This window comes from Pueribacillus theae (assembly GCF_003097615.1).
Taxonomy (GTDB): domain Bacteria; phylum Bacillota; class Bacilli; order Bacillales; family UBA6769; genus Pueribacillus; species Pueribacillus theae.
Map to the genome: position 1 here is coordinate 1 of NZ_QCZG01000033.1, position 41,521 is coordinate 41,521.

The 41,521-nt window shown below is 38.0% G+C and carries 39 protein-coding genes, 1 other RNA gene and 2 pseudogenes; 23 read left to right on the forward strand and 19 right to left on the reverse strand.

From position 1 onward, the window contains the following. Positions 1-79 precede the first annotated feature (79 nt). The 4 genes from DCC39_RS13970 to rlmN all read left to right on the forward strand — a co-directional run bounded on the left by DCC39_RS13970 (position 80) and on the right by rlmN (position 3,210). Positions 80-628, forward strand: coding sequence for an AAA family ATPase (locus tag DCC39_RS13970; RefSeq protein WP_240613658.1), 549 nt, complete (start codon positions 80-82; stop codon positions 626-628). Further along, the gene (locus DCC39_RS13975; protein ID WP_116555520.1) at positions 625-1,329 is read left to right on the forward strand and encodes a hypothetical protein; all 705 of its coding nucleotides are present in this window, start codon (positions 625-627) and stop codon (positions 1,327-1,329) included. The genes DCC39_RS13970 and DCC39_RS13975 overlap by 4 nt, the downstream gene beginning before the upstream one ends. Before the next feature lie 100 nt (positions 1,330-1,429). Next, positions 1,430-1,939 carry a DUF3231 family protein gene (locus tag DCC39_RS13980; protein ID WP_116555521.1) on the forward strand — a complete coding sequence of 170 codons (510 nt, stop codon included), beginning with the start codon at positions 1,430-1,432 and terminating at the stop codon, positions 1,937-1,939. A gap of 206 nt (positions 1,940-2,145) precedes the next feature. Beyond that, a complete protein-coding gene (gene rlmN, locus DCC39_RS13985) occupies positions 2,146-3,210 on the forward strand; it encodes a 23S rRNA (adenine(2503)-C(2))-methyltransferase RlmN (protein ID WP_116555522.1) in 1,065 nt (354 codons plus the stop codon). Between the two features lie 38 nt (positions 3,211-3,248). Here the strand turns inward: rlmN and DCC39_RS13990 are convergent, their stop codons facing one another. Next, positions 3,249-3,977 carry an endonuclease/exonuclease/phosphatase family protein gene (locus DCC39_RS13990; protein WP_240613656.1) on the reverse strand — a complete coding sequence of 243 codons (729 nt, stop codon included), beginning with the start codon at positions 3,975-3,977 and terminating at the stop codon, positions 3,249-3,251. Between the two features lie 232 nt (positions 3,978-4,209). Here DCC39_RS13990 and DCC39_RS13995 point away from each other — a divergent pair, with 232 nt between their 5' ends. The 3 genes from DCC39_RS13995 (at position 4,210) to DCC39_RS14005 (ending at position 6,839) form a co-directional block, all read left to right on the forward strand. Next, on the forward strand, positions 4,210-4,509 hold the full coding sequence (locus tag DCC39_RS13995; RefSeq protein ID WP_116555523.1) for a metal-sensing transcriptional repressor: 300 nt from the start codon (positions 4,210-4,212) through the stop codon (positions 4,507-4,509). 658 nt (positions 4,510-5,167) lie between these two features. Beyond that, complete coding sequence (locus DCC39_RS14000; protein ID WP_165820884.1) at positions 5,168-5,722, forward strand: YhcN/YlaJ family sporulation lipoprotein; 555 nt, start codon at positions 5,168-5,170, stop codon at positions 5,720-5,722. Between the two features lie 157 nt (positions 5,723-5,879). After that, positions 5,880-6,839: a superoxide dismutase gene (locus DCC39_RS14005; RefSeq protein ID WP_407071859.1), complete on the forward strand. Its 960-nt coding sequence runs from the start codon at positions 5,880-5,882 to the stop codon at positions 6,837-6,839. 53 nt (positions 6,840-6,892) lie between these two features. On the opposite strand, the gene DCC39_RS14010 is transcribed toward DCC39_RS14005, so the two are convergent. The 3 genes from DCC39_RS14010 to DCC39_RS14020 form a co-directional block, all read right to left on the reverse strand. Further along, positions 6,893-7,540: a cysteine hydrolase family protein gene (locus DCC39_RS14010; RefSeq protein WP_116555526.1), complete on the reverse strand. Its 648-nt coding sequence runs from the start codon at positions 7,538-7,540 to the stop codon at positions 6,893-6,895. A 73-nt stretch (positions 7,541-7,613) separates the two neighbouring features. Next, positions 7,614-8,345, reverse strand: a complete 732-nt coding sequence (locus tag DCC39_RS14015; protein ID WP_205948517.1) for an enoyl-CoA hydratase/isomerase family protein — start codon at positions 8,343-8,345, stop codon at positions 7,614-7,616. A gap of 80 nt (positions 8,346-8,425) precedes the next feature. After that, positions 8,426-8,950: a DinB family protein gene (locus tag DCC39_RS14020; RefSeq protein WP_116555528.1), complete on the reverse strand. Its 525-nt coding sequence runs from the start codon at positions 8,948-8,950 to the stop codon at positions 8,426-8,428. A gap of 141 nt (positions 8,951-9,091) precedes the next feature. Between DCC39_RS14020 and DCC39_RS14025 the strand changes: the two genes are divergently transcribed. Beyond that, on the forward strand, positions 9,092-10,555 hold the full coding sequence (locus tag DCC39_RS14025) for an aminotransferase-like domain-containing protein (RefSeq protein ID WP_116555529.1): 1,464 nt from the start codon (positions 9,092-9,094) through the stop codon (positions 10,553-10,555). A gap of 372 nt (positions 10,556-10,927) precedes the next feature. Next, positions 10,928-11,368 (forward strand): DinB family protein, encoded by a 441-nt coding sequence (locus DCC39_RS14030; protein WP_338066563.1) that lies wholly within the window; start codon positions 10,928-10,930, stop codon positions 11,366-11,368. Positions 11,369-11,500: 132 nt separating this feature from the next. On the opposite strand, the gene DCC39_RS14035 is transcribed toward DCC39_RS14030, so the two are convergent. Beyond that, a complete protein-coding gene (locus DCC39_RS14035) occupies positions 11,501-12,061 on the reverse strand; it encodes a DUF402 domain-containing protein (RefSeq protein WP_116555531.1) in 561 nt (186 codons plus the stop codon). Between the two features lie 637 nt (positions 12,062-12,698). Here DCC39_RS14035 and DCC39_RS19860 point away from each other — a divergent pair. The 11 genes and pseudogenes from DCC39_RS19860 to DCC39_RS19500 all read left to right on the forward strand — a co-directional run. Beyond that, positions 12,699-12,866: pseudogene (locus DCC39_RS19860) on the forward strand (bis-aminopropyl spermidine synthase family protein); the annotation flags it as partial. A gap of 236 nt (positions 12,867-13,102) precedes the next feature. Beyond that, a complete protein-coding gene (locus DCC39_RS14045; protein ID WP_116555532.1) occupies positions 13,103-13,777 on the forward strand; it encodes a response regulator transcription factor in 675 nt (224 codons plus the stop codon). Next, positions 13,774-14,835: a sensor histidine kinase gene (locus DCC39_RS14050; RefSeq protein ID WP_240613657.1), complete on the forward strand. Its 1,062-nt coding sequence runs from the start codon at positions 13,774-13,776 to the stop codon at positions 14,833-14,835. The genes DCC39_RS14045 and DCC39_RS14050 overlap by 4 nt, the downstream gene beginning before the upstream one ends. Positions 14,836-14,900: 65 nt before the next feature. After that, complete coding sequence (locus tag DCC39_RS14055) at positions 14,901-16,634, forward strand: ABC transporter ATP-binding protein (protein WP_116555533.1); 1,734 nt, start codon at positions 14,901-14,903, stop codon at positions 16,632-16,634. Positions 16,635-16,739: 105 nt separating this feature from the next. Then, on the forward strand, positions 16,740-17,435 hold the full coding sequence (gene vanR / locus DCC39_RS14060; protein WP_116555534.1) for a vancomycin resistance response regulator transcription factor, VanR-F/VanR-M family: 696 nt from the start codon (positions 16,740-16,742) through the stop codon (positions 17,433-17,435). Beyond that, complete coding sequence (locus DCC39_RS14065) at positions 17,428-18,534, forward strand: sensor histidine kinase (protein ID WP_116555535.1); 1,107 nt, start codon at positions 17,428-17,430, stop codon at positions 18,532-18,534. The genes vanR and DCC39_RS14065 overlap by 8 nt, the downstream gene beginning before the upstream one ends. A 114-nt stretch (positions 18,535-18,648) precedes the next feature. Then, positions 18,649-19,542: a VanY-A/VanY-F/VanY-M family D-Ala-D-Ala carboxypeptidase gene (gene vanY / locus DCC39_RS14070; RefSeq protein WP_116555536.1), complete on the forward strand. Its 894-nt coding sequence runs from the start codon at positions 18,649-18,651 to the stop codon at positions 19,540-19,542. A 693-nt stretch (positions 19,543-20,235) separates the two neighbouring features. Further along, on the forward strand, positions 20,236-20,565 hold the full coding sequence (locus DCC39_RS14075) for a PadR family transcriptional regulator (protein WP_116555537.1): 330 nt from the start codon (positions 20,236-20,238) through the stop codon (positions 20,563-20,565). After that, positions 20,555-21,415 carry a permease prefix domain 1-containing protein gene (locus DCC39_RS14080; RefSeq protein ID WP_116555538.1) on the forward strand — a complete coding sequence of 287 codons (861 nt, stop codon included), beginning with the start codon at positions 20,555-20,557 and terminating at the stop codon, positions 21,413-21,415. The genes DCC39_RS14075 and DCC39_RS14080 overlap by 11 nt, the downstream gene beginning before the upstream one ends. A 19-nt stretch (positions 21,416-21,434) precedes the next feature. After that, positions 21,435-22,478: a TolB family protein gene (locus DCC39_RS14085; protein WP_116555539.1), complete on the forward strand. Its 1,044-nt coding sequence runs from the start codon at positions 21,435-21,437 to the stop codon at positions 22,476-22,478. A 314-nt stretch (positions 22,479-22,792) separates the two neighbouring features. Further along, positions 22,793-23,007 (forward strand): annotated as a pseudogene (locus DCC39_RS19500) (hypothetical protein). 469 nt (positions 23,008-23,476) lie between these two features. Here the strand turns inward: DCC39_RS19500 and DCC39_RS14095 are convergent. The 10 genes from DCC39_RS14095 to DCC39_RS14140 form a co-directional block, all read right to left on the reverse strand. Continuing rightward, entirely contained in the window at positions 23,477-23,926 is a 450-nt protein-coding gene (locus DCC39_RS14095) for a DUF2188 domain-containing protein (protein ID WP_116555540.1), read from the reverse strand. 85 nt (positions 23,927-24,011) lie between these two features. Continuing rightward, positions 24,012-25,442: an FMN-binding glutamate synthase family protein gene (locus DCC39_RS14100; protein ID WP_116555541.1), complete on the reverse strand. Its 1,431-nt coding sequence runs from the start codon at positions 25,440-25,442 to the stop codon at positions 24,012-24,014. A 24-nt stretch (positions 25,443-25,466) separates the two neighbouring features. Continuing rightward, positions 25,467-25,712 (reverse strand): hypothetical protein, encoded by a 246-nt coding sequence (locus DCC39_RS14105; protein WP_116555542.1) that lies wholly within the window; start codon positions 25,710-25,712, stop codon positions 25,467-25,469. Between the two features lie 92 nt (positions 25,713-25,804). Next, positions 25,805-28,237 (reverse strand): DNA topoisomerase IV subunit A, encoded by a 2,433-nt coding sequence (parC, locus tag DCC39_RS14110; protein WP_116555543.1) that lies wholly within the window; start codon positions 28,235-28,237, stop codon positions 25,805-25,807. A gap of 13 nt (positions 28,238-28,250) precedes the next feature. Next, positions 28,251-30,224 (reverse strand): DNA topoisomerase IV subunit B, encoded by a 1,974-nt coding sequence (gene parE / locus DCC39_RS14115; RefSeq protein WP_116555544.1) that lies wholly within the window; start codon positions 30,222-30,224, stop codon positions 28,251-28,253. A 274-nt stretch (positions 30,225-30,498) separates the two neighbouring features. After that, on the reverse strand, positions 30,499-30,915 hold the full coding sequence (locus tag DCC39_RS14120) for a CoA-binding protein (protein WP_116555545.1): 417 nt from the start codon (positions 30,913-30,915) through the stop codon (positions 30,499-30,501). A 78-nt stretch (positions 30,916-30,993) separates the two neighbouring features. After that, complete coding sequence (locus tag DCC39_RS14125) at positions 30,994-32,130, reverse strand: THUMP domain-containing class I SAM-dependent RNA methyltransferase (RefSeq protein WP_116555546.1); 1,137 nt, start codon at positions 32,128-32,130, stop codon at positions 30,994-30,996. A 122-nt stretch (positions 32,131-32,252) separates the two neighbouring features. Beyond that, an RNA gene (gene rnpB / locus DCC39_RS14130) (RNase P RNA component class B) lies at positions 32,253-32,636 on the reverse strand. An 85-nt stretch (positions 32,637-32,721) separates the two neighbouring features. After that, positions 32,722-33,036 (reverse strand): cell division regulator GpsB, encoded by a 315-nt coding sequence (gpsB, locus tag DCC39_RS14135; protein ID WP_116555547.1) that lies wholly within the window; start codon positions 33,034-33,036, stop codon positions 32,722-32,724. 115 nt (positions 33,037-33,151) lie between these two features. Next, the gene (locus tag DCC39_RS14140; RefSeq protein ID WP_116555548.1) at positions 33,152-33,394 is read right to left on the reverse strand and encodes a CotD family spore coat protein; all 243 of its coding nucleotides are present in this window, start codon (positions 33,392-33,394) and stop codon (positions 33,152-33,154) included. Between the two features lie 398 nt (positions 33,395-33,792). Between DCC39_RS14140 and DCC39_RS14145 the strand changes: the two genes are divergently transcribed. After that, positions 33,793-34,590 carry an enoyl-CoA hydratase gene (locus tag DCC39_RS14145; protein WP_116555549.1) on the forward strand — a complete coding sequence of 266 codons (798 nt, stop codon included), beginning with the start codon at positions 33,793-33,795 and terminating at the stop codon, positions 34,588-34,590. A 97-nt stretch (positions 34,591-34,687) separates the two neighbouring features. Here the strand turns inward: DCC39_RS14145 and ectB are convergent, their stop codons facing one another. From ectB to DCC39_RS14165, 4 genes are all read right to left on the reverse strand, one after another. Then, on the reverse strand, positions 34,688-35,968 hold the full coding sequence (gene ectB / locus DCC39_RS14150; RefSeq protein ID WP_116555550.1) for a diaminobutyrate--2-oxoglutarate transaminase: 1,281 nt from the start codon (positions 35,966-35,968) through the stop codon (positions 34,688-34,690). A gap of 40 nt (positions 35,969-36,008) precedes the next feature. After that, positions 36,009-36,536 (reverse strand): diaminobutyrate acetyltransferase, encoded by a 528-nt coding sequence (gene ectA, locus DCC39_RS14155; RefSeq protein ID WP_338066564.1) that lies wholly within the window; start codon positions 36,534-36,536, stop codon positions 36,009-36,011. A gap of 344 nt (positions 36,537-36,880) precedes the next feature. Further along, a complete protein-coding gene (locus DCC39_RS14160) occupies positions 36,881-37,267 on the reverse strand; it encodes a YppE family protein (RefSeq protein ID WP_116555552.1) in 387 nt (128 codons plus the stop codon). A 112-nt stretch (positions 37,268-37,379) separates the two neighbouring features. Then, positions 37,380-37,913, reverse strand: coding sequence for a MerR family transcriptional regulator (locus DCC39_RS14165; RefSeq protein WP_116555553.1), 534 nt, complete (start codon positions 37,911-37,913; stop codon positions 37,380-37,382). A gap of 270 nt (positions 37,914-38,183) precedes the next feature. Between DCC39_RS14165 and recU the strand changes: the two genes are divergently transcribed. Together recU and DCC39_RS14175 are read left to right on the forward strand one after the other, a co-directional pair. Beyond that, on the forward strand, positions 38,184-38,804 hold the full coding sequence (gene recU / locus DCC39_RS14170; protein ID WP_116555554.1) for a Holliday junction resolvase RecU: 621 nt from the start codon (positions 38,184-38,186) through the stop codon (positions 38,802-38,804). Further along, on the forward strand, positions 38,797-41,367 hold the full coding sequence (locus tag DCC39_RS14175; RefSeq protein ID WP_116555555.1) for a PBP1A family penicillin-binding protein: 2,571 nt from the start codon (positions 38,797-38,799) through the stop codon (positions 41,365-41,367). The genes recU and DCC39_RS14175 overlap by 8 nt, the downstream gene beginning before the upstream one ends. Positions 41,368-41,521: the final 154 nt, after the last annotated feature.

Sequence of the window (41,521 nt, forward strand, 5' to 3'; positions counted from 1 at the left end):
GTTTCCGGGTACTTGACAAATCAAGACATTGTGTTTTCAAGTAGATATTATTTTCATATCAAAAGAATATTTGTTGTTGATGGCTTCCTTTCATAGTTTTTCCAGAAGACAGATAGAATCTGAGCTTTCAGAGTATGCCCACTTGTTTGGAATCGAGCCATTTCTTAATACACCACTCAAACAATGCTCAAAAGGTACCAAACAAAAAGTAGGTCTTATTCAAGCGCTCCTTATGAAACCAGACGTTCTTCTATTAGACGAGCCGTTAACTGGATTGGACACTTCAGCCCAGCTCCAGCTTATTCACCTTTTAGAAAAGCTAAAAAAGCAGGTAACCATCATTTTTACGACTCATGAAGATATAATAATTAAAAAACTGGCGAATCAAATTTTATTTTTAGAATCTGGAAAGATTTCATCGGATAAGAAACCATTAAAAATAAAAAGACTAATCAAGATAGGGTTTCATGATAAAAAGATTTTTAGAAAAATAGATGCGTTCGACATTCAGTATAAAGGGAACACTGCTTTGATTACAGTCGATGCAGCGATAAGTGATCAATTATTATTAGACTTATTAAATAAAAAATGCTCTGTACTGGAAGTCAGGGAAGAGAGGGAAGTATGAGGGGGTTCATTCGTTATCAATTCATAAGTTATATTCGTTCATTAAAAATGATTCCTCCGCTAACTGTATTTGGCTTATGGGTCATTATTTTATATACCTACAAAGATGTTCCCATTTTAAGCAGTTATGCAGTAACAAGCATTGCAATTTATTTAATTATGGCTTGGATCACAATGAGTATTTTTTCAATAGAGGGAGAAAGTGAAAAACATATTTTATTTATGCAGTTAGGCAGCAAGCTTCGCTATTTATGGGGGAAATGGGCAATATGCCTCTTCGCTGCAATAATACTAATCATATTTTCGATTTTTTATCCTATTCTGATGAATAATTTTAGAGAAGCGATTCAACCGATACACTTCGGACTATCAATCTACAACCATTTCATTTTAGCCTTGTTCGGCATTTTCGTAGGTACCTTTTTCTCTGTTACATCTTTTGCTTCAAAGAAATACACATGGCTATCAGCGATCCTGGTCATTGTTGTTTCAATTTCTTACAGTGGGTTGGTAGAAAAAGTGGGTCTATTGAAATGGGGACTTCTCCTATTTCCGCCGGTTATGAATGTGATTAAGTATTTGAATGGCGAAGATATGGTACATATTGGGCAAGAATTTTGGCTCGCTGTATTATGGGGGCTTACATATACGGTTGTAGGTTTTATTGTAATATTAAAAATGTTTCTTCTGAAAGAAAGGTAAGTTCTGTCCACTGAATAAAAAGCTCTCTTTAACATGAATAGATTTTAACATTCGAGGAAGTATAAAAACATACCAATGATAAGAATTAAGGGAGGCTGTTATGGGAATTTTAGGCGGAAATCCAAAGAATGAACCTATGCACTACGGAGAAGTATTTGGTATATGGTCTTTTTTAGTTGGGGCCAAAGGGATGATTGCCTGTTACCAAACACATTTAAATCATACAGGAGACGCTGATCTTCATGAATTATTGGGAGAAGCCCTCAAGCAAAAACAGCAAGAGGTCAAACAAATTGAAGGATTATTAAAAGAAAATGGTGTTGGTTTACCGCCAACTCCACCGGATCGCCCAAAGGCAAGCCTTGAAAGTATTCCGGTAGGTGCGCGTTTTCTTGATCAAGAGATTGCTGCGTCATTAATGAAGGACGTAGCCGCAGGTTTGGTAGCGTGCAGTACGATTATGGGAGAATCCATCCGAGAAGATATTGCTATGATGTTTGGACAAATGCATACACAAAAAGCAGCATTCGGCGCAAAAGTTCTTCGCCTAAATAAGGAAAAGGGCTGGTTAATTCCTCCACCTCTTCATCAGTTTCCGGCTGATTGTTGAATTTTATTTCGATCTGGTCTGAAAAGCAGGAGCTTCCATTTCGTTGGCAGCTCCTTTTCGCTTTGGGCAAAAATGGAAATTAATAAATCAACTCCATTCACAACTCCAAATGATAGCAATTCTCTAAATGTAAGAACATTTGCTTGTTTGATTGCTTGTTATTTATTATAGTAATAACATCGATCATTTGAAATGAGGAATCAATCTTGAAACACTCGATATATGGTTTAACGAAAGAACAATTAACAGCATGGCTGTTGGAGCATGGCCAGAAGAAATTCCGTGCCGAGCAAATCTGGGACTGGCTCTATAAAAAGCGCGTCTCAAACTTTTCAGATATGAAAAATTTGAACAAAGAATGTTTGGCACTCTTGGAAGAACACTTTGTCTTACAATCATTGGAACAATCAGTAAAACAAGTATCTGCGGACGGAACAACGAAGTTTTTATTTAGGATGCAAGATGGCAACTTAATTGAAACGGTATTGATGCGTTTTAATTACGGCCTGTCTGTTTGTGTCACAACGCAAGTAGGCTGTAATATCGGCTGCAGCTTTTGTGCTAGCGGCTTATTGAAAAAAAATCGAGACTTGCACGCTGGAGAAATTGTGGAGCAAATTATGAAAGTACAGCAGCACCTCGATGAACAAGGGAAAGAAGAGCGGGTCAGCAACATTGTTGTCATGGGAATAGGGGAACCATTCGACAATTATGATAACCTAATGGATTTTTTACACGTTGTGAACGATCCGAAAGGATTGGCCATCGGGGCGAGGCATATTACCGTTTCAACGAGCGGCATCGTTCCAAAAATGTACGAATTTGCCGATGAAAACTTGCGCATTAATTTAGCTCTATCACTTCATGCGCCAAACGATGAACTGCGTACTAAAATTATGAAAATCAACAGAGCCTATCCGATTGCAAAATTGATGGAGGCAGTTGATTATTATACAAAAAAAACGAACCGGAGACTCACAATCGAGTATATCTTATTAAGAGATGTGAATGATCACATAAAGGAAGCCGAAGAGCTTGCAAAACTGCTGCAAAGCAGAAAACATCTGACGTATGTCAATCTAATCCCTTACAACCCCGTTGATGAGTATACACAATATCAAAGAAGCGAAAAAACATCCATTCTTGCCTTCTATGACACATTAAAGAAAAAAGGTATTCAATGCGGCATTCGCCATGAACAAGGGACAGATATTGATGCAGCATGCGGACAACTCAGAAGTAAACAGATAAAAAAAACGAAGGCGATATAATATAAAGCAGACAAAACAGTGAACAAGTTAAAACATTTTTAACCGTAAGATAGTGTTACCTTTACCGGTAAATGATCAGAGGCTTTTGGTATATTTGTTACAATTTCTGTTTCAACGACCCGAAAGTTACGACTCGTAAATATGTAGTCCAATCTCATTCTTGGCCGAAGTGATGGATACGTATAGCCTGGACCCTTTCCTGAAGAATGCCAAACATCTTGAAGATCACGGGTTATTTTTCGCCATCCTCTTGATCCGGGCCTCATATTCCAGTCTCCCATGATAATAATAGGATGAGAATACTTGTGAAGCTGGTTCACAATAAAATTCGTTTGCTTCTTATGAAGAAAAGGGTTAAGGCTTAGGTGAGTCACATTAGTTTGAAAAAGCTGTTTATTTATTTGAATGGTTGCTTCGAGCATCGACCTTCCTTCGATGAGCCCAGGTATAAAATCAAACGGATGCCCTTTTTTTGTAACGATTGGATATCGAGATAAAAGGGCATTTCCATATTGCCTTTTTGTCTTCAAACGTTTCGACTTTAAAGCGAGGGAAGGACTGTAAGCATGCTCCATGTTTAACTGGTTCGCGAGCCACCTAATCTGGTCTTCGTAGTTACTTCGCTTAGAAAAATGTTTATCTACCTCATTGAGCCCGACAATATCTGCATCACTTTTTTTAATAACCTCAGCAATTCTGTCTAGATTTACTTGTTTATCCATGCCCTTGCCATAATGAATATTGTATGTCATGGCCTTGATAATCAAAAAATCCTCTCCTTTGCTGCTCTCTATATACTTTATTTACATAAAAAAGAAAAAGAATTCCATAAAGTTTAAAGAGAAATGAGGAATGACTGCTACTAGGCATGGCAGATTCAGAGAAACCACAAACCGCTGCCTATCCCTCCCGAACATTCTGTGGTATAATATAAAAGTACCCCCGTTATGTATCATAAACATTTTATAAAAATTATAGACAAATGAAGGTGATACTTACATGCACAATCCTGAAGAAATAAAGGTGACACACCGATCAGTAAAAGAAAAAGAACAATTAATTAACCGTTTAAAACGAATTGAAGGGCAAGTACGCGGCATTCAAAATATGATTGAGAATGATCGATATTGTGTCGATATCCTTACACAAATTTCTGCAATTAATGCAGCGATGAATAAAGTAGGGCTTCATTTATTGGAGAAGCATACACAGCATTGTGTAGCTGATGCTATAAAAGAAGGAGACGAAGAAGCAGCAATTCAAGAATTAATGGATGTTTTTAAACGGTTTTCCAAATAGACAAAGCCAGTTCTTTATGACTGGCATTTTATTTTTTTAGTATACATACCTAACCCCGAGTAAGGATTAATCATGTGAGATGATTTCTACACCTCCAAGCCCAACTTCTCTTTATCCCACTTCCAATACGCTTTATTTTTTCCAATTTTATCCGAATCCTAATTCACTATAAGTATTTTGAAAAGAATAGAATCAGATAAGGGAGGTATGCTATTTATGAGCCGCGAAACATTATTTTTTAAATGAAATACAGGAACTGATGTAAACCGGAACATTTATCATTTGGATTTTAATTATTAAAGCAGAAAACTCACAACTAAACCATAATTACGGTTGAAAAAAAAGAGGTGTAATAATGCGTTGATTAAATCAATTCATACGACTCAAAAATTGAATTACTTGATTAAGCAGTTCATTGAAAAAATCCAAGACGCAATTGTAATATTTTATTTACACGAATACGAAGACATCATGGAAAAAGATAAAAATAAACGGAAATAAATCTAATCTAACCAATGGATGAATGCCAAAAAATAAAGTAGCAGATGTGTGACATTTATGATGAAGAAATTGTCACCGTTTTTAAAGCATAAATACAGGAAGTCTGTAAAAAACTAACAATACGAATAAAATCAATGAAAAGGAGTGTGTGATGCTCATGGTAAATGTTTTTCGTTTCTGTTTAACAACAATGATTTTGTCGATTGTACTCATTGGTTGTGCAGGCCAAAACGACAACCAACAAGGGATGGATAACCTTCCTAATAATGTCAATTATAACGACGATAACGGAAATGGCGTTGGGAACGATAGGAATCAAAATAATGGAAACAACGGAAATGATGATGGAAATATTGGAGATAATAATGGCGGACGTTCTCGTATGGAAATTGCGGATGAGGCAGCAGAGCGTGTAACGCAACTGAAGGAAGTCCGTCAAGCAAATGTCCTTACAACTGACAACAATGCATACGTAGCTGCTTTATTGGAAGATGGTCAAAAAAATGAATTGAGTGAAGATACCAAGAATAAAATTGCCCAAAGCGTAAAAGCAGTCGATCCAGATATCGATAATGTGAATGTTTCAACAAATCCTGATTTTGTCGACCGTGTGCAGGAATATGCCGATGCAGTCGAACGTGGTGAACCAATTGAAGGTTTGTTTGACCAATTAAATGAATCAATCGAAAGAATATTTCCAACGCAGGAATAACCATTGAGAAAAATAACCAAAGAATAATATACCCTTTGAACTCTGTTATCACAAAAAGAGAAGAAGGGTATATTTTTTTGTTCAGATTTACCTTGGTAACCGAACATTTTCTTCTTTGCCAACATAAAGTAAAATCGAAGTTACTTTGGAAGGCGGTATGATGAAGGTGTTTAATGAAGCCAACTATTTGGAGTCCCTAGCAGAATGGTGTGACAACCTAAATTCAAATTGGGAAAAGAGAAAAGACAGCTATACAGAATTTCTTGATCGTAAGACGATTGAAGAATGGGAAGAAAATTTTCAATCCTTTAAAAAGCAGTTAAATGAAAATGTTCGGGAACAATCGGTAGAAAAAATTTACAAACAGGCAAATGAGCTATATAAAAAGTGGGAAACATTGAATACTGAATCAGAAGCCTATCAGACAAAACGTCATGATGACCAACACGAACGCAAAATCGGCTTTTTCTCATTTACTCATGAAAACACTTCTGTTCCGCCCGGGAAGCACACACTTCCTCCTTTGCCCTATCCCTATAACGCACTTGAACCATATATTTCAGAAGAAATCATGAGACTTCACCATGACAAACATCATCAGAGCTATGTAGATGGATTAAATAAAGCAGAGAATGAAATGCAAAAAGCAAGAAAAACCGGGGATTTTAACCTGATTACACATTGGGAAAGAGAGGCAGCTTTTAACGGGGCAGGTCATTATTTGCATACAATTTTTTGGAATGTCATGAAACCTAACAGTGGAGGAAAACCGAAAGGTGAGCTTGCTAAGGCCATCGATGAATCATTTGGCAGTTTTGAAGCATTTAAAAAGCATTTTTCCGAAGCCGCTAAACAAGTTGAGGCTGTCGGATGGGCTTTGCTTGTCTGGTCTCCCCGATCTCATCGCTTGGAAATTCTCCAAGCTGAAAAGCATCAAAACTTAAGCCAATGGGATGTTGTGCCATTGCTTGTTTTAGATGTTTGGGAACACGCTTATTACTTACAATATAAAAATAAAAGAGCAGACTATGTGAAGAATTGGTGGCATATTGTCAATTGGTATGAAGTTGAGAAACGATTTAATGAGGCAAGCAAATTAAAATGGCAGCCATTTTAAGAAGGTGTCCTAAAAGCTAGGCTTTTGGGACACCTTCTTACATAGGTACATAGTTATTTAATGCTCTGAAGTGCTTCTTTCACTTCATCCGCTAAACAAACGTTAACCCCTATATTCTTCATTTCTTGAATCCCTTTGTCATAAACTTGTGACATAGCATTTGACACCATTACTACTCTAAAATCACGTTCACTTGCTTCATATATTGAAGTTCTTGGGCAATTGGGAAAATTACAACCAGTAAATATAAGCGTATCAATATTTTGGTCATTGAGAAACTCCTCTAGTTTTGTCTTGTAGAAGGCTCCCCAACGTGGTTTATACATGATCCATTCATTTTTTCCTATAGATTGAAAATCATTTTGAAGGAGAATTTTCGCATCCAATGTACTGTACGGAGACGGGCGGATGCTTGCTACCAATTCTGCACCTTCTGTGTATGGAACGGCTATTTTAGATCCATTCTCAATGGCTTCTTTCCGACAAGAATCTGCGTTAGAACCATCTTCTTTATAAAGTCGAATAACGTGAAGGATTGGCAGTCCCTTTTCTCGGTATAACCTTAACAATTTGATCATGTTTGGAATGACATCAATTGTTCCTTTAATTTCAGCAGGAGCATTAGGTAAGGTGAAGTCATTTTGTGTGTCGATTGTGATAAGAATGGATTGCTTCCAATGCGGTTTAGTATAGATACTCATGATTTCCTCCTTCTAACTTGACAGCCATGATTTTATCTTGAAAAAACAATAATATCTCATTGTTCTATATCATTCACGTTTTTTTAAATCCTTCCTTTGCTTTGGGAAGCAATAGTTTCCGAAAAGCTTCGTCATGTTCGATGAAAAAGCATGTTTCAAATTCTTTTTTCTTGTTGCCTGTCATAAAAGATTTTAAATAAAGCAATGTATCATTTGGAGCTTCTAATATTGTGTTTACTAGCTCAATGGCTCGATCTAAAATGTTTTTCTCTTTTAGAATTTCATTCGCCAATCCGATGCGGAAAGCTTCTTTTGCATCAATTGTACGACCTGTTAGGCACAATTCCCTCGCAATTCCTTCACCCACAATCCAACGAAGTGGTGTGATTAGTGGTGGTGCCCCAAATTTAACTTCGGGATGACCGAATAAAGCAGATGGCGTACAAATTCGAAAGTCACAAAAAGTTGCCAAGTCAAATCCGCCACCAAGTGCAAGTCCGTTGATCGCTGCGATCGTTGGTTTTGGAAAATACCAGATATCCTTATGGTACCGTGATGATGAATGTAAAAGGCGGTCAAATTGCTCAGGATGGTTAAAGTCGGATAAATCAAATCCTGTAGAAAATACCGAAGATGAACCGGTAATGATGACAGCCATAATTTCTTCTTTTGTTTGCCAATTATTTAGGCACTGTGAGATTTCCTCTCTCATTTGTATGCTGATGGCATTCTTCTTTTCGGGGCGATTTAAAGTAATAATACCAATGTTGTTGTTTCTTTCCGCAATAATTTGTTGAAATTTCAATTCTATCACCTCTAATGTGATCATTAGGATCCTTTGGAATTTAGTTAAAAGAAACTTCAATTTTCCCATGTCATCATTAATTATCTATTCAATATACCCAAATATTCTTTCCAAGGCCCAACATCTGCCCTGTATCTCTCGGCCATTACCCTTACGATTTGAGCAATGTGTGTTAAATCATGAACAACCCATGTGGAAATCAACTCCTTTACCTTTACGACTCCAAATGCAGGGTGTGAGCCCGCACGTTTTAGCTGTGATTCAGATTCAACAAGCTCCTTAAGTCTGGTTATGCAATGCGTTCTCATCGTCTTAAATTCAAGCAATTTTTGTTCAATCGAACTTTCAGATTTCATATTCAAATGAGAAAACCGATCAAATGGAGGGAAGGGTTTTCTTCCCCCTTCTCGAAGAATAAATGCCAGCCGCGGTATCCAATTATTTTTCTCTCCCTCAATGAGGTGCCCAATCACTTCAGAGACATCCCAAGTTCCTTCGCCTTCATTGCATTGCAACCATCCATCAGATAGACCAGATAAAAAATACTCCAATGTTTGTGGTGTACGCTCTAGAACCTCAATGGCTTCTTTCATATTAAAATTCATTTAATATCGATCTCCTTTAACTGTATTAATTGTTATACTATAGTCCCATTCATTACAGTTATAATAAAGGGGTATGAATGTAACAGTCAAAGCAGAGGTATAACAGTTTTGCCATCAATCCATGTATTGGGGGAATATGCGTTGAAGATTGAATTGTCACGTGACAATAGCAGTATGTCTCTCGTTGATCAAATTTACTTTGAGATCTTAGAAAGGATTGAATCTAGGCTTTTACAAAAAGGAGCATTACTGCCTTCTGTACGAAAATTAGCTAAAGATCTCAACGTGAGTGTCGTAACCGTTCATAAAGCTTATACGCGACTAGCAAAAGAAGGATATATTAATATTTATAAAGGGAAAGGGGCCTATATCAACGAGCGTTACGAGAATATGAAACCAAATCGTGAGAAAGGCGGAGACTTATCATCTTTTGATTGGCAGCAAAATATTGAAGATTACATTCACCGTGCCCAGCTCGTACAGCATTTGCAATTTTCCAATCCTATTCAATTTGCCACTTCCGTGATTTATCATAAATTGCTGCCCACCAGGTTTTTAGCAGAAACTATGAAATTACTTGTGGACAATGATCCAACGATTTTGGCCAGATATTGCGAAACACAGGGCGATTCTGAACTAAGAGAAGAAATGCAAAAATTCCTGAATAGGGTATACCGATTGCATGTTCCCTTTGAAAACATGATGATCACTAGTGGGGTACAACAAGGAATTGATCTTGTGGCACGCAGCTTTATAGGTCCTGGGGATGTTGTCATTATGGAGCAGCCATGTTTCACTGGAGCAATCGACGCAATGCGTGGTAGAGGCGCCAATATTCTTACAGCCCCTGTCAAACAAGATGGTATATGCCTCCAAACGATTGAGGAAATATGCGATCGCTTGAAACCCAAACTCATCTATACGAATCCAACATTTCAAAACCCGACAGGTACAGTGATGAGCGAACAAAATAGAAAGACATTGCTCGAAATTGCAGAGAAATACGGCATACTGATTGTTGAGGATGACGCTGTGGGAGATCTATATTTTGATGATGAGATCCCGCCCAAACCGATCAAATATTGGGATCGCAACGGACATGTCATTTATTTGAAAGGATTTAGCAAACCTCTTTCTCCCGGTTGCCGGATCGCCACATTGGTTGCATCGGGCGTCGTATTTGAGCGATTAGTTGCAGCAAAGGCTACTGCTGATATTTGCAATCCACTGCTGACGCAAAAAGCAATCCTTTCATTTTTACGATCCGATAAAATGTTCCCACATCTAGAAAAGCTTCGTATCGCCTTAGAAGTTAGAAGAGACAGGCTTAAAAATTATTTTTCAACACACCTAGGAGATTTGATCACCTATCGTCAACCGCAAGGAGGATTGAATGTATGGATTGAGCTGCCATGCAAATATAACGCTGAACAATTACTTTATAAGGCGGTTGAACACAATGTTTCATTTCTACCAGGCTCAGCCTGCTTTGTGAAAGATCCACAAAGGAACTTTATACGTTTAAGCTTTTCATCTGTTAGTGATAAAGAACTAGATGAGGGAGCGGAAAGATTCGCTAACTTGATTAGGAGCTCATTAAAATGAATCAATGCCAAAAATCTAAGCTCATGCAAGGCGAACTTTCACAAATGTAAAAAAGGAATACTCTCCAGCGATAACCTGTTATTTGTGGCATCAATAACCACATGCAACTGTTATAAAGGGAGCTTTACTGTTATAGATTTTATTCAATATGATCACACCAAACCAAATCAAAGAAAAGGAAGTGTGATTATTGAAAAAAAATCAATTTGTACCCATTTTGTGTGCTTTATTCATTGTTCTTCTTGTTGTAATGATATTTATACAAACACCAGTTGCAGACAGGGGAAAAACTGAATTTAAAATACCGGCCGGCATAAATGACATTTGGGCTCCATAAAAATAACAAGAAAGAGGTAGTATCCATTGAAAACAATGAAAAGGATGTATAAACATTTAAATTGGGCTAATCAGCGTATACTTGAGGCCTTGCAACAGCTTGAACATGACAATCGTGAGGCAAGACGTTTATTTTCACATATCCTTTATTCAGAACAAGTATGGTTAAGCAGATTACAAGGAAAGGACAGTTCACAGCTACCTATTTGGGGAGAAGTTGAAATAGAAGTTTGTGAAGAAATGGTTAAAAAAAATGAAGAAAGCTTTGCAGCATTTCTCGCCGATTTAGACAAAACTGACTTAGATCAATTCATAAGCTATAAAAATAGCAAAGGTGAAGAGTTTAATACTTCTATTCGAGATGTTCTAACCCATGTCGCGCTTCATGGTCAGCATCATAGAGGACAAATTAATGCACAACTTCGAGCGAATCATGTTGAACCCGTTAATACGGATTTTATCACATTTGTGAGATAAAGAGAGACTTATCGGGGGGTTAGCGTCCGTTATCCCCAACTTAAACGTCACATGTTCCGCTAGGCCTTGAAGTGGGGGATTGTAGACGGTTGCGGCGTGAAAAATGTTTCTCCAAAAACATTTTACTTAATACTAGCCCTGTTCTGCAATCTGTAGCAAAGGAAGGATTTTCTCATGTTTAAAATTTTTTTCGGCCTCTGAAATAGTTTGAGGAAGAAGAAGATCAATCATATCAATTAGTGAGTGTAGAGCTTGTTGGACAAAGCCATTCTCAAATTGAGCTAATGGCTCAGATAATTCATCTTCGTCTAATATAAAGTAATGTCCATTAGGAAAAACCAAAACATCAATAATTAAATCCTCAAAGGATAGCAAATTATCTGCTAAACATGTATTTTTTACGATATTAAAATAGGAACCTAAATAATTTCCATTCTTATCTCTCCAAATGTATAAATTAAACGGGCGATTTTTCCAGTAATACGCCAATGTATAACTGCCTTTAGGAATGGTTAGCTTATTTTGGTTTGTTATCATCGCAAATGAAGCCGCTATTTTATGAAAAAGTACGATATTTTGACTTTTTGCTTCTAACAGAATACAGCTATGTTCCTCTGTTGTAGTATCATAACGTATTTTTCTTTCTGTTACTTTATCGCAAACTTGAATGTTTGCTATATCCCAATTGTTCATAGCTTTAAAATTTCCTTTCTATACTGAGGCTCCAATAACAAATAGTTCAAGCAATATTGTAACATGTATAAAACTAAGAAATCTTTTTTTTGATAAGCATAAAACACTTCCTTTAAAGAATAATGCACAAGCTTGCCAGTTTTTTGTTAAGTCAAATCGCTTTTCTCTTGAATTTTCTAATATTTTTAAGTATAATTGGTTTTATTAAAAATAGGGGTTGTCTTGATGTCGGTATTTGTTCTTAACTAATCAATCAATTTTATATGGTTCATTCTGTTACTTTGGAGATGATAATCCACTTTTGGAGTGGCTTATTTGTTAAGGATAAAAACAGGAGAACCCATATCGGTTAAGAACACTGCAGCCATCCATAATATACAATTGACTGTAACCGTGCTCTTATGCATGGTTTATTTTTTATACGCATGTCAGAAATCGCTTTTTTACATCTGACAAAAGCCGTTAGGTAGTCAATATCCTAATAGGGACAGAAGATGGGCTATATGTTCATTCTCTGTCCTTTTTTATTTAGGATAAAGTAACGGTATGGATGACGTGTATGCTTTTCACATAAAAAATATCGATGATAAAGAGTGTGATTCCGTGAAAAACGATATAGAACAAGAAAAATGCAAATATACGTCTGCAAGAGGGTTCTCAAGTAATTGAGCAACTCTTAATTGAATGTTATATACAACCTGGAATTTCCACAAAAGAACTAGCGTGAAAAACGCTCCTGCTTGTTCCGGTTGCTACCGCAATTAAGAAGGAACTTATTAAATCAGGTGTTCTAATGCAAAACCGGTGAGTGTATTGTACTTGCAAAGAAATTGCGTATATCGAAAATGAATTGGGATATGAAGGGTTCCTTATACCAAAAGCTTATAGTAGTCATTAAAATGATAGTGGAATGAGGCACTTCCCAATTTTATTCATAAAAATTATATCATGTTTAGTTTTTCTATTGACTTTAAAATTCATATTCAGTTCATAACGTTATTGTATACTGTTAGCAACAGTGGTTGAAAGGAATAGATAGACATGACAAAAATCCTGATTGTTGACGATGATCCACATATTCGAGAATTAGTCGGGCTGCTCCTTAAGGACGAAGGGTTCAGTGTTTGTGAAGCTTCCGATGGTGTGGAGGCACTTACAACACTTGAATCAATCAAAGTAGATCTGGTAATTCTAGATATCATGATGCCGAATATGGATGGTTGGGAATTATGCCATGAGCTAAGGGAATTTTATGACTTTCCGTTGCTTATGCTTACTGCCAAAAGAGAAACATCACAGAAATTAAAAGGTTTTGACATGGGAACGGATGATTATCTCGTTAAGCCGTTTGAACCATTGGAGCTTGTTGCTCGGGTAAAAGCGTTATTAAAACGTTACCATATCTCAATCTCTCAAACCGTGCAAGTCGGCGGTTTGAGCCTGAATCGAAAAACGTATGAAGTCATCTATCACGGCAGTCAGATTATGTTGCCGTTAAAGGAATTTGAGCTCCTATTTCAGTTAGCCAGTTATCCCGGAAAGACATTTACGCGAGAACAATTAATCGAAAAAATTTGGGGCTATGATTATGAAGGTGATGAACGAACTGTTGACGTTCATATTAAGCGGCTTCGCGGGCGATTTTCGGATCAAGAATATGATTTCCAAATTACCACCGTTCGTGGATTGGGATATCGACTGGAGATAAAATCGTGAATAGAACACGTTGGACAAAAGTTTTAGCTTTTTCCGTTTTCATGGTCTCATTATCGCTTTGCTGGTCTGCGGCTTTTTTTATAACAGATTTTCTTTATAACCTTTTGAATATAAGACCGAATACGTTTCTTGTTCAGCTCATTAATTCATTGTTCGGTTTCTTTATTTTTGGCTGTGTGGTATTTGTTCTCACACGTATTTTTTCTCGTGAACACCAAAAATTTGCGGAGTTCTTTCAATCTATCATTAATGCGATGAAACAGATTTCTAGGGGAAATTACAATGTAAGATTAGGAAAAATACCGGGGCACGACCATCCTGGTGATCCATTTGCTGAAATTGTCGACAATCTTAATTATATGTCCAAGGAATTGGGGCAAATGGAGAAAATGCGACAAGAGTTTGTTTCGAACGTTTCCCATGAAATTCAATCTCCGCTCACATCGATTAGTGGCTTTGCAAGAGCATTAAGGAACGAAAAACTCAGATATAGTGAAAGGTTGCACTATCTTTCCATTATTGAAGCAGAAAGCCAACGCTTATCTAATCTAAGCGATAATTTGCTGAAGTTAACCTATTTGGAATCATCAGAACAGCCTTTCGAGTTGAAGGAATATCGCTTAGACAAACAGCTGCAGCATGTAGTCTTATCCTGTGAACCGCAATGGATGGAAAAACAGATTGACATGGAGCTTTCCCTGGAGGAAGCAACGATTACCGCTGATAAAGAATTATTGGATCAGGTTTGGATGAACTTGCTAAGTAATGCGATTAAGTTCACACCCAATGGTGGAATCATTCACATAGAAATATCCATACGAAACAAAAATCTTATTGTAGCAATCTCTGACAATGGCGTTGGTATAGCTGAGGAGGATCAACTACACCTATTCGAGCGATTTTATAAGGCAGATAAAGCAAGAAACCGTAATACAGGTGGAAGTGGACTGGGTCTGTCCATTGTAAAAAAAATTATTGACATGCATCACGGAACAGTAACTGTAGAAAGTAAACAGGATGAAGGAACGACATTTACCATAACCTTTTTTAAAAAATAATCTCTAGATCGATGAAATCAATCACATGGTTGGGGAGTGCCCTCCCAAAGAAGGAGCTATAATCTATGAAAGATAAACAGAATGGTTTAAAATCATTTCTATCATTAATTTTATCAACGAATATTCCAAAGCTCGCACTCACAGTAGGGCTAATTGCAAGCGTCATTACAACATTGGCGGGTTTGGTTGTTCCAATGCTGACCAAAAATTTAGTAGATGGCTTCTCTATGTCATCACTAAGTGTTCCCCTTATTATTACGATTGGACTCGCATTTATTATTCAAGCGATGATAGGTGGGTTATCACTTTACTTACTTACTTCAATTGGTCAAAAAATTATTGCCAGACTTCGTGAACGCATGTGGTTAAAGCTCGTTCGTTTGCCCGTTCGCTATTTCGACAAAACATCAAGTGGCGAAACAGTCAGCCGCGTTGTTAACGATACAAGTATTGTAAAAGATTTAATTTCAGAGCATTTCCCGCAATTTATTACAGGTATTATTTCGATTATCGGCGCGATTATAATCTTGCTGATTATGGATTGGAAAATGACGCTCATGATGTTGGTTGCTGTTCCAATTACGTTAGCAGTTATGATTCCACTCGGCCGCCAAATGGCAAAAATATCAAGAGGATTACAGGATGAAACGGCTGTATTTACAGGACATATCCAACAAACACTTGCTGAAATCCGCTTAATGAAGGCTTCAACTGCTGAAAAAAATGAAGAAGAAAAAGGGTTAAATGGAATTGAAAAATTATTAAGGTTCGGGTTAAAAGAAGCACGTATTTTCGCCTTAATCGCGCCTATCATGCAGCTTGTGATCATGATTGTTATCGTGCTTATAATTGCTTACGGCGGAATGCGTGTTGCAAGCGGCGCAATGTCAACGGGAACACTCGTTGCATTCCTGCTTTATCTCTTTCAAATCATTATGCCGATTACAATGTTTGCGATGTTTTTTACGCAATTACAAAAAGCAAAAGGAGCAACAGAACGGATTATTGACATATTGGAACTACCACTTGAAGGAGGGCAAGAAGGGCAGGTAAAAGATATTACAAACGAGCCAATTCGAGTTGTAAATGTGTCATTTTCCTATAACGAGGATGAGCCTGTCCTTAAAAATATTTCATTTGAGGCGCAGCCTGGTGAAATGATTGCTTTTGCAGGGCCAAGCGGCGGGGGAAAAACGACGATGTTTGGTTTGCTGGAACGCTTTTACGAGCCTACTGCTGGAGAAATACGAATCGGAAACACACCGATCGAAGATTTATCCATGGAATCATGGCGCAGCCAAATTGGTTATGTGCCACAGGAAAGTGCAATGATGGCCGGAACAATTCGGGCAAATCTATGCTATGGTTTGCGGGATGGAGAGAAAATCCCGGATGAACGCCTATGGGAAGTAGCCAAAATGGCCTATGCTGATCAGTTTATTACAACATTTCCCAATGGATTGGATACCGAAGTTGGTGAACGCGGAGTAAAATTATCGGGAGGGCAAAGACAACGAATTGCAATAGCTAGAGCCTTTTTACGCGACCCAAAAATCCTCATGATGGATGAAGCGACCGCCAGTCTGGATAGTCAATCCGAGGGGATCGTCCAACAAGCATTAACACGATTAATGGAAGGACGCACGACATTCGTCATTGCGCATCGATTGTCAACAATCGTCGATGCCGATAAAATTATTTTTATCGAAAATGGGCAAGTCACAGGAAGCGGAACACATCAGGAACTATTACAGTCACATGAACTATATCGAAAATTTGCGGAACAGCAATTGACATAGAAAGGTGGGAAAGGTCCAACAATAAGACCGTTTTTTTTGAAAAAGAAAAGATATAATAGAAAATGAATAGGACCTATATGTAAACTTTATTTAGGGGTGCAAATTATGAAAGATATTTCGATACTAATTGCTGATGATGAGGAGGAAATTGCTGATCTAATTGCCTTTCATTTAGAAAAAGAAGGGTACCATGTCATGAAAGTAACGAATGGTAAAGAGGCTGTTCGTGTTGTCGAGAATCAGGTCTTTGATTTGCTGATTTTGGATATTATGATGCCGAAAATGGATGGATATGAAGTAACCCACCGCATTCGTGAACAGCATAATATGCCTATCATATTTTTGAGTGCTAAAACATCTGATTTCGACAAAGTACAGGGACTCGTAATTGGAGCAGATGATTATATGACTAAACCATTCACTCCCATTGAATTGGTAGCTCGCGTAAATGCCCAGTTACGGCGATTTACGACATTGAATCAAGCTAAGACCGAAAATAAATCAAATTTAGAGTTTGGTGGACTAGTTATTTCTCCTGATCAACGTGCGGTTACTCTTTACGGTGAATATATTGATCTAACTCCTAAAGAGTTTGATATTTTGTATTTACTAGCCAGTCATCCAAAGAAAGTTTATAGTGTGGAAAACATTTTTCAGCAGGTGTGGGGCGAAGCATATTTTGAAAGTGGGAATACCGTTATGGTTCATATTCGTACGTTACGAAAAAAACTTAAAGAAGATAAACAGAAAAACAAATTAATTAAAACTGTGTGGGGAGTCGGGTATACATTCAATGGTTAAAATCGTACGAAGTTTTCGCTCAAAAATGATTGTGTTTTTTGGATTGAGTATGATTCTGTCTGGTACCATAACCTATATAATCTTTAAAATACTTCAATATTATTATCATACTTGGGTTGATTACGGCGATTTATTAACCCATTTTCGATTATTTATGAAAAAAATGGGAGACACTAATTTCTTTTTACTTATCTTTATCCCACTTTCTTTATTGTTTTTCTTTCTCCTTACGAAACGCTATTCTACCTATTTCAATGAGATTTCAAGAGGAATTTACTACCTTGCTCGTGGCGATTTTCAACATCAAGTTGAAATCCAATCAAATGATGAGTTTAACGATATTGCGAAAGACATCAATCTCGCAAGTAAAAAATTAAAAGAAGCCATAGTAAGAGGTGACTTTTCGGAAAGCAGTAAGGATCAGCTAGTCGTAAACTTGGCGCATGATCTGCGTACACCACTGACTTCTGTTTTGGGTTACTTGGATTTAATCCTTAAAGATGAAAGCTTGACGAAAGAACAAGTCAGGCATTTTTTAACGATTGCTTTTACTAAATCCCAACGTTTAGAAAGGCTAATTGATGAATTATTCGAAATAACTAAAATGAATTATGGAATGCTGCCAGTAGATAAAAAAAGATTAAATTTAACTGACCTGCTAAACCAATTAAATGAAGAATTGTATCCTGTATTCGAAAACAATCATTTGATTGCCCGGATGAATAGTCCGATCCATTTACCCATTTTGGGCGATGGAGATTTGCTAGCACGACTGTTTGAAAATCTTATCACTAATGCAATTCGTTATGGATATGAGGGTCAGTATGTAGATATTAATGGTTCCATTGAAGGAAATGAAGTGGTAGTACAAGTTGTGAATTATGGAGATAGCATTCCTCAAGATGAACTCCCGCATCTTTTTGATATGTTCTATACTGGAGACAAAGCACGAACCCATAGAGAGTATAGCACAGGGTTGGGCCTGTTCATTGCGAAGAATATTGCAGAGCAGCATAATGGCTCAATTACTGCTGAAAGCAGCGTCGTACAAACAACTTTTGAAGTCCGATTACCAAAGGATAGTGAACAAAATAATTAAGATAGATTGATTTCAAATACATGATTTAAGAAAAATTTAAGATTTACCCCACTCTTTTTTTAAATAGTTTTACCTATTCTTTTAAATAAAGAAGAATAAGGGGGAAACTGAAAAATGAAGAAGTGGGGATTTTTACTATTATTACTTTTGTCCTTGTTTTTAACCTTCACATATAAGGGATCGTTTTTTGAATCAAAAGCAGATATACCAAATGTAGAAGTGCAGAAATATGATCAACATGAAAATGACAAAGTAGAGGATAGAAGAGCTTCCGAAAATAGCTCACAAATAGATATTGCAGAAGAACAAATTTATCAAGGAAATCTGCTATTGGTCAATAGTGAACACCCAGTTCACCAAGAGAGTATTAAATCAGACGTGGTCAATTTATCCATGCACAATGAATTGACACAGGGGTACGTGTTATTAGGTAGTGAAATTTATATGTCAAAGGATTTTGCACATAAATTCTCAGAGATGGTTGCTGATGCTGGAAAAGATGGACTCCATAATTTCGCCATCACAAGTGGATTTCGCAGTTTTGAGGAACAAAATAAACTATATGAACAAATGGGATCTGACCGTGCCTTACCTCCGGGTTATAGTGAACACAATTTGGGTTTATCGCTTGATGTAGGGTCTACACAAATGAAAATGGAAGATGCACCAGAAGGAAAATGGATAGAAAAAAATGCTTGGAAATACGGCTTTATTTTACGCTACCCAGAGGATAAAATTGATATTACAGGCATCCAATATGAACCTTGGCATATTCGCTATGTTGGTTTGCCGCATAGTGCGATTATGAAGGAAAAGGGTTTTGTTTTAGAAGAATATTTAGATTACCTAAAGGAGAAAAAGAAGGTTTTGGCTAAGCTCGAAGGTAAAAAATATACTGTTACTTATTACCCTTTTTCTGAAAACATGACCATTAATATTCCGAAAAATCACGAATATGCGATTTCAGGTGACAATATGGATGGAGTAATTGTGACCGTTTACGAATGATAAATGAAAACAGGTTACAGCGAAAGAATTTGATGCGCTTTTGTTTCTTTTCGTATTATAATAAGCTTAATTAGCATGAACGGCTTTGTAATTTTCAAATGGAGTTGGATAGATTAAAATGATATAATCTTAGTATAGTTGCATACAGCTAGGTGAGCGGCCAAAACCTCCACTTAAAGAAGAGGGGAGGTGAGGTCCAAGTGATTACGACAGACATAGCAAACGTCATTTTAGGATTCGGCATCTTCGTATTGACATTCGTGATGGTTGTGGTCATGATCTTTCAACAAAAAAAGTAATCACCCCTAGCTGTCCCCGGCTAAATTGGTGATTACTTTTTCACATGATTACGCTGGCCGCTCTTCAAAGCGGGCGACTATCCTAGACGCAGATGCTGGCAGCATCTGCGTCTTTGTATGATTACCCTTATTGTATTACAATTATTCATTCTAATCAAGAAAAGAGCTGCTGTTCTACACGACGATCCGATTTAGTGTTATGTGAACATTTAACCATTAAAATGGGTTTTCAACACTATAATCCGATTACTCGACTTTAAATATCCTTTGATGAGTTTCTAAGGAAGATGCCGAAGCTCCATCAAATTCACTTTCATGCGAACATTTAACTTGTAACACGATGTACATCGTATTACAATGTTGTTATATTAAAATCGAAAGAGGCGATGGAGAAATGGATAAGGAAATGATGAAAGGCAGTATAGATTTATTGCTTTTATCATTGATTGGACAACGTGATGTATATGGGTATGAAATCACCAAAACGTTAAAGCATTTAAGTGATGGAATCTATGAAATGAGCGAAGGCACTCTTTATCCCGCACTAAAACGCCTGGAACGAAAACAATGTGTAACTTCTTATTGGAGTCAAACGCCGGTTGGGAGACGTAAATATTATCGTATTACCGATTTGGGTAAAAAGGAACTTGAAGCTAAGAAGAAAAATTGGGATTTCATTCACAACCTGGTGAAAAGAAGTTCGGAGGGATTAGGTGAAATCTAATTTTGAACATTATGTTGAAAAAATACTAAAGCAAACCGCATGCGGAAATGAAGAAAAAGAAGACATCAGCGAAGAGCTCATGACCCATCTGGAACTTTTAAAAGAGGAATTAATGAGAGAAGGAATGAATGAGAAGGAGGCTGAATTGGAGGCGATGGAACGTTTTGGGCCAGAGAAGGAGATAGGATGCCAATTGCAACAGTCCATTTTTCCGTACCGAAAAGAGCTTATGCTTACATTATCTGTGTCTTCCTTTATTTTTTCCATCAGTGTGTATTTGCTTTTGCTATCTATTGAAGGGGATGCACTTATTGGATGGTTGATCCCATCTATGTTTATCAATTCATTGCTCTTCCTTATCGCTTTAAATCAAGTTGTTGGATTTAACCGCAGACGGTGGATGAATAGCATACTCATTACTCATATTATTATCGACTTATACGGATATACGATTGTATCCTCTTTCGATCATACAGCTTTTTTGCCAATCGCAATTCTAAATTGGTTGATCATTCTTTTGGCACTCTTTCTAGTTTATCAAACAACCATTTATGAGATGAACTTACAGGGGGAAATAGTTAAAGAGGCAAAACGTCTGCACTTAATTAATCTTGTTTTAGGTGCCGTGGTGGCTGGTGTTGCATTATTCTACCTATGGGTTGGAATGTGGCTGTTTGGCGGGTATCATCCACTCATACTGCTTATGATGATTCCTTTTGTGTTGTGGATATTATTATATTTTTTGCAGATGAAGTTACTAAAAAAACATAAAGGAAGCGCTTTTGTTATCGCTATTATTTCTATTTTGATTAATGCTTTGATACTCATTTATATCTTTTTCCCATTTTAACAGACTAAGGAGTTTTACTATGAAGAAAAGAAAGTGGTTGTGGCTTTTCGCCACCCTCGTCGCCATTAGCACGGCTATCCTCATCGCCGTTGGCTTGCTGTTTAGCAAAGGAGAAAATGAAAAACGAAACGGGTTGTCAGGAGATTTTGATATATCTGTACAAGGAACGATCGCTTATGTCAGCTACTCAGATGGTAAACCGGAAATTCACTTATACAACCCTAAACGGTCACTGGAAATGAAAGCCTTAGAATTAGAAAATGACAAATTAATTTTAGATCCGAGCTTTTCAAATGACGGTTCCATCCTGGCCTATATCTCTACGAATAAAAATTGGGATGAAGAATTAGCAAGTACCGTTCATCAATATGATCTTGAAACAAAGGAAGATAGGGAGCTATTTTCTGTCCCATCGGCCATTACTGAAATCGAATTTTCACCGAAAGGGAAGTCATTGTTTTACTTGCAGGCTGGGGTGTTCAAGAACTATTCACCGATTGCAAGTAAACGTCCGCATGACTTTGACCTGCATGAGTACAAATTTGCGGATAACAAACAAATCAAACATACAAACCTAAAGAAATACTCAATGGATTCCCTTAAAAATGCACAAGACGGTAAGTCAGTATTTGTACAAATGCCGGATGATGCGGACGGAGAAACAGCTGAAGACAGCTTTGAATTAATTCAGCGGATTTTCCAGATTCCTCTAGACCAACCGACAAACCTAAAAGTTGTTAGCGATCCTGACCGCAAAACCGATATCTATGACTTTACCGTACTTCCGAATAAAAAAGAATTCATATTTCAATCGGTTAGCAATCCAGACTCAGGGGATACCTTTCAGTATGAATTATACAAATACAATGCAGAGACAAAAGAGGAGCAGCAACTGACGAGTCTAAAGAAATACACTGAAAGCCCTGTGATTGGTCCTGATAACAAAATTTACTTTATGGTCGATAAGCGTTTTGGCCAAAAAGGTGGGGATTATCATCTCTACCGGATCAATATTGATGGAACGGAAGTTAACGAAATTCCTCTTCTGAATAACGATGAATAGAACCGGGACTTAAAAGAGGAAGGCAAAAGAATAAACTGGAAACTTCTTGGCCCCTTCATTTTGGAGAGGGGCGGGAGGTATATCCATTTTGCCGAATTAAAGGGTTCCTAATAGCCGAATTTTCGAAGCTTTACCAAACAGTCCTGAGAATTAATGCTTATTCAAGTTACTTTCGTAATTTGGGTTCATTATTTAAAAGCCAAATCATTGTACAAATGGCTTTTAGGTAGAAATCAATACTTGTCGATTTAAGGAGATTTCAAAATTTGAATAAGAAAAAAACAAAGAATATATATGGAGTTTTATCAATCTTGATGGTATTGATCAGCATATTTACATTTTTTATTCTCAGAGGACCAAATGTAAATTTGTTGTTAATGATTATAATTCTTGGTTCTCTTTCACTACTTGGAATAATTTTTGCTGTAATTTCTAAGAGGTGGCTACCGGGGGCAATTGGTGTTTATCTAATGGTGCGGTGTTAGTTTGTGTGTATTTCTTATTATTAGCTTACGGAATAGCTGGTTAAATTTCACTGGCTTTAACGGAATAAGGGAACTCCATATTGTCTTGGAGTGTCATGATCACATGAAGAAGGGTTCAAGAAAGAATTCGAAAGATCTTCAATAGCGTATACCTTTATTGTATTACAATTATTCATTCTAATCAAGAAAAGAGCTGTTCTTTCATAGATCAGCTACGTAATGGGTACTCGAGCTTAAGATCGGGATTGCTGCGGCAACTCTTATTTTTTTGCACTAACATTGCTGAAATTTGTTGAATAGAATTCATTTTTGATCAAAATTTATTTCAAAGTAAAACTTGAAAGGGCAACACACATAACACCGTTCAAATATCCATGAACGGTGTTATGTGTGTTCCAGTTGTATTGTTTATAATGTACTTAGCTTCGTTTTTAATTAGTTTACATAATATATATTATCAGAATCAATTGATAAAAAAAATCTAAGCAAAATTTAGGTTTGCTTAGCCTGTATTTAATCTTTATAAGAATATGTCTTTTGGACATTTCCGTCGTTTTTGTAAATAATTACATTTACTCCTTTATTTTGAGCGATCTCTTTAGCCCGGCTGATTGCATCTTTTTTATATTTAAAGACTTTGCTTGGTTTTTTACCCCCTTTTACTTGTACAGCCCAACCATCGGGATGGGGAATCACACATTCATCATGATCAAGCAATTCGGAGTGTGCATTGTCTTTATTATTTGATCTTTTTGTAACATCTTCATTTTTCATGAACTCTTTAATTTCGTCCTTGCCATGATGCTCCACCCATTTTTTTGCTTGATCTATAGCAATGGGGATAGCCCGGCCTTCTTCGTAGCCTTCGTCTAACATAGCATTTGCTATTTCGATTGCTTTTTTACGTACTGGTTTTTCCAAATTTTTCATGGAAGCTGGGTAATCGTCCATATCCCATACCATTGAACAGCACCTCCATTCAAGTGTTTTAAAGTCAATTCCCGAAACAGGATAAATTAAAACAAACTTAACTGAAGGTGCGTTTTATTTAGTGAATCTGTTGTTCTGGGCTTTGGTTTTCATTTATTTGGGCCATTTCATGCAATGGTAAATCTGTAAAACCTTCAAAAAACTGCTCTTGCTCTTCTGGAGCCACATAACCTAGATCAATCCCAAGCGCTCTTGATAAAAAGGGATCTAACGAGCATAAATCGGAAGCGGAAACGTCTGATAAGCTTGTTTTTCCTAATGAATAACAAACAAGACTCATTTCTTGTGTTGCAGCATTGAGGTAATTAAATAAATTGTTGGCCCCTCTATCGACGTCTAATTGTTCGGTTGCTTTTGCGTTATAAACGGCTAAGCTAGTCGGGGCTTCAAAAGGCAAAACTTTTGTCATTTGATCGCCGACTAATGCCATGACAGCAATTGTTCCAATGTAAATGGCGTCAGCGCCTAATGCGAGTGCCTTTAAATATTCTCCCGGGGTTACAAGGCCGCCAGTTGCAATTAAACTAACATCGTTAGTTGCTCCTTTTTTCGCTAAAAATTTCGCTGCCCTCGAAAGTGCAAATAACGTCGGCAAGCCTACATCATCTTCTAAAATTGGAGCTGCTGCGTGTGTGCCCCCCTCTGCGCCGTCAATGGTAATGAAATCAACACTTGCTTCAAGAGCGATTTGGATTTCTTTTTCAAGATGATGGGTTGCTGCAAATTTCAACCCAACAGGAACACCAGTTTCATCCTTCAATTTCCGGACGAGTTCTATAAACTGTTCCTTTGTGTCTACTGCAGGCAGTCGGGAATGAATCAATGCATCTTCCTCTTCAGAAACGCCGAGCACTTCTCGGTATTCTTCTCCAATATTTTTTGCTGCGGTTCGTTGAGGAGTTGAACCCTGGGCTCCTTGTCCTAATTGAATTTCAATGGCATCCAGCCTTTTATATTTGTCAGGAGTATTCAGCCAGCCTCCCCGATTATACTGCCCGATTAATAGCGATGCTGCTTCCCGTTCTTCTTCCATTAAGCCTGTTTCACCAGTATTTGTCGCCGTTCCAATTTTTGATGCGGCTTTTGCAAGGGCAATTTTTGTTTTTTTGCTTAATGCGCCGCCATATGACATTGCCGCAATCATGATTGGTGTAGAAATTGTTAAAGGCTTTTTCGCGTTTTTTCCAATTGTTACGGAACTTGAAATGTTGACATTTTCAGGTGTTGGAAATCTGTGCAAATGTACGGGATTGAATAAAAGCTTATCCCACGGAGAGAAACGCATATGGCTGCCAAGTGGCCTTCCCGGGGGAATTCCCTTTTCAGCTCTCATGACGTTTTCCATTAGATTAATGATTCCAACTTTTTTTGCAACAGGCACCATTTCAAATATGTTTTCAGTATATTGATCACGTGTTAATCGTTCCAACGCTTTATCTACGACTTCATTTGCAATTTTTCTTGAAAAGCTGCTTACTATATTAAACATTCTGATCCCTCGCCTACGTGATCATTATTGAATTTCATTTTGCATTTCGTCAACTTTTTGTGAAAGTGCTAAACAAATCTCTTTAATTTCTCCCAATTGTCTTGAAGCGCTTTGCTCTTCGATTGCGATTTGATTAAGTTTATCGTCTCCCATGTTTGTTAAGTCTTTATGATGTTGTGTCTCAATAGAAGATAATGTCCCTGCAATCGTTTGAATTCGATTTAATTCTGAAGATAAATAAGAAAGTGTATTTTGCAATTGATCACTCATGGTTATCACTCCTTAGATTGATGTCTACCTTATTTTGTGATATTTAAGAAAGTTTATTCGTTTAGGCAAAAGAAAAAAGACCATCCCGGTCTTTATTCTTCTAAAGCGATTTCTTCCACCCATACGTCAATGATTGCCCCAATTTTTTTACTATCGGCAACGAAAGAGCCGTTGCTTTGCAAGTCACTCAAGCGTAAGGTTGATGAATGTATTTTGACGATTTCGCCCTTCTCTGTTCGAATATTAAGCTGTCCAAATTTTGTTACCGGAATAAATGCTATGACTTCATGAGGATTTGCTTTAAGTTCTCTTAAAATCGCCACACCTCTTCTTGCGCGCTTTGAACGTTCAAAACGTGTGGCAGGCATTTTTTTCACAGCGAAGCGATGTGTCACGACTAGAAGATCGAAATCAACATTCTCATCTAAAATAATACCGCCAACCACTTGATCATTTTCTTTCAAGTTTATCCCTTTCACGCCTAAAGCTCTTAACCCGATCGGATTAACTTCTTCCAAATTAAATCTCAAGCTATACCCTTGTTTTGTTGCAAGTAAGAGATCTTCATTCCCTTTCGTTACATAAACATTTATCACTTCATCATCATCTTTCAATCGAATGCCCATTAAGGCTCGATTAAAGCGCTGTGCTTTGTAAAGAGACAACACACTTTGCTTTACGAAACCATTTTTCGTTAAAAACAGCAGATTAAGATCTTCTGTGAAATGAGAGACGCCGATTGCTTCAATGATCTTCTCGTTTTCATCAAAAGTAATAAAATTGGAAACATGTTGCCCTGGCTCTTTCCAGCGAATATCCGGCAGCATATGTACTGGAAGGTATATAAAATTTCCTTTATTCGTAAAAAGAAGCAGTGTTTCCGTTGTATTTATCTCTAGTTTCCGCAATAGGCGATCGCTTTCTTTCATACCAAGATCTTCAAAGTTTGAAGCGGAATATGAGCGTAAACTTGTTCTTTTTACATAGCCGTCTTTTGTAACTGTAGCAATGACATCTTCTTTCGGCACCACGACTTCTAAATTGATTTTAATTTCTTCAATCGCATCTTCTATTTTCGTTTTTCGTTCATCATTGTATTTTTTCTTAACATCGGCCAATTCTTTTTTTATGACGCTGATTAATTTTGATTCACTTTTTAAAATGCTTTCTAGTTGTTTTATTTTTTTCTCTAATTCTGAAGCTTCCTTTTGAAGTGTCTTCACATCTGTATTTGTTAAACGATACAGCTGCAATGTGACGATGGCTTCTGCTTGCGGTTCAGTAAATCCATACAGCTTGCTTAACCGGTTTTTCGAATCGCGTTTATCTTTCGATTCCCGAATTGTGGCGATGACTTCATCCAGGATGGAAATCGCCTTAACTAGTCCTTCCACAACATGAAGGCGTTCTTTCGCTTTGTGCAAATCAAATCTCGATCGGTTTGTAACCACTTCTTTTTGATGATCGATATAAGCTTTAAGAAGCTTTTTTAACCCCATTAGTTGCGGTGTTTTGTTATAAATGGCAACCATATTAAAATTGTAAGTTACTTGTAAATCCGTATTTTTATACAAATAATTTAATATGCCGTCCGCATTTGCATCTTTTCTTAATTCAATCACGATTCTTAACCCAGTTCGGTCAGTCTCATCTCTTACTTCAGCGATTCCTTCCAACTTTCTGTCAAGCCGGAGTTCATCCATCTTCTTTACGAGATTGGCTTTGTTTACGTCTGCGGGAATCTCAGTTATTGTAATTTGCTCGCGGCCCCCGCGCAGCGTTTCGATCGAAGCAACACCCCGGACAATGATCCTTCCCTTACCAGTTTCGTAGGCTTTCTTAATGCCTTCAATCCCTTGAACAATGCCGCCTGTTGGAAAATCAGGCCCCTTAATAACGGTCATGAGCTGTTCCAGTGAACAATCAGGCTTCTCCAGTTGCATGATAACCGCATCAATCACTTCACCTAATTGGTGTGGAGGGATTTCAGTTGCATAGCCTGCCGATATCCCTGTTGAACCGTTTACGAGTAAATTTGGATACATTGCAGGCAAAACAACTGGTTCGTCGGTCGTGTCGTCGAAATTAGGTGCAAATTCAACTGTCTGCTTCTCAATATCACGCAACAGCTCTGTCGTTATTGATGAGAGACGCGCTTCTGTATAACGCATGGCTGCGGGCGGGTCTCCATCGATGCTGCCATTGTTGCCGTGCATTTCGATTAGATTATATCTCACTTTCCATGATTGGCTCATTCTGACCATTGCTTCATAAACCGATGAATCACCGTGAGGATGGAAGTTGCCAATTACATTCCCAACCGTTTTTGCGGATTTTCGGTATGGTTTTTCTGCCGTGTTCCCATCTTGATGCATCGCATATAAAATTCTTCTTTGAACAGGCTTTAAGCCATCCCTCACATCTGGCAAAGCCCGATCTTGGATAATGTATTTGCTGTAGCGGCCAAACCGATCTCCGATGACTTCTTCAAGGGGCAGATCGAGAAATTTTTCTGCTTGTGACACGTATCAATCACCCTCATTCTAATTCTAGTTCTAGCTGCAAGTTCTCATTATCTAAAATATTTGTTTCTTCGTTTAGCCCTAGCCCGAATTCAACATTTGATTCAATCCATTGGCGCCTTGGTTCAACCTTGTCTCCCATTAAAACGGATACCCGCTTTTCGGCGCGAGCCACATCATCAATTGTCACACGAATCAAAGTCCTTGTTTCAGGATTCATCGTCGTTTCATAAAGTTGATCGGCATTCATTTCTCCCAATCCTTTATAACGTTGGATTGAATACCCTTTGCCTACATTTTTTATTGCTTTTTGAAGCTCCTCTTCATCCCATGCGTATTCAATTTTTTCATTCTTTCCGCTTCCTTTGCTGATTTTATAAAGTGGAGGCAATGCGATGAAAACTTTTCCTGCCTCAATCAATGGCTTCATATAGCGATAAAAAAATGTAAGCAACAACACTTGGATGTGGGCGCCGTCCGTATCCGCGTCAGTCATAATAATCACTTTGTCATAGTTTGCATCTTCGACAATAAAATCAGGACCAACGCCTGCCCCGATGGCGTGTATGATTGTGTTGATTTCTTCATTTTTAAATATATCATCAAGCTTTGCTTTCTCTGTATTGATTACTTTGCCTCGCAAAGGAAGAACCGCTTGGAAACGCCGATCTCTGCCTTGCTTTGCCGATCCCCCCGCAGAGTCGCCTTCCACGAGATAAAGCTCATTCTTTTGCGTGTTTTTCGAAGTTGCAGGGGTTAATTTGCCACTTAAAATGGTTTCTCTTTTTTTCCCGCGTTTTCCCGACCGGGCTTCTTCTCTCGCTTTCCGTGCAGCCTCTCTAGCCTGTGAAGCACGGATGGCTTTTTTTATAAGCATTTCAGCCGTTTGTGGATTTTCATCTAAATAATAGGACATCTTTTCAGATATGATGGCATCCACAGCCGAACGTGCTTCGCTTGTACCTAGTTTACTTTTTGTTTGCCCTTCAAATTGCAGCTTTCCTTCCGGAATCTTTATAGAGACGATCGCGGTAAGCCCTTCACGAATATCATGCCCTTCTAGGTTTTTCTCTTTTTCCTTTAATAGCTGTGCTTTTCTAGCATAGTCGTTCATAATGCGGGTCATGGCTGTTTTTGCCCCGGATTCGTGTGTTCCTCCGTCTTTTGTTCTTACGTTATTGACAAAAGAAAGAATATTCTCAGTAAACCCGTCATTGTATTGGAAGGCGAATTCGACTTGGATATCTGCTTGAGTTCCTTCGAATGTAACGACAGGATGGAGAGTTTCTTTGTTCTCATTAAGATATTCGATGAAAGCCTCAATCCCTGATTCATAAAAGAACCGATCACGGCGATTATATCTTTCATCAATTAAATCGATCATTAAGCCTTTCGTTAAAAAGGCAGATTCGCGCAATCGCTCGCTTAACGTATCATAATTGAATGTGGTAACAGAAAAAATAGCTGAATCGGGTTTAAAGTGAATCGTTGTGCCCGTTTTTCTTGCTGTTCCAGTCTCTAGAAGGGTTGTAGCTGGCTTCCCTCCATTTTCAAATCGCTGCTTATAGGAATGTCCGTCACGATTGATTGATACTTCAAGCCACTCGCTAAGCGCATTTACTACTGACGCACCAACGCCGTGGAGGCCTCCGCTTGTTTTATATCCGCCTTGGCCGAACTTTCCTCCTGCGTGAAGAACGGTTAAAATGACTTCGGGTGTAGGTTTGCCAGATTGATGCATGCCGACTGGCATTCCTCTCCCCTCATCCTGAACACTAACACTATTATCTTCATGAATGGTAACGATGATTTTATTTCCAAATCCAGCCAATGCTTCATCAACTGAGTTGTCAACGATCTCATAAACGAGATGATGAAGCCCCCGGCTATCTGTGCTGCCAATATACATTCCTGGGCGCTTTCGAACCGCTTCTAACCCTTCTAGAACTTGTATCGTATCATCGTTGTATTCAACGTTGGTTCTTGTCATGTAAAAAGTCGAGCTCCTTTCAATACTGCGATAATCCAAGTTTACCATAAGGGAACGCGCGTTTCCATTTTTTTAAAAATATAAAGAAAGTAGAAATTTGTCACTTTCGCATATTTAGATTAATCCGGCTTCTGACCTCTGGCTTCTATAAGAAAGACACGTCAGCGTTTTTCTTATAGAAGCAGAAGACGTAGCATAATTAGAATAGCATAGTTATTGAAAAAAAGAACCCGGCTTTCGCCGAGTTAATTGTAGAGAGTAGAAGAGAAAGGAACTACCTATTTCTATATTTTGCATGCTCCACCTTTATGCAACGATTCATCACAACAGTAACGCCATTCTTTTCAGCGTATTCTCTCGCTTCTTCATTCTCAACACCAAGTTGGCCCCAAAGGACGTCCGCTCCGATTTCAACTGTTTCTTTTGCGATTTCCGGAAGGAATTTGCTTTGGCGAAATACATTCACTACATCAACATGGCCATCAATGTCTTTTAAAGAGGAAACGGCAGGTATTCCTTTCCACTCTTTAATCATCGGATTCACTGGAATAATTTCATACCCTGCATTTTGCATGGCCTCAGTGACCCCGTAAGATGTACGTTCAGGATTGTCCGACAACCCGACAACTGCTATTCTTTTCTTTTCGTTAATTATTTTTCGAATCGTTTCTTCTAAATTACCTGTCGCCATTTCTACCACCTCTTTTTTACTTTCTATTCTAACATGAATTATATTCCATTTAGAATGGATTTCCAAAAATCGGCTTTTCTAATTATTCTTTCCCCGCAAGCCAAAAAATTGATAATAATCTGTCTTGATATTCCCATTATATAATTTTCGCTTTTTTGAAGCTTTTTTCCCATAAAGTTTTTCAAAGTCTTCATTAGAAGTGATAACGTAAACAGACCACGATGGAAAACGTTTAAACGCTGCTCCCATGCTGCGGTATAATTGCTCAACTTTTTCTTTTTCCCCTATTCTTTCACCGTAGGGGGGGTTGCATACGACAACGCCATGCTCCTTTGAAGGGTTAAAATCAGCTACTTGCATTTGTTTAAATTCAATAAGCTCGGATAATCCTGCTTCAGCGGCATTATTCTTTGACAAGTCCACCATTTTGTGGTCAATGTCCGAACCAATAATATCCAATTTCCGATCGTATTTTGCAAGATCTTCGGCCTCTTCCTCAGCACGCCTCCAGTTTTCAGGTGAAATAATTGGCCAATTCTCACAAGCAAAGTTTCGATTAAATCCGGGTGCAATATTTTGCCCAATCATTGCCGCTTCGATGGGAATCGTGCCAGAGCCGCAAAATGGGTCAACAAAAGGCTGGTCGTACTTCCAATTAGCCAACATAATCATTGCGGCCGCCAAAGTTTCCTTCAATGGTGCCGTGTTATGTAAGTAGCGGTATCCGCGTTTATGCAGCCCTGTTCCACTCGTGTCAATGGAGAGTGTTGCAATATCTTTATGGAGGGCAATTTCAATTCGAAATAACGGCCCGGTTTCCTTAAACCATGTGACATGGTACCGTTCTTTTAAACCTTCCACAATCGCTTTTTTAACGATCGATTGGCAATCAGGTACACTATATAATTTCGACTTTACGGACTTTCCAATAACCGGAAATTCCGCATCCTCTGGAAGAATGTCACCCCAAGGAAGAGCTTTCGTCTGTTCAAACAATTCTTCATAGCTTGTCGCTCGAAATTCACCTATTTTAAGCTTTACCCGATCAGCTGTCCGAAGCCACATGTTTGAACGGCAAATTCCCAATGCATCGGAATCGTATGTAATTTTTCCATTTTCAACTTGAATATTTTCAAAGCCTAGATTCCGCACTTCTCTCGCAACTAATGCTTCAATTCCCATTGCAGCAGTTGCAATTAATGTAAACTTGTTCATATGTTCGACCCCAATGTATATTTATTACTGAATATCCCTAATCATAAAAAAGAGCCCTTATAAAAGCAAGGGCTTGTCTATATAATGCTCATTATATTAATTAAATAGCCAAGTTAATAACGTTCTATAAGCCATGTTTTGTGCCCTCGTACTGCAAACGGGATTAACCTTGTACTTGGGTGGTAATCATCTATCTTCGAATCTTAACATTCGACCTTCTCTCCGTTCATTTCCTTCGAGAAAGCTCCCCTACCATAATTTGGGTTTCTCGCACGCGGGGTTTACCTCGTTCCACTTCCCCTGTTTCCAAGAGAACTCCGTCACTGTGGCACTTTTATAGGTAGACACCATATCAAGAAGACTTAGGTGTTTCCCAGCCGTTAATTCAGTCGCAACCGAATTACCCTAACTTATTGTTTCGTTAGGCGCGAATACTACGGTCATCGCAGACCGTGCGAGCATGGACTTTCCTCTACATAATGAATATGCAGCGATTACCCGAACGCTATTAACTTTTAACGACTATTCTTCATTATAATATGATATAGAAATCATTTCAACTAGTAAGTATTGGCATAACTAAAAAAGATGTTAGTCTTCATCATGTAATTTACTTCCAAAAACGTGCTTTTCCAAATTAGACAATCGTTTTAAAATATCGTAATTCGTATTCCCGGCAGTCGTCGTATTGCGTTTTTGAAGCTCGCTTAACTTATTCAGCTCCCTATTTAAACGAGCATTCTCCTTTTTCAAGGCTTCAATTTTATCTTGAAAACGATCATAATCTTTTATAACGATATCTAGAAATTTATCGACTTCGTCTTGCTTATAACCGCGAAAACCTGTTTTAAAATCTTTTTCTAAAATTTCTTTCGGTGTCAACTGAATGTTATTCTCGGCCTTCATCTGGTCACCTCACTGTTCAATGCATTTAATGCTATTTTTTCAGAAGATAAAGAAATTGTCAATTTCCTTTTGTTATCAAAGAACGAACCCTTTTAGGTTCGCTCTTGCTGAATCATTAACGATGAAATCCTCCAGGACAGCCACAATTCACATGCTGATGGGACACATCACAGCAATGTGAAACAGTGTGCGGACAGTAATGCTGGTATTGGATAACTTTATGATGATTGTACTGTGTGTGCGTAGGGTGGATAACTGGCACAACATACGGTTCATAAATATCTTTCACAATTCTCCGCGTTGGGCGAACGATTGGCGGCAAAGTAGTAGGACGCCGATTAGAGAACAACGGTGGCATATAAATTCCTCCTTTATTCTAGGTTACACTACTACTTTATGTTAGCCTATTCAAACTTGTAATAGGACAGCCAACCATCTTTTTGTACACTCACTTAAAATGTATTAAATATTCGCTTCAGAACCTAAGGAATTCATTAAAACAAAAGTTAAAACGATGACAACAAAGAACAAAAACAAGATCACTTTTTTCACGATTACCTCTCCGACTTTGTATATTACGTCTGCCATCTATATTTTACGATACATTTCTAAATTTACAACAGGAAAATCACGCATAACCTTGTCAAAAGAAGTAACTTTGCTATAGACTTACTATTTGTACCATTTAGAAATATATGTTAAATTAGAATTAGTTTTCTGAAATTTTGATTTATTCTATTAGACGGAGGGATGAAATTGGAATTCATATCTTATAAAGAGAACGGAAAAATCGGAACGATTACACTACAAAATGATAAGCAGCGCAATGCGTTGTCACTGCCTCTCATTCAAGAACTAGATCATTTACTAAAAAAAATTGGCACTGAAAAAAACGTTAATGTACTTATTTTTGAAGCGGAAGGAAAAGTATTCAGTTCCGGCCATAATTTACGCGAGGTGGCCAATCAACCTCAACAGGATGTCCTGCATTTATTTCAAGAATGTGCGAAAATGATGCGGACTTTAAGAGACATCCCTCAAATTACAATCGCGAAAGTTCATGGAATAGCGACCGCCGCAGGGTGCCAGCTTGTTGCTGCGTGTGATTTGGCTGTCGCAAGTGAACGTGCTCAATTTGCCACACCTGGCGCGCATATCGGTTTGTTTTGCAGCACTCCAGCTGTCTTTGTTTCACGTAATGTTGGCCGAAAAAAGGCGGCTGAAATGCTGTTTACAGGGGATTTTATTACAGCTGATGATGCCCTTCTTCACGGTTTGGTTAATAAAGTAGTTCCCCATGAAGAGCTGGAACAAGCAACAGAAGAGCTAGCCCAATCAGTCGCAAGGCATAGTTTGGCGGTCTTAAATATTGGAAAGAATCAATTTTATCAACAACTTCAAATGGAGGACTTCCAGGCCCTTAATTATTCTTCGGAAGTCATTTCCTTAAACAGCTCACATCCCGATGCCATTGAAGGCATCTCCGCATTCCTTGAAAAACGCCAGCCTGAATGGAGCGACAGAAGCAATATAGAAATGGACAAAGTGAAATGAAAGAGGATGTTCAAAAAGTCCGGCTACCCTCCTTTTTGAACACGCGATTATAGACAAATTTATAGCAGGAGCCATAATGGCACCTGCTATTTTCGATTTATTTGTTTAAAACGGTTTGAACGCTTTCTTCTACGATGGCGAAACCTTTCTCTAGACCCTCTTTGTCAATAATTAAAGGGGGCAGAAACTTAAACACTTCGCTATTTGGACCTGAGGTTTCCATTAATAGCCCTCTATTAAATGCTTCATTGCAAATTTGCTCTGAAAGGCCTTCAATTTCAGAAGCGATCCCCTGCATTAATCCCCTTCCCCTTTTTTCGCCTTTTAATTCTTTATATTCTTCAATGACATGATCGATAAATGAACTCACCATTTCTGATTTCTCTTGGATTCCATTTGAAAAATCTTTATTTTCCCAATAAGTTAACGCTTCGCTTGCAGCGATAAATGCCAGATTATTTCCCCTAAACGTCCCATTATGTTCAGCAGGCTCCCAAATGTCATGCTCACTTTTAATAAGTGTGATTGCCATCGGCAGGCCGTATCCCCCGATAGATTTTGACAAACATACGATATCTGGTTTGATCCCTGCGGGTTCAAAGCTAAAAAATGTGCCTGTTCTACCACAGCCCGCTTGGACATCATCGACAATTAGCAATATATCGAATCTTCTGCATAATCTCTCGATATCTCTAAGCCATTCATAGCTCGCAGCATTTATCCCGCCTTCACCTTGAACCGTTTCGAGAATAATTGCTGCCGGCAATGCAACTCCACTTCCGCTGTCTTCTAAAAATCTCTCGATATATTCAATTGAACGGTTACTGCTAAAATAATCGTCATAAGGCATAGAAACTGTATGGCTCAAAGGAATTCCAGCACCATGTCGTTTGAAGGAATTTCCTGTAACGGAAAGCGAACCAATTGTCATTCCATGAAAAGCGTTCGTAAAACTAATCACCGTTTCACGACCGGTTACCTTACGAGCAATTTTCAAAGCACTTTCAACTGTATTTGTACCAGTTGGCCCCGGAAACATAACTTTATAATCTAAATTTCTTGGTTTAAGTATCACTTCATTAAATTGTTCCAAAAATTTCCCTCTAGCTACTGTGGCCATATCCAAACTATGGGTAATCAAGTCTTCTTCTAAATATTCGATAAGCAGCTTTTTCATTTTATCGTTGTTGTGGCCGTAGTTTAATGTACCGGCTCCGGCAAAAAAGTCGATGTATTCTTTTTCGTTGACATCCCATACTTTATAACCTTTTGCTTTTTTAAAGACCGTTGGAAAACTCCGGCTGTAGCTTCTTACATTAGACTCATATTTCTCGAAAACTTCCATTTCCATTTCCGGCTTTACTTTAACAGTTATCATTAAGTTTACATACCTCCAGCAATTATTATTTTAGTTAAAATCATGAAAGCGGGCCTATGCGATATGTCCATTCGGTTTCGTGAGAAGGATCGGGGAATTGTTCTTCTAAAAAGCATTCACTTACTTCACATGTTGCCTCTAACTTTTTCGCCAAACCTTTAAACAAATTGTTAGAGGCAATATTTGAGGGAGTTACGGTGGCTTCAAGATAATGAATATCCTTATGATCCAATTGGTAAAGAAGTTTTTCCAACAACGATGTGGCCAATCCTTTCCCTCTTTGGGATTCGTCAACAACAACTTGCCATACAAATAATGTGTCAGGTGCATTCGGCTGTAGAAACCCTGAAATAAAGCCTACAACTCTGTCATCAATTTCCGCCAAAATCGACGTTTTATTAAAGTATTTCCCCCACATTAAATAACTGTAGGATGAATTTAAATCAAGCACTTTTGAATTTTTTACAAGTGTATACATCGCGGCGCCGTCATTCTCAGTCGGCTCCCGGAAATTCAGCTTCCCTTCTTCGTTGATTTCTTTCGTTGATTGATTCTTAATCTTTCCCAGTCTGTGTCACCCCCCATTCACATTTTTGAATAAAATTTATATAGTTGTTAGCATATCGGTAACAATTTTTAAAATCAAAATGGGTAATCAAGGTTTATCGCGGTTTATTGTCTATAAATGGGTGTATGCCGTAAATCGCCTTGTGTTTCCTTCTAAAAACGCCGATATCATCTATCTAAGGATATAATCATACTGAATTTCGAACAATCAGAGAGTTATTTGCATGATCGTAGAGCCAAGTTAGACAGATTGGGAATCATTCTCTCTCACTCGCTTATATGAGAGTATAAGCTAAATAAAAAAACAAAAAATACTGGAATTTCGACCAGTATTTTAATAAAAATTTACGATTTTAATTGGGAAAGCATCGTATTTAATACATAATCAACTGATTTAATCATTTCAATAAATCGCCGTTCATTGAATTTTCTTGCTGCCGTATCCTTTTGAAAAGCTTGTACGGAAGTGATTAGTAAATTTTCAAACGCGTTCTCGATTTGAATAGGATAAAGATATTTTACTTGTCCCTCGCCCAACCATTCAAGGGCCGCTTCTTTCCATTTTCCTGCAACTTTAAGGACTTCATCCGAAAATGGTTTCACTTCATTATAAAAATCCGATTCGTACCCTTCATGTTTCGTATGTTCAACATATTGGCTATATGCCTTGTTATTTAAATCCAATAATTTTTTCGTTAAATTTATTAAAGATTGTTCACTGTTTCCAGCCATGACTTCCACACCTCCAACAGCACTTATCCTATCAAAGTTTTAACAAGAAAAGTACTGTTATATGGCATTTTTAGAAATTAGAAGTTGGGTTGGTTTGCATTTTTGATATTTTTTAAAAAAGGCTTAAAAGGCTGGCTAGCCACTTTCTTTTTGGAACATTTTTATCTTTCGGCTTAAAAGGAATAATCTCCGCTTCTTTTTTTGCTGCTTTTAATTGTTCCATTTCCTTTTCTAGTTTTTCAATTTTTTTATGAAGGCTATCGATCTCTCTTCGGTGCTGCAAAATTTGAACGCTCACAACATCTGCCGCCTTTTTCTCTAATTGTACTTCCACATCCTCCAATCTTGAAAACATCGTATCAAATTTTTGAACCAATTCGGCAACTGTCACTTGTTGTTCTGGACCCACGTTATTTGCCTCACTCTTTTGTGAAGCTTGTCCAAGTTCAATTTGAGACATAGGCAAACCAAGGTTTAATTGCCTTTTTATATATTTTAATTGCATAATATCTTTATCGCGAAACAAATAATGGCCGTGTTCATTTCTTTCGCAAGGAATATTGAAATACTTTACCCATCTTTGAATCGTCGTAGGATTTACACCTAACTCTTCAGATACAACTTTCGTTTTTACCGCCATTTCCATTAAAAAACCCTCCCGTATATTTTCGTATTGACATATATTCTATGCCGATTCATTCCTCCCTTCCCACATGACAAAAGTAGTAGCGATTCGTCAAAGAAAGCGCAAATTTGTCACATTTTTTAACAGGAAAGTTAACTTATTTTATTTGCTTTTTTCTCATTCACGGGTAAAATCAAGTCATAAGGTAAAAAGGCTATCCACAACGGCGCTAACATAGTCTTTTAACTTTTAAGGCTTTTTAATAGTCTTTAAAAAAGGGGAAATCAGTTCATGCTTCATTATCCAAACGGAAAAAAAAATATCCGTGCGGCAAAGAACCGAAAACAGGAAAACTTCTCAAATAAACATGCGAATCGCGGTATGACATTGGAGGAAGATCTGAACATTACAAACGAATATTATTTAAGTATTGGAAAGGCAGTGATTCATAAAAAACCGACACCGGTTCAAATTGTCAATGTCAGCTATCCGAAACGAAGTGCGGCTATCATAACGGAAGCTTACTTTAAATTGGCTTCAACAACCGATTATAATGGAGTATATAAAGGGAAATACATTGATTTTGAGGCAAAAGAAACAAAAAACAAAACGTCTTTCCCATTAAATAACTTTCATGCGCATCAAATCGAACATATGAAAAAAGTGGATGAGCAAGGTGGCATTTGCTTTGTTATTTTAAAATTTGTATACCTTGATACGATCTACTTTTTGGAAGCGAAGCATTTATTTTATTTTTGGGACAACCAGTTTCAAAACGGAAGAAAATCAATCCCGTTCATGTATATCGAAGAAAACGGAATACAGATTCCTTTAGGCTTCAACCCTAGAGTCGATTATCTTTCGATCATTGATAATATTTATTTTTCGAAAGGCAGGATCAATCATGACTGAACAATATCGTTCAAGGACAGAACGACGAAAAATGAAAAAAAACCCAAAAAAAACAAAGCGCAAAAAAGGAATGGTAAAGCGCATTTTTACTGCTTTATTATTAATTTTTCTCATCTTTTTCATCGCTGGAACGGTTACTGTCTTCGCCATGCTAAGGGGCACTCCAGAATTAAATCCTGAATTATTAAAGGATCCGGTTTCGTCCAATATCTATGATAAAGATGATGAAGAAATCGCTACTGTGTCAGGCGAAGAAAATCGAGAGTTCGCATCTATTCAGGATACCCCTGAACTTGTACAGAATGCTACCCTAGCCATTGAAGATGTGCGATTCAGAGAACATTTCGGCCTTGATATTCGTCGAATAGGCGGAGCAGTTCTTGCGAATTTTAGAGAAGGATTTGGATCTGAAGGAGCAAGTACAATCACGCAGCAAGTGATCAAACGATCCTTTTTAACACCGGAAAAAACTTTGAAAAGAAAAGTACAGGAAGCATATTTAGCGGTTAAGCTTGAACAAAATTATTCAAAAGATCAAATCTTGGAAATGTACTTAAATAAAATTTATTACGGAAAAGGGGCATACGGAATAAAAACGGCGGCAGAAACATATTTTCAAAAAGAGTTGGATGAATTAACATTATCCGAAGCCGCTCTACTTGCCGGTCTTCCGCAGCGGCCGAATTATTATGACCCGACGAAAAACCCTGAAGCAGCTGAAAAACGAAGAAATACGGTCATAGCAGCAATGGTAAAGTATGGATTTATTAATGAAGCACAAGCTGAAGAAGCAAAAGAAATAAAAGTTGCAGATATGCTTAATCCTAAAGAAAAAGAACCAAGAAAATATGAAGCGTTTATCGATCAAGTGATTAGGGAAATCGAAGAGGTTGAAGGCCTATCTGAAAGAGATATATATGAAAGTGGATTAAAAATTTATACAACACTGGACGTAAGTGCACAAGAAAATACGGAGAAAACCTTGAAAGACGATGCTATGTTCCCTGATGATAAGTTCCAGGCAGGTGTTGTTTTAGTTGACACAGAAACAGGTGAAGTAAGAGCCATCGGAGGCGGCCGTAATAAGAAAAAAGGAAATTTCAACTACGCCATCCAATCCAAACGCCAACCTGGTTCAGCGATTAAACCGATTCTCGATTATGGTCCGGCGATTGAACATTTAAAGTGGTCTACTGGGAAAATAATTAAAGATGAAAAATTGGTTATAAATGGGCATGAAATTCGAAACTGGGATCGTTCGCACCGTGGACAAGTGTCCATGCGAAAAGCGCTTGAACAATCATATAACGTGCCGGCGGTAAATACATTTCTGGAAGTCGGCGCAGACAAAGCAAAAGAATTTGCGGCAAATCTTGGCATTGAACCAAAAGAGGAATTGGAACCGGCTTATGCGATTGGTGGATTTAAACATGGGATTTCCCCGCTCCAATTAGCTGGTGCCTATGCCGCATTCGGTAATGAAGGGATTTACCATAAACCACATACCGTAAGGAAAATTGTCTTTCCTGATGGACGAGAAATCGACAATACACCTGAGCCTGTTGCAGCGATGAGTGACTACACGGCATATATGATCACAGATATGCTTAAAGATGTTGTAAGAAAGGGAACAGGTACAAGAGCGCGAGTACCCAACCTGCCAATGGCTGGTAAAACAGGAACAACAAACCCGCCGCCAAATATCACTCACGGTACAACGGATGGCTGGTTTGCCGGCTACACGACAAGATATGCGGCTGCTGTTTGGACGGGATATGATAAAACAACACAGGAACAATATGTTAAAGAAGGAAGTACTATTGCCCAGCGCATCTTTAAAGATGTGATGTCGCATGCTTCGGAAGGGATTGATACTCCGGATTTCAAAAAACCAGATTCTGTTATTGAAGTAGCTTTAGAAGCGGGGACAGAAAAAAAACCAAGCCCATTCACACCGAAAGATAAAATTGTTTATGAACTCTTTGTTCGTGGTACTGGGCCAAGTGGAATTTCACAAACCTATAATAAGCTGGGAGCTCCGACTGGATTAAGTGCAAGCTATAATGAGGAATCAAATAGTATTACACTATCTTGGAACCACGCGAAAGAAGGCAACGTATCCTTTGCCATTAGCATGTCTGTGGACGGAGGCGAAGCAACGTCATTGCCGTCTACTGGCGGATTAAGTATATCAGTGCCTAACGTTCAAGCGGGGTCAACCTATCAATTCCAAGTTGTCGCTATTGATGAAAGCACAAACCAAAAAAGTGATCCAGCGTCAGCTAGCATTAAGATTCCAGATCCAACAGATGAGGAGGAAACGCCTCCTGAAAATACAGAACCAGAACCGCCAACAAATGAAGAGGAACAGCCATCACCTCCTCATAACGACAATCAAGAACAAGAAAATGGTAATAACAATAATAATGGCGAGAATGGCGAAAAAACTGACCAAGAAAAGAAAAAACCGGGAGACCAAACAAATGAGGAAAACGAAAACACAGAAACCAATACAAAACCTGAACAGCCGCCCACACCGCCTAGAAAAGAAGAAGAGGAATAAATAAAAAATAATTGCATCGCGCAAACTTTGCCGATGCAATTATTTTTTCTCGTTTTTTTTGGTAACTTTCTGTACCGCATGTTTTTTAACTAAACATACATGACCCGCCGGGTCACAAACTTGGGATGAAAATGGTTCCATCCAATAGTTACCA

What these genes read in the sequence shown, in the direction of transcription:
- DCC39_RS13970 (WP_240613658.1), top strand. Translation starts at nt 80, where the DNA reads ATGGCTTCCTTTCATAGTTTTTCCAGAAGACAGATAGAATCTGAGCTT.
- DCC39_RS13975 (WP_116555520.1), top strand. Translation starts at nt 625, where the DNA reads ATGAGGGGGTTCATTCGTTATCAATTCATAAGTTATATTCGTTCATTA.
- DCC39_RS13980 (WP_116555521.1), top strand. Translation starts at nt 1,430, where the DNA reads ATGGGAATTTTAGGCGGAAATCCAAAGAATGAACCTATGCACTACGGA.
- DCC39_RS13995 (WP_116555523.1), top strand. Translation starts at nt 4,210, where the DNA reads ATGCACAATCCTGAAGAAATAAAGGTGACACACCGATCAGTAAAAGAA.
- DCC39_RS14000 (WP_165820884.1), top strand. Translation starts at nt 5,168, where the DNA reads ATGGTAAATGTTTTTCGTTTCTGTTTAACAACAATGATTTTGTCGATT.
- DCC39_RS14005 (WP_407071859.1), top strand. Translation starts at nt 5,880, where the DNA reads ATGATGAAGGTGTTTAATGAAGCCAACTATTTGGAGTCCCTAGCAGAA.
- DCC39_RS14010 (WP_116555526.1), bottom strand. Translation starts at nt 7,540, where the DNA reads ATGAGTATCTATACTAAACCGCATTGGAAGCAATCCATTCTTATCACA.
- DCC39_RS14020 (WP_116555528.1), bottom strand. Translation starts at nt 8,950, where the DNA reads ATGAATTTTAATATGAAAGAAGCCATTGAGGTTCTAGAGCGTACACCA.
- DCC39_RS14030 (WP_338066563.1), top strand. Translation starts at nt 10,928, where the DNA reads ATGAAAAGGATGTATAAACATTTAAATTGGGCTAATCAGCGTATACTT.
- DCC39_RS14035 (WP_116555531.1), bottom strand. Translation starts at nt 12,061, where the DNA reads ATGAACAATTGGGATATAGCAAACATTCAAGTTTGCGATAAAGTAACA.
- DCC39_RS14045 (WP_116555532.1), top strand. Translation starts at nt 13,103, where the DNA reads ATGACAAAAATCCTGATTGTTGACGATGATCCACATATTCGAGAATTA.
- DCC39_RS14055 (WP_116555533.1), top strand. Translation starts at nt 14,901, where the DNA reads ATGAAAGATAAACAGAATGGTTTAAAATCATTTCTATCATTAATTTTA.
- vanR (WP_116555534.1), top strand. Translation starts at nt 16,740, where the DNA reads ATGAAAGATATTTCGATACTAATTGCTGATGATGAGGAGGAAATTGCT.
- DCC39_RS14065 (WP_116555535.1), top strand. Translation starts at nt 17,428, where the DNA reads ATGGTTAAAATCGTACGAAGTTTTCGCTCAAAAATGATTGTGTTTTTT.
- vanY (WP_116555536.1), top strand. Translation starts at nt 18,649, where the DNA reads ATGAAGAAGTGGGGATTTTTACTATTATTACTTTTGTCCTTGTTTTTA.
- DCC39_RS14075 (WP_116555537.1), top strand. Translation starts at nt 20,236, where the DNA reads ATGGATAAGGAAATGATGAAAGGCAGTATAGATTTATTGCTTTTATCA.
- DCC39_RS14085 (WP_116555539.1), top strand. Translation starts at nt 21,435, where the DNA reads ATGAAGAAAAGAAAGTGGTTGTGGCTTTTCGCCACCCTCGTCGCCATT.
- DCC39_RS14095 (WP_116555540.1), bottom strand. Translation starts at nt 23,926, where the DNA reads ATGGTATGGGATATGGACGATTACCCAGCTTCCATGAAAAATTTGGAA.
- DCC39_RS14100 (WP_116555541.1), bottom strand. Translation starts at nt 25,442, where the DNA reads ATGTTTAATATAGTAAGCAGCTTTTCAAGAAAAATTGCAAATGAAGTC.
- DCC39_RS14105 (WP_116555542.1), bottom strand. Translation starts at nt 25,712, where the DNA reads ATGAGTGATCAATTGCAAAATACACTTTCTTATTTATCTTCAGAATTA.
- parE (WP_116555544.1), bottom strand. Translation starts at nt 30,224, where the DNA reads ATGACAAGAACCAACGTTGAATACAACGATGATACGATACAAGTTCTA.
- DCC39_RS14120 (WP_116555545.1), bottom strand. Translation starts at nt 30,915, where the DNA reads ATGGCGACAGGTAATTTAGAAGAAACGATTCGAAAAATAATTAACGAA.
- DCC39_RS14125 (WP_116555546.1), bottom strand. Translation starts at nt 32,130, where the DNA reads ATGAACAAGTTTACATTAATTGCAACTGCTGCAATGGGAATTGAAGCA.
- gpsB (WP_116555547.1), bottom strand. Translation starts at nt 33,036, where the DNA reads ATGAAGGCCGAGAATAACATTCAGTTGACACCGAAAGAAATTTTAGAA.
- DCC39_RS14140 (WP_116555548.1), bottom strand. Translation starts at nt 33,394, where the DNA reads ATGCCACCGTTGTTCTCTAATCGGCGTCCTACTACTTTGCCGCCAATC.
- ectB (WP_116555550.1), bottom strand. Translation starts at nt 35,968, where the DNA reads ATGATAACTGTTAAAGTAAAGCCGGAAATGGAAATGGAAGTTTTCGAG.
- DCC39_RS14160 (WP_116555552.1), bottom strand. Translation starts at nt 37,267, where the DNA reads ATGGCTGGAAACAGTGAACAATCTTTAATAAATTTAACGAAAAAATTA.
- DCC39_RS14165 (WP_116555553.1), bottom strand. Translation starts at nt 37,913, where the DNA reads ATGGAAATGGCGGTAAAAACGAAAGTTGTATCTGAAGAGTTAGGTGTA.
- recU (WP_116555554.1), top strand. Translation starts at nt 38,184, where the DNA reads ATGCTTCATTATCCAAACGGAAAAAAAAATATCCGTGCGGCAAAGAAC.
- DCC39_RS14175 (WP_116555555.1), top strand. Translation starts at nt 38,797, where the DNA reads ATGACTGAACAATATCGTTCAAGGACAGAACGACGAAAAATGAAAAAA.